At 70.0% G+C, this 56,707-nt stretch carries 54 protein-coding genes and 1 tRNA gene (1 of these 55 only partly in view); 28 read left to right on the forward strand and 27 right to left on the reverse strand.

The window, feature by feature from the left end; translation table 11 throughout:
- Nucleotides 1-48: 48 nt before the first annotated feature.
- Nucleotides 49-876 (reverse strand): SDR family NAD(P)-dependent oxidoreductase, encoded by an 828-nt coding sequence (locus GV007_RS06225; RefSeq protein WP_160071426.1) that lies wholly within the window; start codon nt 874-876, stop codon nt 49-51.
- A 112-nt stretch (nt 877-988) separates the two neighbouring features.
- On the opposite strand from GV007_RS06225, the gene GV007_RS06230 reads away from it, so the two are divergent.
- A complete protein-coding gene (locus GV007_RS06230; RefSeq protein WP_160071427.1) occupies nt 989-2,470 on the forward strand; it encodes an aldehyde dehydrogenase family protein in 1,482 nt (493 codons plus the stop codon).
- Between the two features lie 162 nt (nt 2,471-2,632).
- Here the strand turns inward: GV007_RS06230 and GV007_RS06235 are convergent, their stop codons facing one another.
- Nucleotides 2,633-2,953, reverse strand: a complete 321-nt coding sequence (locus tag GV007_RS06235) for a hypothetical protein (RefSeq protein ID WP_160071428.1) — start codon at nt 2,951-2,953, stop codon at nt 2,633-2,635.
- A 28-nt stretch (nt 2,954-2,981) separates the two neighbouring features.
- Nucleotides 2,982-3,308, reverse strand: coding sequence for a DUF7882 family protein (locus GV007_RS06240; RefSeq protein ID WP_160071429.1), 327 nt, complete (start codon nt 3,306-3,308; stop codon nt 2,982-2,984).
- 270 nt (nt 3,309-3,578) lie between these two features.
- On the opposite strand from GV007_RS06240, the gene GV007_RS06245 reads away from it, so the two are divergent.
- Genes GV007_RS06245 through GV007_RS06265 form a run of 5 tightly spaced genes read left to right on the forward strand, consistent with a single transcriptional unit; the run spans nt 3,579 to nt 6,553 of the window.
- Complete coding sequence (locus GV007_RS06245) at nt 3,579-3,842, forward strand: hypothetical protein (RefSeq protein WP_160071430.1); 264 nt, start codon at nt 3,579-3,581, stop codon at nt 3,840-3,842.
- Nucleotides 3,843-3,889: 47 nt separating this feature from the next.
- On the forward strand, nt 3,890-4,669 hold the full coding sequence (locus GV007_RS06250) for an SDR family oxidoreductase (protein ID WP_160071431.1): 780 nt from the start codon (nt 3,890-3,892) through the stop codon (nt 4,667-4,669).
- A 32-nt stretch (nt 4,670-4,701) separates the two neighbouring features.
- Nucleotides 4,702-5,040 carry a hypothetical protein gene (locus tag GV007_RS06255; protein ID WP_160071432.1) on the forward strand — a complete coding sequence of 113 codons (339 nt, stop codon included), beginning with the start codon at nt 4,702-4,704 and terminating at the stop codon, nt 5,038-5,040.
- Nucleotides 5,037-5,309, forward strand: a complete 273-nt coding sequence (locus GV007_RS06260) for a hypothetical protein (RefSeq protein ID WP_160071433.1) — start codon at nt 5,037-5,039, stop codon at nt 5,307-5,309. The genes GV007_RS06255 and GV007_RS06260 overlap by 4 nt, the downstream gene beginning before the upstream one ends.
- 53 nt (nt 5,310-5,362) lie before the next feature.
- Nucleotides 5,363-6,553 (forward strand): alpha/beta fold hydrolase, encoded by a 1,191-nt coding sequence (locus tag GV007_RS06265; RefSeq protein ID WP_236558357.1) that lies wholly within the window; start codon nt 5,363-5,365, stop codon nt 6,551-6,553.
- 69 nt (nt 6,554-6,622) lie between these two features.
- On the opposite strand, the gene GV007_RS06270 is transcribed toward GV007_RS06265, so the two are convergent.
- Nucleotides 6,623-6,994, reverse strand: a complete 372-nt coding sequence (locus tag GV007_RS06270; protein ID WP_160071434.1) for a RidA family protein — start codon at nt 6,992-6,994, stop codon at nt 6,623-6,625.
- 93 nt (nt 6,995-7,087) lie between these two features.
- A complete protein-coding gene (locus GV007_RS06275) occupies nt 7,088-9,100 on the reverse strand; it encodes a BCCT family transporter (protein ID WP_160071435.1) in 2,013 nt (670 codons plus the stop codon).
- 197 nt (nt 9,101-9,297) lie between these two features.
- Here GV007_RS06275 and GV007_RS06280 point away from each other — a divergent pair, with 197 nt between their 5' ends.
- The 3 genes from GV007_RS06280 (at nt 9,298) to GV007_RS06290 (ending at nt 11,077) form a co-directional block, all read left to right on the forward strand.
- Nucleotides 9,298-9,753: a YbhB/YbcL family Raf kinase inhibitor-like protein gene (locus GV007_RS06280; RefSeq protein ID WP_160071436.1), complete on the forward strand. Its 456-nt coding sequence runs from the start codon at nt 9,298-9,300 to the stop codon at nt 9,751-9,753.
- 132 nt (nt 9,754-9,885) lie between these two features.
- On the forward strand, nt 9,886-10,734 hold the full coding sequence (locus GV007_RS06285; RefSeq protein WP_160071437.1) for a phosphatase PAP2 family protein: 849 nt from the start codon (nt 9,886-9,888) through the stop codon (nt 10,732-10,734).
- Nucleotides 10,735-10,813: 79 nt separating this feature from the next.
- Nucleotides 10,814-11,077, forward strand: a complete 264-nt coding sequence (locus tag GV007_RS06290; RefSeq protein WP_160071438.1) for a hypothetical protein — start codon at nt 10,814-10,816, stop codon at nt 11,075-11,077.
- Nucleotides 11,078-11,213: 136 nt separating this feature from the next.
- On the opposite strand, the gene GV007_RS06295 is transcribed toward GV007_RS06290, so the two are convergent.
- Nucleotides 11,214-12,425, reverse strand: coding sequence for a carbamoyl-phosphate synthase large subunit (locus GV007_RS06295; protein ID WP_160071439.1), 1,212 nt, complete (start codon nt 12,423-12,425; stop codon nt 11,214-11,216).
- Between the two features lie 177 nt (nt 12,426-12,602).
- Here GV007_RS06295 and GV007_RS06300 point away from each other — a divergent pair, with 177 nt between their 5' ends.
- Nucleotides 12,603-13,757, forward strand: a complete 1,155-nt coding sequence (locus tag GV007_RS06300) for a hypothetical protein (protein WP_160071440.1) — start codon at nt 12,603-12,605, stop codon at nt 13,755-13,757.
- A gap of 138 nt (nt 13,758-13,895) precedes the next feature.
- Here the strand turns inward: GV007_RS06300 and GV007_RS06305 are convergent.
- From GV007_RS06305 to GV007_RS06360, 12 genes are all read right to left on the reverse strand, one after another.
- Nucleotides 13,896-13,967: transfer RNA gene (locus GV007_RS06305), tRNA-Gln, on the reverse strand.
- Between the two features lie 95 nt (nt 13,968-14,062).
- A complete protein-coding gene (locus GV007_RS06310; protein WP_160071441.1) occupies nt 14,063-15,148 on the reverse strand; it encodes an NAD(P)/FAD-dependent oxidoreductase in 1,086 nt (361 codons plus the stop codon).
- A 300-nt stretch (nt 15,149-15,448) separates the two neighbouring features.
- Nucleotides 15,449-16,972, reverse strand: a complete 1,524-nt coding sequence (gene gltX / locus GV007_RS06315) for a glutamate--tRNA ligase (RefSeq protein WP_160071442.1) — start codon at nt 16,970-16,972, stop codon at nt 15,449-15,451.
- Nucleotides 16,973-17,025: 53 nt separating this feature from the next.
- On the reverse strand, nt 17,026-18,252 hold the full coding sequence (locus GV007_RS06320; protein WP_160071443.1) for a GNAT family N-acetyltransferase: 1,227 nt from the start codon (nt 18,250-18,252) through the stop codon (nt 17,026-17,028).
- Between the two features lie 137 nt (nt 18,253-18,389).
- Entirely contained in the window at nt 18,390-18,968 is a 579-nt protein-coding gene (locus tag GV007_RS06325) for a heme-degrading domain-containing protein (protein WP_160071444.1), read from the reverse strand.
- Nucleotides 18,961-20,013, reverse strand: coding sequence for an L-glyceraldehyde 3-phosphate reductase (gene mgrA / locus GV007_RS06330; protein ID WP_160071445.1), 1,053 nt, complete (start codon nt 20,011-20,013; stop codon nt 18,961-18,963). The genes GV007_RS06325 and mgrA overlap by 8 nt, the downstream gene beginning before the upstream one ends.
- Nucleotides 20,014-20,056: 43 nt before the next feature.
- Nucleotides 20,057-20,668: a bifunctional 4-hydroxy-2-oxoglutarate aldolase/2-dehydro-3-deoxy-phosphogluconate aldolase gene (locus GV007_RS06335; protein WP_160071446.1), complete on the reverse strand. Its 612-nt coding sequence runs from the start codon at nt 20,666-20,668 to the stop codon at nt 20,057-20,059.
- Complete coding sequence (locus GV007_RS06340; protein ID WP_160071447.1) at nt 20,661-21,410, reverse strand: IclR family transcriptional regulator; 750 nt, start codon at nt 21,408-21,410, stop codon at nt 20,661-20,663. Before GV007_RS06340 ends, GV007_RS06335 begins: the two co-directional genes overlap by 8 nt.
- A 13-nt stretch (nt 21,411-21,423) precedes the next feature.
- Nucleotides 21,424-22,377 (reverse strand): sugar kinase, encoded by a 954-nt coding sequence (locus tag GV007_RS06345; protein ID WP_236558358.1) that lies wholly within the window; start codon nt 22,375-22,377, stop codon nt 21,424-21,426.
- The gene (locus tag GV007_RS06350) at nt 22,346-23,854 is read right to left on the reverse strand and encodes a tripartite tricarboxylate transporter permease (protein ID WP_160071448.1); all 1,509 of its coding nucleotides are present in this window, start codon (nt 23,852-23,854) and stop codon (nt 22,346-22,348) included. Before GV007_RS06350 ends, GV007_RS06345 begins: the two co-directional genes overlap by 32 nt.
- The gene (locus tag GV007_RS06355; RefSeq protein WP_160071449.1) at nt 23,851-24,363 is read right to left on the reverse strand and encodes a tripartite tricarboxylate transporter TctB family protein; all 513 of its coding nucleotides are present in this window, start codon (nt 24,361-24,363) and stop codon (nt 23,851-23,853) included. The genes GV007_RS06350 and GV007_RS06355 overlap by 4 nt, the downstream gene beginning before the upstream one ends.
- A 13-nt stretch (nt 24,364-24,376) precedes the next feature.
- Complete coding sequence (locus tag GV007_RS06360; RefSeq protein ID WP_160071450.1) at nt 24,377-25,354, reverse strand: tripartite tricarboxylate transporter substrate binding protein; 978 nt, start codon at nt 25,352-25,354, stop codon at nt 24,377-24,379.
- 160 nt (nt 25,355-25,514) lie between these two features.
- Here GV007_RS06360 and GV007_RS06365 point away from each other — a divergent pair, with 160 nt between their 5' ends.
- From GV007_RS06365 to GV007_RS06385, 5 genes are read left to right on the forward strand one after another with little or no spacing between them, the layout of a single operon-like run.
- Entirely contained in the window at nt 25,515-26,459 is a 945-nt protein-coding gene (locus tag GV007_RS06365; RefSeq protein ID WP_160071451.1) for a siderophore-interacting protein, read from the forward strand.
- Nucleotides 26,456-27,469, forward strand: coding sequence for a FecCD family ABC transporter permease (locus tag GV007_RS06370; protein WP_160071452.1), 1,014 nt, complete (start codon nt 26,456-26,458; stop codon nt 27,467-27,469). The genes GV007_RS06365 and GV007_RS06370 overlap by 4 nt, the downstream gene beginning before the upstream one ends.
- Nucleotides 27,466-28,536, forward strand: a complete 1,071-nt coding sequence (locus tag GV007_RS06375; protein ID WP_160071453.1) for a FecCD family ABC transporter permease — start codon at nt 27,466-27,468, stop codon at nt 28,534-28,536. The genes GV007_RS06370 and GV007_RS06375 overlap by 4 nt, the downstream gene beginning before the upstream one ends.
- Nucleotides 28,533-29,399 (forward strand): ABC transporter ATP-binding protein, encoded by an 867-nt coding sequence (locus tag GV007_RS06380; RefSeq protein WP_160071454.1) that lies wholly within the window; start codon nt 28,533-28,535, stop codon nt 29,397-29,399. Before GV007_RS06375 ends, GV007_RS06380 begins: the two co-directional genes overlap by 4 nt.
- 49 nt (nt 29,400-29,448) lie before the next feature.
- Nucleotides 29,449-30,477 (forward strand): ABC transporter substrate-binding protein, encoded by a 1,029-nt coding sequence (locus GV007_RS06385; RefSeq protein WP_160071455.1) that lies wholly within the window; start codon nt 29,449-29,451, stop codon nt 30,475-30,477.
- 107 nt (nt 30,478-30,584) lie between these two features.
- Here the strand turns inward: GV007_RS06385 and GV007_RS06390 are convergent, their stop codons facing one another.
- On the reverse strand, nt 30,585-31,355 hold the full coding sequence (locus GV007_RS06390; RefSeq protein WP_104240461.1) for a fumarylacetoacetate hydrolase family protein: 771 nt from the start codon (nt 31,353-31,355) through the stop codon (nt 30,585-30,587).
- 50 nt (nt 31,356-31,405) lie between these two features.
- Nucleotides 31,406-33,007 (reverse strand): APC family permease, encoded by a 1,602-nt coding sequence (locus GV007_RS06395; protein WP_160071456.1) that lies wholly within the window; start codon nt 33,005-33,007, stop codon nt 31,406-31,408.
- Between the two features lie 199 nt (nt 33,008-33,206).
- On the opposite strand from GV007_RS06395, the gene GV007_RS06400 reads away from it, so the two are divergent.
- On the forward strand, nt 33,207-34,544 hold the full coding sequence (locus GV007_RS06400) for an LCP family protein (protein ID WP_160071457.1): 1,338 nt from the start codon (nt 33,207-33,209) through the stop codon (nt 34,542-34,544).
- 202 nt (nt 34,545-34,746) lie between these two features.
- Here GV007_RS06400 and GV007_RS06405 read toward each other — a convergent pair whose 3' ends face one another.
- The 3 genes from GV007_RS06405 to GV007_RS06415 are packed head-to-tail and all read right to left on the reverse strand — an operon-like array spanning nt 34,747 to nt 38,664.
- Nucleotides 34,747-36,327 (reverse strand): APC family permease, encoded by a 1,581-nt coding sequence (locus tag GV007_RS06405; protein WP_160071458.1) that lies wholly within the window; start codon nt 36,325-36,327, stop codon nt 34,747-34,749.
- Entirely contained in the window at nt 36,324-37,244 is a 921-nt protein-coding gene (locus GV007_RS06410; protein WP_160071459.1) for a universal stress protein, read from the reverse strand. The genes GV007_RS06405 and GV007_RS06410 overlap by 4 nt, the downstream gene beginning before the upstream one ends.
- Before the next feature lie 52 nt (nt 37,245-37,296).
- The gene (locus GV007_RS06415) at nt 37,297-38,664 is read right to left on the reverse strand and encodes a flavin monoamine oxidase family protein (protein ID WP_104306097.1); all 1,368 of its coding nucleotides are present in this window, start codon (nt 38,662-38,664) and stop codon (nt 37,297-37,299) included.
- A gap of 181 nt (nt 38,665-38,845) precedes the next feature.
- Here GV007_RS06415 and GV007_RS06420 point away from each other — a divergent pair, with 181 nt between their 5' ends.
- The 9 genes from GV007_RS06420 to GV007_RS06460 all read left to right on the forward strand — a co-directional run bounded on the left by GV007_RS06420 (nt 38,846) and on the right by GV007_RS06460 (nt 49,659).
- Nucleotides 38,846-39,508 (forward strand): TetR/AcrR family transcriptional regulator, encoded by a 663-nt coding sequence (locus GV007_RS06420; RefSeq protein WP_236558359.1) that lies wholly within the window; start codon nt 38,846-38,848, stop codon nt 39,506-39,508.
- 138 nt (nt 39,509-39,646) lie between these two features.
- The gene (locus GV007_RS06425; RefSeq protein ID WP_160071460.1) at nt 39,647-41,260 is read left to right on the forward strand and encodes an NCS1 family nucleobase:cation symporter-1; all 1,614 of its coding nucleotides are present in this window, start codon (nt 39,647-39,649) and stop codon (nt 41,258-41,260) included.
- Between the two features lie 6 nt (nt 41,261-41,266).
- A complete protein-coding gene (locus tag GV007_RS06430; RefSeq protein ID WP_160071461.1) occupies nt 41,267-42,022 on the forward strand; it encodes an aspartate/glutamate racemase family protein in 756 nt (251 codons plus the stop codon).
- Nucleotides 42,019-43,365 (forward strand): allantoinase AllB, encoded by a 1,347-nt coding sequence (gene allB, locus GV007_RS06435; RefSeq protein ID WP_160071462.1) that lies wholly within the window; start codon nt 42,019-42,021, stop codon nt 43,363-43,365. The genes GV007_RS06430 and allB overlap by 4 nt, the downstream gene beginning before the upstream one ends.
- Nucleotides 43,362-44,555, forward strand: coding sequence for an acetamidase/formamidase family protein (locus GV007_RS06440; RefSeq protein ID WP_160071463.1), 1,194 nt, complete (start codon nt 43,362-43,364; stop codon nt 44,553-44,555). The genes allB and GV007_RS06440 overlap by 4 nt, the downstream gene beginning before the upstream one ends.
- A complete protein-coding gene (locus GV007_RS06445) occupies nt 44,552-46,216 on the forward strand; it encodes an AtzH-like domain-containing protein (protein WP_201297592.1) in 1,665 nt (554 codons plus the stop codon). The genes GV007_RS06440 and GV007_RS06445 overlap by 4 nt, the downstream gene beginning before the upstream one ends.
- A gap of 20 nt (nt 46,217-46,236) precedes the next feature.
- Nucleotides 46,237-47,484: a pyridoxal-phosphate-dependent aminotransferase family protein gene (locus tag GV007_RS06450; protein ID WP_236558360.1), complete on the forward strand. Its 1,248-nt coding sequence runs from the start codon at nt 46,237-46,239 to the stop codon at nt 47,482-47,484.
- The gene (locus GV007_RS06455; protein ID WP_160071464.1) at nt 47,481-48,839 is read left to right on the forward strand and encodes a Zn-dependent hydrolase; all 1,359 of its coding nucleotides are present in this window, start codon (nt 47,481-47,483) and stop codon (nt 48,837-48,839) included. Before GV007_RS06450 ends, GV007_RS06455 begins: the two co-directional genes overlap by 4 nt.
- A 7-nt stretch (nt 48,840-48,846) precedes the next feature.
- A complete protein-coding gene (locus GV007_RS06460) occupies nt 48,847-49,659 on the forward strand; it encodes a sulfite exporter TauE/SafE family protein (protein ID WP_104240447.1) in 813 nt (270 codons plus the stop codon).
- 294 nt (nt 49,660-49,953) lie between these two features.
- Here GV007_RS06460 and gabT read toward each other — a convergent pair whose 3' ends face one another.
- Nucleotides 49,954-51,303, reverse strand: coding sequence for a 4-aminobutyrate--2-oxoglutarate transaminase (gabT, locus tag GV007_RS06465; protein ID WP_104240446.1), 1,350 nt, complete (start codon nt 51,301-51,303; stop codon nt 49,954-49,956).
- 138 nt (nt 51,304-51,441) lie between these two features.
- On the opposite strand from gabT, the gene GV007_RS06470 reads away from it, so the two are divergent.
- The gene (locus GV007_RS06470) at nt 51,442-52,887 is read left to right on the forward strand and encodes a PucR family transcriptional regulator (RefSeq protein WP_160071465.1); all 1,446 of its coding nucleotides are present in this window, start codon (nt 51,442-51,444) and stop codon (nt 52,885-52,887) included.
- A 45-nt stretch (nt 52,888-52,932) separates the two neighbouring features.
- Nucleotides 52,933-53,445, forward strand: coding sequence for a hypothetical protein (locus GV007_RS06475; RefSeq protein WP_160071466.1), 513 nt, complete (start codon nt 52,933-52,935; stop codon nt 53,443-53,445).
- Here GV007_RS06475 and GV007_RS06480 read toward each other — a convergent pair.
- The 3 genes from GV007_RS06480 to GV007_RS06490 are packed head-to-tail and all read right to left on the reverse strand — an operon-like array spanning nt 53,442 to nt 56,120.
- A complete protein-coding gene (locus GV007_RS06480; protein WP_160071467.1) occupies nt 53,442-53,852 on the reverse strand; it encodes a hypothetical protein in 411 nt (136 codons plus the stop codon). The genes GV007_RS06475 and GV007_RS06480 overlap by 4 nt on opposite strands.
- Nucleotides 53,853-53,895: 43 nt before the next feature.
- Nucleotides 53,896-55,041 (reverse strand): branched-chain amino acid aminotransferase, encoded by a 1,146-nt coding sequence (locus GV007_RS06485; protein ID WP_160071468.1) that lies wholly within the window; start codon nt 55,039-55,041, stop codon nt 53,896-53,898.
- Nucleotides 55,038-56,120, reverse strand: a complete 1,083-nt coding sequence (locus GV007_RS06490; protein ID WP_160071469.1) for a 3-isopropylmalate dehydrogenase — start codon at nt 56,118-56,120, stop codon at nt 55,038-55,040. Before GV007_RS06490 ends, GV007_RS06485 begins: the two co-directional genes overlap by 4 nt.
- Before the next feature lie 73 nt (nt 56,121-56,193).
- Here GV007_RS06490 and GV007_RS06495 point away from each other — a divergent pair, with 73 nt between their 5' ends.
- Nucleotides 56,194-56,707, forward strand: partial view of a hypothetical protein gene (locus GV007_RS06495; protein ID WP_160071470.1) — the 5' portion only. Its footprint extends 14 nt past the window's final position; the window shows 514 of its 528 coding nt (coding positions 1-514); it begins with the start codon at nt 56,194-56,196; the stop codon falls past the right edge of the window.

The raw sequence follows: 56,707 nt of genomic DNA on the forward strand, positions 1-56,707 counted from the left end.
AGTGGGCGGTACGGGCGCAGGGACGCGGGCGCGGGCGCGGGGCGCGGCTCAGCCTGCGACGACGTGCGAGGCGCTCGCCGTGGTGAAGGCCTCCGCGTCCGGAAGCGCCGGATCCCACAGCTTCGCGATGACACGCGCCCCGGAGACGAGCGCGCTGTCGGGCGAGCACAGCCAGACGGCCGGGGCCGCCATGACGTCGGGGGCCAGCAGGTTGCCATCCGCACCCTTCCTGTCGGGGCCCGAGGGCAGCAGCTCCGTGTCGGCGGCGCCACCCGGCAGGAGCAGGTTGACGGTCACCCCGCTGCCAGCCAGGTCGGTGGCCCACGAGCGCGTCATCGCCTCGAGCGCCGCCTTCGACGGCCCGTACGGTGCGTAGCCGGGCCTGATCATGGTCTGCGCGCTCGTCGAGACGTTGACGATCCGCCCTTCCCGCTGCGCGAGGAAGAGCGGCATCACGGCCTGCGACATGATGAACGGACCGTTGACGTTGGTGTCGATGATCTGAGCCCACGTCGCGGCCGGCACGTCCCAGAAGTGCACGGGGTCGGTCGTGAACGTCTCGCTGACAAGGCGCATGCCGCGTCCCGCGTTGTTGACGAGGGCGTGCACACCCCCGAATCGCTGGACGGTAGCGTCGACGACCTCCCGCGCTCGCTTCGGGTCGCTGACGTCCGCGACCATCGGCAGCAGCAGTTCAGCGCCGCCCGGCAGCTCGGCGGCCTCCGCGACGACTTCGTCGAGGGCAGCGGATGCCCCGCTCGCGGTGATCGTGACGGCATATCCCGCCGCTCGCAATGCTAGGGCCATGACGCGGCCGAGACCGCGGGACCCTCCAGTGACGATGGCGACTCTCGGAGAGGTGGTGTGTGCATCCATGCAGCTAGATTGCGTGCAATTTTGACGCCAGAGGGGCAATTAACGGAACTTTTCACATGATCGCAACATAGATTGCATGCGATCTTTGCATTGGGCCTCGATCATGGACACCATGCATCTCGACTCCTTCATCAACGGCCGCCGCGTGGCATCGCCCGCGTCGCTCGCAGTGGTCAGCCCCATCGACGGGCGCACCGTCGTCGGTTCCGTCGCGAACTCGAGCCCCGAGCAGGTCAGGGATGCGCTTGCCGCGGCCCGGACCGCAGCTCCACTCTGGGCGGCAGCCCCGGCAGCCGACCGCGCGCGACAGCTCTCGGACGCGATCGAGGACGCCGCGGCGAACCCCGACCACTCCGGGCACCTCATCGCGAGCGAGATGGGCAAGCCCGCACAGGACGCGCACGGCGAGTTCCAGTTCGCCCGGCGCCTCTCGAAGTTCTGCGCCGAGCGCCTCGACGCGGTCTGCGTCGAGCAGCTCATCGACGATGCCGAGGGAACCCTGCTGCGCGTCGTCGAACCCATGGGCGTCGTCGCCGCCATCACCCCGTGGAATGCGCCCGTCATCCTCGCCGCCCTCAAGGTCATCCCGGCGCTCATGACCGGCAACACCATGGTGCTCAAGCCCTCACCGCTCGCCCCCCTCGCCGTTACCGCGTTCTACTCGGCGATCGCCGCAAGGCTGCCCGCCGGTGTCCTGAACCTCGTCAACGGCGAAGGCGAGACGGGAAGTGCACTCGTCGAGAGCCCCGACGTCGACCTCATCTCCTTCACGGGCGGCCCCGCCGCGGCCCGAGCCATCGGAGCAGCCGCCGCGCGAACCATCCGCCCCACCGTCATGGAACTCGGCGGCAACGACGCGGCGATCCTCCTCGACGACGCCGACTGGGGGCCGGAGCTCGCCGAGCGGGTCGTGTTCGGGGCCATGCTGACGAGCGGGCAGGTGTGCATGGCCATCAAGCGCGTCTATGTTCCCCGCGAGCGCCACGACGCCTTCGTCGCCGACCTCGTAGCCGCCGCCGAGCGAGTCCTGCGGGTCGGAGACCCAAGGGTCGAGGGCGTGACGATGGGCCCCGTCATCAGCGGCGACGCGCGCGCACGCCTCGAGGCCCTCCGCGAGCGGTCAGTGGATGCGGGCGGGACCGTCACCGAGATCGGCACGCTCGACGAGCCCATCCCCCTCGGCGGCCACTGGGTTCGGCCCGCGATCATCACGGGCCTGCGCGACACGGACGAGCTCGTCCGCGAGGAGCAGTTCGGGCCGCTCCTCCCGATCCTCGCCTACGACACCGTCGACGAGGCCATCGAGCGAGCGAACGGGGTCGAGCACGGGCTTGCCTCGTCAGTGTGGAGCGTCGACATTCCGCGAGCGCAGGCCGTCGCGCGCCGACTCCGAGCGGGGTTCACGTTCATCAACTGCGCCAACCGTGCCGGAGTCTCGCTCCGAGCCCCGATGGGTGGGCGCGGGGTCAGCGGCCACGGGCGAGAGTTCGGGGAGCTCGGCCTCTCCGAGTACGTGCAGAGCCACAGCATCAACTATCCGGCGACGGCACGTGTCGGAGCGGTGATGGCCGCGAACCGGTACCCGGGGTCCTGAACGGCACGGGGCCGCGGGGAACGGCGCGTACTCCCCGGGCACGGCCCGGCCCTGCCAAGCACGATGCGGATTCGCCGAGAACAGGCGAATCTGCCGAGCACGATGCGGATTCGCCGAGCACTGCGAGGGGGACCCCCTAAGCGTGCGGGCAGCGCGTGCCACTCAGCGCGTGCCGGCCCCGCGCATCCAGTCGTCGCCGTTGCCGCTGAGGGACTCCTGCACCGCGGCCTCGGCGTCGCTGAGCGCACGCTCGGCGGCGTCGAGCTCGAGCTTCGTCGCGCGCTCCGCGTCGAGGCGCTCACGGTCGGCGGCCTGCCGCTCTGCACGCTCCGAGAGCGACAGGGACAGGGAGTCGGGCAGCTGCAGGTCCTCGCTGCGGAGAGCCGCGAGCCGCGCCCTCAACTCGCGCGTGCGGAGGTACGCCTCGCGGACACGAAGCATGCGCTCCGACTGCTGGCCTGCTTCGTTCGCGCTCGCATTCACAGCACCGAGCCTAGAGCGTCCCGCGGGATCACACCGCCAGCGACGTCGCCCGGGCGGGTGCAGGCTCCTGGCAGATGCGCATCCCGACCGGCGAGTTGGCGGAGGCGATGATGGCGCGCACCCAGTCGTCGTTGATCGCGGGAAGACGCCCGCCGATGAAACGGAACCGCAGGTCGGTCGTCGGGCTGATCCAGAGCGTCTCCCGCCCGCTGCCCTGATTCACGGGGCGCGACATGGAGAACGCAACGCTGTGGCCTGCCCGGAGCATGCTGAGGAGCGCGACCTTGAGATGCAGGAGCGGGCGGTCGTCGATCTCCAGCTCGTGCCCTTGACTGCCGTAGTACATGAATCCCATGGGGTCGCCTTTGGGTTGTGAGAAACCAAGGCGACGGATCCGTCTCGACCACTCGGTGTGCGCCCCGAACAAGCGAAGGAGGGGCCGGGGGTACCGATGTCCTCTGAGTGTCGCACGCGAGCGACTCATTCCCTATGCGCTCACCTGATCTCACAGGCTCGCGTTATCCGATGGGGGCCCTGCCTGTCAACGCCGTTGCCCGCGCCTCGAATCGGGAGTTGGGTGAGGATTCACTCACCGCCGCGTCACCGCGTTCGCCAAGAGGAGCCCATGGACTATCTCGTGCACATCAACGGCCGCGACTTCGTCGTCGGCGAGAACGCGATCGACGGTCTGCGCTCCAGCCTGCTCGGCGCTGCCAGCGCCGGTGGCGGCTTCGTCGAGATTCCCCAACCGACAGCGGCGGGCACGGCAGCGCTTGTGCTGCCCGAGTCGGCGGTGTGGATCGAGCCCGTCCCCGGGGCGGTCGTAGCTGACGACGCCGGCTTCATGCCGGACATCGCCTTCGTCGACGTCGAGGCACCTCAGCGATAGCGGATGCCGCCCCTCCCCTCCCGCGCCGCACCTCGTACCGTGGGTGCATGAGCATCGCAGGAGAGCCCAGGGTCGCCCTCGTCACCGGTGTCGGCCGCCGCCGCTCCATCGGCGCCGCGCTGGCGGTCGGTCTGGCTCGAGACGGCTGGCACCTCGCGCTCAATCACTGGCAGGCGTACGACGAGCGGCTCGGTCTCGAGCGGTCCGGTGACGACCCCCAGTCCGTGGCGCAGGAATGCCGCGAACTGGGCGCATCCGTGGAACTCGTCGAGGGCGACCTGAGCGACCCGGCGGTTCCGGCCATGCTCATCGGCAGGGCGCAGACCCTCGGCACGGTCTCGGGGCTCGTCATGTCGCACGCCGAATCCGTCGACAGCTCCATCCTCACGACGAGCATCGACAGCTGGGACCGCCACTTCGCCGTCAACGCGCGGGCGACGTGGCTGCTCATCAAGGCCTTCGCCGAGCAGCTGCCCTCGACAGCCCCAACGGGCGATGCTCGTGCCAGCATCGTCGCCCTCACGAGCGATCACATCATCGGGAACCTGCCGTACGGCGCCAGCAAGGGCGCGCTCGATCGAATCGTCACAGCGGCGGCGGCGGAGCTCGCCGACAGGGGTGTTCGCGCGAACGTCATCAATCCCGGCCCGATCGACACGGGGTGGATGGACGACGCGACCCGCGCCTGGTGCCGGGAGGCGACGCCCGCCGGTCGCCTCGGGACGGCGGAGGACACCGCGAACCTCGTGCGGTTCCTGCTCTCACCGCAGGGAGCCTGGATCAACGGGCAGGTACTGTCCAGCAACGGCGGCTTCGCGGTCGGATAGGTGCGGGCGGCCCGATCCGGTAGACATGACGCATGACTGCCGACCAGCGACGCCGACCGGGTCGCTTCTGGACGCTCCTGACCGTCATCATCCTGCTCGGGGTGGGGCTGGCGACGTGGGTGTTCCTGCCGGTCGCGCTGGAGGAGCACTGCGGCCAGCTCGTCGGCGCGCCGGAGACCTGCCTCGACCTGCGGCACTCGCCCGCCGGAATTCCCACCGGCTTCTCGCTCTGGTTCAGCGCACTCGGTGCGGCTATCGGGGCGCCCATCATCATCGTCGTCGTCGTCCTGCGCTTCGTTCGAGCGCAGCGTGCGACGCCACCGCCACCGCAACCCGGCTCAGCGATCGGGCCCGAGGGGCGGGCCTCGTGACGCCGCCTTTCCTGCGCCCACCCTCCACGGCCCGGATCTGGCTGTGGACGGCCGTGACCGCGATCCTCATCTCGCTCGCGCTGGCACCGGTGTACACGTCGACGACCTGCCTCGACGCCCCCGACCCGGCGCACACCTCCTGCGAGGTCTCGCAGCTCGGCTTCGCGGGCAACCAGACCAACGGATGGCTGTGGCTCGCCGCCGTGATCACGACCATCGTCGTTGGGTGGATTCTCGCGCGACGCCGCAGATCTCAGCCACGTCGCTGAGGCACCGCCGGGACCCCCAGACCGGTCGCGCCCTCCCCTGCTAGCTTGAGCGCGTGGCCCAGCAGATCCCCCCGCAGCTCGCCGACCGGCACGCGCGTCACCTGCGCCGCCCTGCCACGGACACCACGCCGGACTTCGACCTGGCTTACACGCGAGGTGGACCGCGGGGGTCGACCCCGGTCGTCGTGATCCCGGGCGGGCCCGGCCTCGGCTCACTGCTCCCATACCTCGGCTTCCGAAGACGCGCCGCGCAGGGCGGCCTCGACGTCATCATGGTCGAGCACCGCGGCATCGGCTTCTCCCGCACCGACTTGGGCGGGCACGACCTGCCGAGCTCCGCGATGAACATCATCGAGGTGATCGACGACATCGCGGCCGTGCTCGACCGGGAGGGCATCGCGCAAGCGCACATCGTCGGCGCCTCCTACGGCACGTACCTCGCGTCGGCGTTCGGCGCCAGGCACCCGGACCGCGTCGCCGGCATGCTGCTCGACTCCGCCCTGCAGTCCGCCGAGTCCCTGAACCTGGAGCGGCACACGGTGCGCGAACTGTTCTGGCACGCCGACACAGCCGCCGCAGAGGCGACGCACGCGCTCATCGACGCCGGCGTCGACTCGCGCATCCTGCTCGACGTGGCCCGCGCCGCCTACGAGCTGGGCGGCGACGAGCTCCTCCTCCCCGTGCTCCGGCAGCGCGCGAACCACGCGCACACCGCAGCCTGGAGCGCCCTGCAGCTGTACGCGACCCGCGACCGTTCCATCGCCCGCTTCCCCGGCATCTACGAGTTCGACCTGTCCGGCGTCATCGGCTTCCGGGAGCTCGGCTACGGCGGCCACCCCGACGGGCTGCCCCTCGACCCCGCGCTCACCTACTCGGAGATCGCCGACCTCTTCCCCGCCTTCGCGGGCGAACCCTTCGACCTCGCCGAGGAGACGCCCAAGTTCCCGTGGCCGCTCGTGCTGCTCGTCGGCAGGCGCGACCTGCGCACCCCGCCGCCCATCGCGCGGGCGGTCGCCGCCACGGCTCAGGATGCGGTGCTCGTGCACATCGAGAACGGCCACTCGGCCCTCGAGTCCCACCCGCTGGTCCTGCTCAACGCCATCCGAGCGCTCGTCCGCGGGCGCGAGCATTCGCTGCCCGCGGCATCCGCCGCGCTCGACCGGCTCCCGCGCCGGGGGCTCGCCGCGCGCATCCCGGAGCTGCTCGGCGCCGCGACCCTCATCGAGAGCACCGTGAGGCCCTAGGACCCTGGGCTCCTAGGCCTTGGCGGGCGCTCGTGCGCGGGGCCGGACTCGACCCCGCGCAGGCAGCAGCTATTCGCTGATGATCGCGTCGACCTCGACCTCGAGCAGGAGGTCCTTCGCGACAAGGCCGGCGGTGCCGATGAACGCGCACGCCGGGCGGATCTCGCCGAAGACCTCGCCATGCACGGCACCGACGGACTCGAAATCGCGCTCGATATCGACGAGGAACACCCGAGTGCGCACGACGTCCGCGAGGCTGGCGCCGGCCTGCTCGAGCGCGGCGCCGATGCGCTCGAAGATCTCCCTCGCCTGCTCCTCAGCGTCGACTCCCGGCGCCGTCGTGCCCGCCACGAAGACGTGGCTGCCGACCCTCACGGCCCTCGAGTAGCCAACCGTCGCCTCGTAGGGCGAACCGGAGGAGATGTTCGTGCGTTCGGTCATGAGGGGGCTCCTTCGTGAGGCAGGCGCTGAGTCCTGGCAGGGAATGTCAGCTCAGAGCATGCCACGACGGCGGAGACCTCGGATGCCGTCGCGTCAGACGCCGACACGGTCCCGGTCGCCGTCGGCGTCGCCGTCGGCGTCGGCGTCGCCATCGCCATCCCGCTCGGCGCCGCCCGACTCGAGCGCCTCACGGGAAGCAGGCGCCTCGATCCGGGCCTGCTCCCCCGACTCAGGGGACGGCGTCGACGCCTCGCCGTCAGTCGACGCCTCCTCGCCCTTCACGACGTCGAGCATGCCCGTCGTCGCGTCCGTGTACCACTCGGTGAGCGCCGGATCCTCGGAGTCCAGCCAGGCGCCAGCCCCGTGCTCCGCCTCGACGACGCTCGCCCCGAACACGAAGTCGTCCCCGTGCTCGGCGATGCCGGCGCGCACACCCTCGTCGATCGCCTCCCGCGCGTAGCGACGACGCATCATGTACGGGTCCGTACGCAGGTCCTTCGCCCACGCCCACATGATGCCCATGACGACGAACGCGAACGGCAACGCCGTGACGACCATGATCGCCTGCAGCCCGGAGAGCGCATCCCGTCCGCCGGCGAGCAGCAGCGACGCCGCGATGAGGCCGAGCATGAGGCCCCAGAAGATCGTGACCCAACGCGACGGCTCCGGTTTGCCGACCTGGCTCATGGAGCCCATGACGATGGAGGCCGAATCAGCCGACGTGACGAAGAAGATGACAATCGACACAAGAGCGACAACACTCGTGATAGCGCCGAAGGGGAGCTCAGCCAGAACCGTGAAGAGCTGCGCCTCAGGCGACCCCGCTTCGCTCACGGCCGTCCCCTGCATCTCCATCCACATCGTCGTTCCACCGACGATCCCGAACCAGACCAGGCAGACGGCAGAAGGCACGACGACAACGACAGTGACGAACTCACGCAGCGTCCGCCCCCGCGAGATCTTCGCGATGAACAGGCCGACGAACGGCGTCCACGACACCCACCAGGCCCAGTAGTACGTCGTCCAGGCCTGCATGAACGCTTCGGTGTCCTCGCCCATCGACGGGTTCCGCATCAGCATCGTGCCGAGCTCGCTGAAGAAGGCGACACCAGCGGAGGGGATGATGTTCAGCAGCAGGAGGGTCGGCCCAGCGATGAGCACGAACACCCCGAGGAGGCCCGCCACCACCATGTTGATGTTCGAGAGCACACGGATGCCGCGCTTCACGCCCGAGACCGCCGACAGGATGAAGAGGGCCGTGAGCACCGCGATCGCACCGATGATGAAGCCGTTGCCCAACTCACCGATTCCGGTCACCATCTCCACACCCGACGCGATCTGCAGGGCACCGATACCCAGCGAGACGGCCGTCCCGAACAGTGTGACCAGGATCGCGAAGATGTCGATCAGCGGACCGAACCAGCCCTGCGTGCGCTGCGAGAAGACCGAGTCGAAGAGGGCCGAGATCAGCGGAGGCCGCCCCCGCCGATACGCGGCGTAGGCGATCGCCCCGCCCACGAGCGCGTAGTAGGCCCAAGCCATCGGCCCCCAGTGGAGCACCGTCTGCGCGATTGCCGTGTGCATGGCATCCACAGTCCCCGGCTCGACATCGAAGCCATGCGGCGGTGCCAGGAAGTAGGTGAGGGGCTCCATGGGGCCGTAGAAGAGCAGCCCGATGCCGATGCCAGCGGAGAAGAGCATCGCGATCCAGGACACTCTTGAGAACTCCGGCGTCTCGTCGTCGGCGCCGAGCCTGACACCGCCCGTTCGCCCGTAGCCGACGACCAGCATGAAGACGGCGACGATGATCGTCAACGCCGAGAACAGCCAACCGAAGTTCTCCGTCACCCAATCCAGCGAAACCGAACCGATGGCAGAGATGCTCTCGGGGTCGAGGAGCGCCCAGGCGATGACCGCGACGACGCCAGCACCGGCAACACCGAAGACCCACCAGTTCGTGCGGAACGAGCGGCCGGTCTGCTCGATGCCGATGCCGGGGATGAGGGCCGGATGCACCGGATCAGGATCGATCACCTCCCGGATGATGCGCGTCACCGGCTTGCGCTGCGGTCCGATCAAGGAGGGTGGTGTGTCCTGTGAGCTCATGGCGTTGGGATCATCCGTTTCTCTTGGGGGAAGGCAAACGGGGTGCAACGTTACCCGAAGAGAGCGCCGGGCCCACTTCCGCGAGGGGCAAATGCGGCCAGAAGCTGCCCCGTTCGCCGAGGAATCTCGGAGACTGCTCGGACACACTTGGAGGCTGGTGCGCATCCGCCATCGCCCCCGAACGCGAAGGAATCTCCATGTCGCTCAACATCGCCGATCTCAAGATCACCAGCCCCGACTTCGAGGCTGGCACTCGCCTCGCCGACCAGTTCGCGGCCGACGGAGGGAACGCTGCCCCGCGCCTCGAGATCACCGGAGTGCCCGCGGAAGCCGTCGAGCTCGCCCTCATCGTCCACGACCCGGATGCACCGCTCCCCCTCGGCTTCACCCACTGGATCGTCTACGGGCTCCCCGCCAATGATGGCGTCGTGGACACGGGCGCCGACCATGCACGCGTCGCCGAGAACACCGCGGGGAAGGCCGAGTACATGGGGCCCAAGCCGCCAGCTGGCCACGGCGACCACCACTACTTCTTCACCGTCTACGCGCTCGACCACCACGTCGAGGGAACCCCCTCACGCGAGGAGTTCCTCGACGGCTACGCGCACGCCATCCTCGAGCAGAACCGAGTCGTGGGCCTCTACTCGAACTAGCGCGCGGCGGGCTGCGGGGCCGGCGACCTCGCGCGGCCCCGCGCCGCGGAGACCGTCCGCGACCGGCACAGGAGCGTGGATGTCGAGGCCTCCTGACCGACGGCCGGAGCATCGCCGCCTAGGTTAGACGTCGTGAGCGAACCCGACGAGACGACCCAGGGAGTTCGGGGCGAGCTCGCCCAGGACACCGCACGAGGCAACGGAACCCCCAAGCGGCCAGACTCGAGGGCTGCACGCGCCATCACGAACGGCGTCCAGCGCGTGGGCGAACGGGTCGGCCCCAACAGCGCACTCATCCTGCTGCTCGTGATCGGACTCGCGATCGTGATCGGGCTCAGTGCGCTCGCGGCCGAGATCTACGAGAACGTCACCGACAGCGACGGCGTGGCCGGCCTCGACCAGCCCCTCCTCGACTACGCCATCACCCTGCGAGCGCCGCTCGCCGACATGCTCATCACGGCGTACACCGACATCGCCGGGCAGATCGGCATGCCCATCATCGCAGTCGCCGCGCTCCTCATCCTCTCCATCCGGCGCCGCTCCTGGACGCCCGTGATCCTCATCGTCGCCGCGGGCGGCGGGTCGCTGCTCATGACGGTCGCAGGGAAGAACCTCATCGGCCGAGTCCGCCCGGACCAGGCGGAAGCCGTGCCGCCGTACGAGCACTCGGCGTCGTTCCCCAGCGGGCACACCCTCAACGCGGTGGCGGTCGTCGGGGTCATCGCGTACCTGCTCATCCTGCGGCGACAGACCAAGCGCGCACGGGTACTCATCGCGCTCGGCGCGGTGGTCTTCGCGATCACGGTCGGAATCTCGCGCGTATATCTCGGGCACCACTGGTTCACGGATGTGCTCGCCGGCTGGGTGCTCGGCGCGGCCTGGCTCGCGTTCGTGATCTTCGCGCACCGCGTGTACCTGTCGATCCGTGAGCATCGTCACGAGCGGCGCGCAGCACTCGACCCGGCGACTGATCCACAGTGACGACGTCCCCGCAACCCCTTCGCACGGGTGTCCCAGCATGACGGAGGCACCACTCAAGCCCCGTGCCTAGGGTCGGGACATGGTTCATTTCAAGAAGCGAGTGTCCACTGTCATCGCCGGTGCCGTCGTCGCGGGCGGCCTCATGTTCGGCGGGGCGACCGCCGCGCAGGCAGCCACCGCCAACATGAGCGTCGGGCCCTTCTCGACAGCGAGCGAGTGCGAGGCGGCCAAGATCACGTACATCTCCTCCTGGACGAAGATCAGCCAGGGATGCACGTACTACCCGCAGCAGGGCGGCTTCACTGACACCGGCTACTACTTCCACTACCGCGCGATCGCCTGAGCTACGACTCCAGCAGATCTCGACGACTCCGCCCCGCATCCACGATGGATGCGGGGCGGAGTCTCGTTCAACGGGGCTCAGCTGGGTTCAGCCGGGCTCAGGGGCGCGGCGGGGCCGAGCAGGGGTCTGGCGCTGCTCAGACGCGCTGCTCGTGCACTGCCTCGAGCGCGACGCGATCCTCGGGGAGCATCCCGTCGATCGGCTCCCCGTTCCAGACGATGTCGTCGCCGAGCGCCGCGAGCAGCTCCTTGCGCTCACCGTGCGTGAGCTGCGCACCGTGCACGATCGTCGCCGGGCTCCACAGCATCGCGAGCTCGTCGTGCCAGCCCGCGCCGATGTCGCGCACGTGCAGCAGGTCGTGGAGCGACTTCGGGAGGTGCTTGATGGGCTCGGCGAACGCATCCGCCAGCACCGCCAGCTTCACCTGACGTTCGACGCCAGGCGCCACGACGAACGGCTCGGAGTTCGTGCCCTGGAAGGCGGCCGAGACCTCGTCGGCTTCGAGCAGGATGACACCGCTGGTGGGCCGCGGGTTGCATTCGATCGCGAAGAGCCCGCCATCGTTGTCGACGAAGTCGAACGACAGCTGGCCCGTGTAGTTCGGGTCGAGGGTGTCGACGAGCCGCTGCGTGTAGTCGAGCGTCTCCGTGCTGTCGATCGCGAGGAACGAGATGCCAGTGCTGTGCGCCCACTGCTCGGGTGCGCGGTACGTGCAGTGCGCCGTGACGCGGCCATCGACGACGATGCTGTACGTGCAGATCATGGGGCCGTCCACGAAGGGCTGCACGAGCCACGGCTGATCGGGCGTCGGCGCAGCCTCGTCGACCGACATCTTGCCCGCGAGCGGACCCGTGTTGGTGAGGAGCCCGACGCCGCCGCGCGAGAACGCGGCGCGAGCGAAGAACTTCGGGTACGTGTCGATGGCCGCGAGCAGCTCCTCGTGGCTCGTCGCGACGATCGTCTCGGGCACCGGCACGCCTGCCTCCTGCGCGAGCCGCTTGAAGCTGGCCTTGTCGTGGAGGCGCGCGAGCTGCTCGAAACCGCCCGTGAACACGCTCGTGCCGTCGGGAAGCTCGTGGCCGCGGGCGGCGAGGTAGAAGGCCTCCTCAAATGTCGGGATGACGACATCGATGTGCTGCTCTGCTGCGATCTTCGCGACGTCGGCGATGAACTCGTCCGTCTTGGCGCGCGGCGAGTTCGTCACGAAGTGCCCCGCGAGGTACCTCGAGTGGCTGCCGATGGCCCCCTCGTACGTGTCGCTCGCGAACACCGTGTGGCCAGTGCTGCCGAGCTTGCGGATGATGTCGAGCGCAAACGTGTTCCGGGAACTGGTGACAAGTACTCGCACGGTGGATCCTCTCGAAGGGGGAGATCGGGGTCCCGCCAGCCTAGTGAAGTGCTCCCCGCCGCCTCGCCCCGGGGATTCGCGGGGAAACTCCCCGTCGAACTCCCCGTTTCGGCCTCGCGGGCCGACGTGCCGGTCGCCACTCCCGGCGATGTCGGTGGCCGGTGCTGTACTGGGCGGATGGAGATTCAGGGGTGGGTTGCGCTGAGCTTTGTGCTCGGGGCGACGGTTGCAGTCATCATCGCGCTCGTGGTTCGGATGCGCGCGAACAGGCGCTGGCGGGCGACGCTCGACGAGCGGCAGAACGCCGCCGAGGTCGAGCGCAAGGCGCTCACCGCCGAGGCCGAGCGCGCCCACGCGGAACTCCGGCAGCAGAAGCAGGAGCTCCAGGAAGATGCCGAGGCGCGCCTCGAGCACCTCGCGCTCCAGCACGAGGCCGCGTTCCAAGACCGGCGGATGCTCGTCGACTTCCTCAAGGACCGCGCCAGGCGTTCCATCGAGACCGAACTCGTGTCCCGGGAGGCGATCCTGCGGGCCAGCGCAACGCTCGGGCTGAACGGCGTGCTCGCGACTCGCACGTTCATCCTCGTCCAGGAGGGCATGAGCACCAACCGCCACGTCATCCAGCTCGACCACGTGCTGCTCACCGACGCGGGCGCCCTCCTCGTCGACCACAGAACCTGGGACGGCATCATCTTCGACGGGGTCCGGCCCAGCGAGGCGCAGCCTGCCTTCGGGAACCTCGTCGACGATGTGGCGCTGCGTCCACCGTTCGCCCTGCAGATCACGAGCGGCGCCTCCGCCACCGCAGGCTTCACCGCCCCGGGCGGCGGCGCCCCGGAGGGCTCGCTCCGGGTGCTGACGCACCTCGGGCCGTCAGCACCGCGCAGCCAGGCGCTCGCACACGCGACGCACCTCGCGCGCTTCAGCGAGCAGACCCTCGGCGAGTCCATCGCCGTCGACACCTGCGTCTTCTACTCGAACGCCACCGCGACCGTCTACACCGATGCCGCGACGCTCACGCCATCAGCCGACCGAACGGCCGTCGTCGCCGACGAGGCGCAGTTCCTCGACCTCCTCGCGCGTCGCGAGCGCGCCAGACGCCGCCCGCTCGAGGTCGAGCAGATCGAACGGCTCACGGCACTCCTTCACGAGCAGGGCGCGAAGATCGACGCGTTCGGCGACTACTCGCGCCTGATGCCCGCGGGAGAACCGCTGGACGAGGCGGGCGCGGATGCGCACGCAGGCACTGGCGCAGGAGCAGATACGGGAGCGAGTGCGAGTGCCGATGCGGGCGCCGAGGCATTGGTGCCGGCCGGCAGCGTCTCGGGGTAGCGTCCGGGCGGCGCTGCTGGGCGGCGCTGGGCTCTCCCGCATGGCCGAAGAGATACAGCGCGTGCCCAAGGAGATACACGAAAGGCCCCGCTCAGCGGGGCCTTTTCGTCATGTTCACATTTGTGGTGTTCACACTTGCTGGGGTACCTGGACTCGAACCAAGAACAAAGGTACCAGAAACCTCCGTGTTGCCAATTACACCATACCCCACTGGCACCGAAGCGCCTCAGAGAGCATAGCGCACTCCCGGAGGCTGGACAAATCAGCGCGTCGAACGACCGGGTCGCGCCAGTCGCGCCCTCGACTCAGAGGCCCAGCAGGTCCCGGTCGACCGCCATGCCGGTCTGTGCCCCGTTGCCCGCGGCGACGATGAGCATCTGTGGACCCGGGCCGGTCAGCTCGCCCGTCGCGTAGATGCCGGGCACGCTCGTGCGCCCCTGCGCATCCGCCGCCACGAGGCCGGAGCCGTCGAACTCGATGCCGAGCTCGCTCGCGAAGTCGAGCTTCGCGACGTAGTCGGGCCTCACGAACACGGCCTCGGCGGTCACGACGTCGCCGTCGGCGAGTGCAACCCCCGTCACGCCACCCGGTCCGCCCTCGACGTCGACGACGTCACGCGTCTCGACGACCACTCCGCGTTCGACCAGGTCGAGCTCCTGCAGCTCGGCGAGCTGCCCCTCGGCCGCGAAAACCGTGAGCGCTCCGGTGAAGCGCGTGAGCTGCACCGCCCGCTCGTACAGGTCGGTGACGCCGGGTGCCGCGATGACCGAGACTCGGCGGTCGCGCTGCGTCCATCCGTCGCACTCGACGCAGCTGTGGATGCTCGTTCCGTAGAACGCGCGCAGCATGGGCAGGGCGGGCAGCACTTCGGTGAGGCCGGTCGCGAAGACGACCGAGCGCGCGAACACCGCTCGCGCGGGCGTGCCGCGCACGCCCTTCGCCTCGACCGCGAAGCGGTACGGAACCCGCACGCCGTCACGGCGGCGCGACGCGATCTCACGTGGGTCGGCGGTCATCGACTGCCCACCAGCGCTGGCCACCCCACCGGCGACGAAGCCGAACGAGCCCTCGAATGCCGACCCCTGTGACACCTCCGCGCCGACGACCTCCTCTTCCGTGAGCGCCCGGACCCGCGTGACCTGGGCGAACTGGATCTCAGCATCCTCGTAGGCCTCCACATCCTCGCGGCCGAGCCTGCGCAGCTCGTTCGGAGGGGTGTGGTCGCGGGTCAGGAACCCGTGGGCTTCAAGTGTCGCCGAGTGGCGGGGCCGATTGCCGTCGAGCACCAGGGTCGAGTAGCGGTGCCGCGCGAGGATCAGCGCGGCCTGCAGCCCGGCAGGGCCACCCCCGATGACGACGACGTCATAGTGCGTGCCCAACGCCTCGGTCATGCGGTCCTCCCGGAGTCTCGCGCCCACCAGCTCAGCACAGCGGGCATCCTCTTAGGTTAGCCTCACCCGCCGCGACGTGCGAGGGCGGCGCGAGTCGACGGCATGAACGCCCACCCCGCGAGCGAGCCCACTCCCCCACAAACGAGTCTCGGGATGGGGAACGCACGTCGAGATGGGAAAGAACCCACCCGGAAGCGCGCTACCCATCCCGAGACGAGAAGCGGATGCCCGACGCGGAGCCGAGCCAGAGCGCGGAGCCGAACCGAAGCGCCGCGCCCAGCCTGAGCGGCGCGGCGTCGGCTACGCGGCGAGGCGCGAGACGAGCGAGCGCATGCGGGCGAGCGACTGCTCGCGGCCCAGCAGCTCCAGCGACTCGAAGAGCGGCGGGGAGACCTTGCGGCCGGAGACGGCCACGCGGATCGGGCCGAACGCGACGCGCGGCTTGAGACCCAGCCCCTCGATGAGCGCCCCACGGAGGGCGGCCTCGATGTTCTCGGTCGTCCACGCCTCCGGCGCCTCGAGCGCGTCGAGGGCCGCGATGGAGGCGTCGAGCACACCCGTCACGTCGCCCTTGAGCGAGCCGACGGCCGTGTCCTCGACCACGAGGTCAGCGGCATCCACGAAGAGGAAGCCGAGCATCTCGGGAGCCTCGCCGAGGAGCTGCATGCGCTCCTGAACGTGCGGCGCCGCACGCCCGAGGAGCGCGAGCTGCGCATCGGTCGGCTCGAGTGGGAGCACGCCGGCGAGCTGCAGCGGAGCGACGAGGCGGTGCGCGAAGTCGTCCGCGCCGAGGAGGCGCATGTGCTCGCCGTTGATGGCTTCAGCCTTGGTGAGGTCGAAGCGCGCGGGGTTCGGGTTGACGTCCTCGACGTCGAACGCGACGACCATCTCGTCCATCGTGAACACGTCGCGGTCCGCGGCGATCGACCAGCCCAGCAGGGAAAGGTAGTTGAGGAGCCCCTCCGGCAGGAACCCGCGGTCGCGGTGGTGGAAGAGGTTCGACTCGGGGTCGCGCTTGGAGAGCTTCTTGTTGCCCTCGCCCATGACGTACGGCAGGTGCCCGAAGCGCGGGATGAACTCGGCGACGCCCACGTCGATGAGCGCGTGGTAGAGCGCGATCTGGCGGGGCGTCGAGGAGAGCAGGTCCTCACCGCGGAGCACGTGCGTGATGCCCATGAGCGCGTCGTCGACGGGGTTCACGAGCGTGTAGAGCGGCTTGCCGTTGGGGCGCACGAGCACGAAGTCGGGGAACGACCCGGCCTTGAAGGTGATCTCGCCGCGCACGAGGTCGTCGAAGGAGAGGTCGGTGTCCGGCACTCGAAGGCGCAGCGCCGGCTCGCGGCCCTCAGCCTTGAGGCGAGCGACCTCGTCGGCCGACAGGTCGCGCTCGTAGTTGTCGTACCCCATCTTCGGGTCACGACCGGCGGCGACGTTGCGGGCCTCGATCTCTTCACCCGTCGCGAACGACTCGTACAGGTGGCCGGCGTCGCGGAGCTTCTGGATGACGTCGAGGTAGATGTCGGTGCGCTGCGACTGACGGTACGGCTCGTGCGGTCCGCCGACGTTCACGCCCTCGTCCCAGCCGAGCCCGAGCCAGCCGAGGCCGTCGATGATCTGCTGGTAGCTCTCCTCGGAGTCGCGCTCCGCATCCGTGTCCTCGATGCGGAACACGAACGTGCCCCCGGTGTGCTTCGCGTAGGCCCAGTTGAAGAGGGCGGTGCGGATGAGCCCGACGTGCGGGGTCCCCGTCGGCGAGGGGCAGAAGCGGACACGGACATCGCTGCCCGTAGCGGTGGTCACAAGCGAAGAAGAGGATGCAGTCATGAGACCCCCAGCCTACCGGGGCGGGGCGGGTCACCGGGTGGGCACAGCGCAGCTCAGACGAGCACCTTCCGCCAGGCCCCCTCGCTGACGAAGGGCCGGAAGCCGAGCGCCTCGTTGACGTTCAGCATCGGACGGTTCTCCTCGGCGTTGTACGTGTAGACCCGCTCGACATCGGAGTGCAGCTCCCTCCAGGCGAGCAGGTTCTCCGCCTTCACGAGCATCCCGAGCCGGTTGCCGCGGTGCTCGCGCAGCACGAGCGTGTCCTCCTGGTCGGCGCGCCTCGTGCCGTCATCCATCCGCTGCAGCTCGCTGAAGGCCACCAGCTCGCCGGTCGGAACGTGCTGGACGGCCCCGACGAGCACGCTGTCGCCGCGGGCGATCGCCGTCGCCTCGAGCTCCTCGCGGACACGCCTCGCGTCCCACTCCTGCTCGTCTTCGGCGAGGTCACCCTGCGGGGCATCCGTGCTCATGCGCGCCTTCAGCACCGCGTAGCCGTCGATGAACTCGTCCGGCGTCGGGTACGACCACGACACGCAGCGATAGTCGGCGCCCGCGGCCTCCCTGGCGCCGTCGCGCAGCGCGAGCAGCGCGACGTCGTGCTCGGCGCCCAGCTCGAGCACGCTCATACGCTCGACCTGACCGAGCTCGAACCCGCGCCGCAGGAGCATCTGCGCGGCCGGGTCCAGCGCCGGGATGTCTCCGACACCGCTCGGCGACGGGATGCGCGGCCCAGCCACCTCCCGGTGCACCACCCACGTGCGGATCTCCGAGCGACCCGCATCTCGCACCGCCAGCTCCCCGACCTCGTACGCGGCCGCCCCGAGGCCGCGGCCGCGCGCATCCGGGTGGATCTCGAGCATCATCTTCGCCATCTCGACGTCCTCGGTGAGCGGTAAGTCGAAGAGCACACGCCCCACGAGTCGACCGTGCTCGCGGATGAGGCGCCCGTCCCGACGCTCGTACCCGCTCGGCTCGTACCCGGGCAGCAGCACCTCCGCGGGCAGCACGAAGTCGTCGTTGCGGTACGTGTCCCTCGTGACGGCGTTGCGCAGGTCCGTCATCTCGTGGAACGCCGCCGCCGCGGCATCGTCGAGCGAAGAAGGGATGCTCAGGGGCTCCGCGCTGAAGCCAGCCGGAACGGCGGGGTCTGGCTCGGCAGAATCCGGGAGGGCGGATTCGGGGAGGCCGGATTCCTGGGCCGCCGCTGCTTCGGGGCCAGCGGCGGCGGGGCCAGTCGAGGTGGGGACCGTGGAGTCGGGGACGGTGGTGTCGGGCGACATCGAGGTGCTTCCTGTTGGTGCGATGAAGCTGCGGCGTCGCAGCCGACCAGGATATCGACCGCGCCGCCGTGGCCTCAAGCACCCGGCGTGGCGGCGGATGCGCGCGGCCGTGCGGCCGTGCGGCAGGTGAGCGTGCGCTACGCCTCGGCCAGGAACTCCCGCAGCTGCTCGACGACAAACGCATGGTCCTCGACCTGCGGCAGCCCCGAGATGCCGACCGCGCCGACGACACCGACCCCGTCGATGCGAACGGGGAACACGCCGCCGTTCGCGGCGACCTCGTCGGGGTCGAGTCGCGACTCCTGCTCGTAGACGCGCCCCAGCGAGCGGAACAGCGCACCGACGCCGAGCGATGACTGCTCGAAGTGCAGCACCGCGCGTGTCTTCCGCTCGAGCCACGCGTCGTTGTCCGGCACAGCGCCGTCGAGTGCGGCGTGGAAGACCCGCTGCTGTCCGACGACGATGCCGATGACCACGGGCAGCGAACGAGCCGCCGCCGCCTCGCGCATCCGGGAGCCGAGCCGCCATGCATCATCGCGCGAGAACCTGGTGAAGACGAGCTCGGCCTCTTCGGCGCGGATGCGCGCGAGATCCGCAGCGGCGACGGCCGCGGCGTCGTCCGCCTGGGCCCGCACCTGCACCGGTTCCTGCACCCCTGACCGTTCCTGCGCCTGAACCCGCTCCTGTACCGGCTCCTGCACCGGCGCGTCAGGCATCCGACGACGCCGTCCAGATGTTGATGCCGCCGTCGACGGCGTACGTGTCGATCTCTGCGAGCTCGGCGTCGGAGAATGGCGCCGCGTCGAGGCACCTGACGAGGTCGTCGAGCTGCGAGGTGCGGGACGCCCCGATGAGGGCAGACGTGATCCGCTCGTCGCGCAGCACCCAGGCGATCGCGAGCTGCGCGAGCGTCTGCCCGCGACGCTCCGCGATCGCGTTGAGGGCGCGCACCCGCTCGAGGTTCTCGTCGCTGAGCATCCCGTCGCGCAGCGTCTTGCCCTGCGTCGCCCGCGACCCCTCCGGCACTCCCCCGAGATACTTGTTCGTCAGCAGCCCCTGGGCGAGGCCGGAGAACGCGATGACGCCAGCTCCGGCCGTCGCGTTGGCTTCGAGCACCGACGGCTCGCCGTCCTCGATCCAGCGGTTCAGGAGGGAGTACGACGGCTGCGAGATGAGCAGCGGCGTGCCGAGCTCGCGCAGCAGGCCGGCGACCTCCTCGGTGCGCTCCGCGGAGTAGGAGGAGACACCGACGTAGCGGGCCTTCCCGCTGCGCACGATCGCATCGAGCGCGGCCGCCGTCTCCTCGAGGGGCGTCTCGGGGTCGAAGCGGTGGCTGTAGAAGATGTCGACGTAGTCGGTGCCGAGCAGGCGAAGGCTGTTCTCAAGGCTCCCGAGCAGGTGCTTGCGGCCGCCGCCCGAGCCGTTCGGGCCGGGGAACACCGGGTATCCGGCCTTCGTCGACAGCACGAGCTCGTCGCGCAGGCCCGCGAAGTCCTCGCGCAGGATCCGGCCGACGTTCGCCTCGGTCGAGCCGAAGGGCGGGCCGTAGCCGTTCGCGATGTCGAAGTGCATGATGCCGAGGTCGAACGCGTGCCGCAGCAGCTCCCGCTGCTTCGAGAGGGGGGTGTCGTCACCGAAGCCGTGCCAGGTGCCGAACGAGATCGCGGGCAGCTTCAGCCCGCTGCGGCCGACACGGCGATACTGCATCCGCTCGTAGCGGTCGGCTGCTGGGCTGTAGCGGGGAGTGAGCTGGGCAGTCATGGGAGCCCTTTCTGTCAGAGGAGGTTGTGGATGCGCGGCAGCGTCAGCGCGCGGGAGCGGATGCGCGGAGCGCGGAGAGGAGGGGCAGCTGCGCTTCGTCCTCGAGTGCACTGCCGACGGCGACGACGTCGGCTCCTGCTGCGAGGTACTCCCCCGCATTGGCCGCGTTGATGCCGCCCGTCGCGACGAGACGCATCTCGGGGAACGGCCCTCGCATGGCCGAGAACCAGTCGGCGCCGAGCACGCTGGCGGGGAACGCCTTGACCCAGGTCAGGCCGAGCGCCTTCGCGAGCTGGATGTCGGTCCCGCTCGCCACACCGGGTAGCGGGGCGAGGCCCGCGGCCAGGGCCGCCTCGATGACGGCAGGGTCGAGGCCGGGTGCGACGGTGAACGTGGCTCCAGCCTGCTTGGCCTGGTCGACGTGGGCGAGCGAGACGACGGTGCCTGCGCCGACCGCGTGTCCGCCGGGCTCGGCGGCGCGGACGACGGCGCGGAGGGCGTCGAGCGCCGCATCGTTCTGGATGGGCACCTCGACGCTCGAGATGCCGAGCGACCAGGCGAGGTTCGCGAGCTCGACGCTGCGCTCCGGGGTGTAGCCGCGCAGGATCGCCATGACGGGCGATCCGGCGAACATGGTGTCGAACGTGTCAGTCATGTGGTCTCCAGCCGAGGTCGTGGGAGATGGCGAGGACGACGTCGTCGAGTCGCGGCTGCCATTCGGCGAGCGCGTCGAGGTCGGCACTCGCCTTGAGTGCGGTGATGGATACGGCCGCGACGACCGTGTCGCTGGAATCGCGGATGGGCATGGCGATGCAGTTGATGAAGCTCTCGTACTCGGCATCGTCGACGGCCCAGCCGCGTTCGCGGGTGCGTTCGAGCTCGGCGTCGAGGGCGGCGCGCGAGACGATCGTGTTGTCGGTGTACGGCGTGTACTCGTAGCCCTCGAGCATCCGGTCGGTCTTCTCCGCGTCCTGCTGGGCGAGGATGGCCTTGCTGACGCCCGCCGTGTGCAGGAGCACCGGCTGCCCGATCTGGGAGTACAGCCGGACCATCCCCGGCTGCTCGATCTTGTCGGCGTAGACGATGCGGTCGCCCTCGAGGACGGCGAGGTGCACGGTGTGCGTGCAGTCCCTGCCGAGCTCCTGCAGCACGGGGCGGGCGATGTTGCGCAGGTCGAACTGGTCGCTGGCTGCCCGGGCGAGACCGCTCAGCCGGTAGCCGACCCCATACCTGCTGTCCGCGTGGCGGCGGGTGAGCCCGGTCTCGGTGAGCGTCTGCAGCATCCGCAGTGCCGTCGATCGGTGCACGCCGAGCTTGGCGGCGATCTCCGACTGGGTGCGCGGCGCGAGGCTCACGTACTCGAGGATCTCTGCTGCGCGGTGGATGCTCTGGGACATGGTGGAACTCCGATCAGGCCGGGACGAAGTCGTGTGTGCTGCCGAGGGTTCGGGCGGCGAGCCCGTGCCCTCGGTTCAAGCACGCATCGACGGGCTCGCCGCCAAGCATCGCACCGAGGTAGCCGGCGGTGAAGGCATCGCCCGCCCCGACGGCTTCGACGACGTCGACGGGATGCGCTGGCACGAACGCCGAGGACACGCCGCCGTCGACGACGGCGACCTCGGTTGCACCGACGCTGCCGTCCTTCACGACGAGGCTGCCGTGCAGCCCGAGCCGCGAGTGGAGCGTCGTCGGGTGCCCTTCGCCCCACAGCGTCTCGGCCTCGTCACGGCCCACGAAAACGAGGTCCGCGAGCGCTGCGAGCGTGGCGAGCCGCGGCCCCGCGGCTTCGATGCTCCAGAGTCCGGGCCGGTAGTTCACGTCGAACGACACGATGATGGCGCGCCGGCGCGCCTCGAGCATGACGGCTTCGAGCATCGCCGAGCAGCTTGCCGAGAGGCCGGCGGTGATCCCCGTCACGTGGAGCGCTGCGACGCCCTCCCAGTCGAGCTGGGCGAGCACGGTCGCATCCATTCGCGACGCGGCCGAACCGGCTCGGTAGTAGTAGACGGTGGTCTCCCCGTCGCCGGGGTCCTTGAAGTAGACGCCGGTCGGCGCCCCCGGCACGAGCTGGACGCCTGCGACGTCGACGCCGCTCGCGCGCACCTCGTCGAGGAGACGCCACCCGAGTGGGTCGTCGCCGAGCCAGCTCACCCAGCTGGAGGGGACACCGGAGTCGGCGAGGTACATGGCGACCGTCGACTCCGCGCCCCCGGCCTTGACGGCGAAGCTCACGGCTTCCCTGAGCGGGGCGACGTGGGTCGGGGTGACCATGGCCATGGTCTCGCCCAGGCACAGCACGCGACCGGCGCGCGGGGCGGTCGCGGGCACGGCGCTACTTGAGAATGGGCTCTTCGGTGCGCTCACGCGTCGACCGTCCTTTCAGCAGGGCGCGGATGCGCGGGGCGAGAACGGCGAGGACGCTCAGGATGATGAGGGTCAGCGCGATGGGGCTCGTGAAGACCGCTCCGTAGCCGTCGATGAGGAGCGCCCGCCGGAGGTTGCCCTCCGCGAGCGGCCCGAGGATGAGGCCGAGCACGAGGGGACCCGGCGGGAAGCCGAAGCGTCGCATCGCGAGGCCGAGGAGCCCGAAGGCGAACATCAGCACGACGTCGAACACCGAGTTGGAGACGGCGAAGGTGCCGACCATGCAGAAGGTGACGATGACAACCGAGAGGTAGCGCTTCGGCATGGCGAGCAGCTTGACGACGCCGCGCATGCGCACGAGCGCGAGGGCGAGGGCGAGCACGGTGGCGATGAGCATGATCGCGGAGAGGCTGAAGACGAGATCGGGCCGGTTCGCGAACAGGCTCGGCCCCGGCTGGAGCCCCCACACGATCATGGAGCCGAGCATGACGGCCATGACCGAGTCGCCTGGCACGCCGAGCGACAGGGTCGTCGTGACGGATCCGCCCATCGTCGCGGTGCTCGAGCTGTCGGCGGCCGCGACTCCCTCGAGCGCGCCCTTCCCGAACTTCTCCGGGGTCTTGGAGGCGCGACGCGCCTGGTCCCACGCGATGACGCCGGCGATGTCGCCGCCAGCCGCGGGGATGACGCCGACGACGGCGCCGATTCCCGTGCCGATGGCCGTCGGCTTGCGCAGCAGCTTGCGCTCCGCCTTGTTCGGCCACCATTTGCCGAGCTGCGTGATCGCCTGCGGCTCGGGCCCCCTCTTGGCGGAGATGACCTGGTTGAAGACCTCGGCGATGCCGAAGAGGCCGATGATGGCGGCGATGAACGGCACGCCGCTCGAGAGCTCCGGGATCCCGAACGTGAAGCGCTGGTCGCCCGAGATGGGGTCGTTGCCGATCGTCCCGAGCCACAGGCCGAACGCCCCGGCCGCGAGGCCCTTCATGACGCGGTCGCCGGAGACGCCGATCATCATGGTGAGCCCGAACACGACGAGCGCGAACATCTCGATCGGCCCGAAGCTCAGCGCGAAGCCCGAGATGGGCTGCGCGAGGAACAGCAGGATGAGGATCCCGGCGAAGGAGCCGACGGCAGAGACGAGCGCGGAGCTCGTCAGCGCGATGCCGGCCTTGCCCTGCTTCGCGAGGGGGTACCCGTCGAAGGTCGTCGCGATCGAGGCGGGTGTGCCCGGCGTGTTGATGAGGATCGACGGCACCCGGTCGCCGAACTGCGCGGCGATGTAGATGGAGAGCAGCACCGCGAGACCCTGGAGGGGCTCGAGGGTGAGGGTGAAGCCGGCCGCGAGCGCGACGGCCATCGTGGCCGTGATGCCGGGGATGGCGCCCACGAGCGTGCCGAGGAGCACCCCGATGATGAGGCACAGCGCGATCGTGGGGTCGAGGAGCGCGCCGAGCCCTTCCGTGATGCCGTTCACAGCGGCACCCCCAGGAGGAGCCCGAAGACTCCGTAGAGCACAACCGTCACGATGACCGGGAACAGCACGAGGTCGCGCCAGCCGCGACCGCCGAGCACGAACGTGAGTCCGGCGGCGAGCAGCAGCGTGACGATCACGAAGTGGAGGAAGTACCAGGCGACACCGTAGGCGGCGATGGCCGCGAGCATGAGGAGCATCCGCGAGATGCCACGCTTCGTGGGGGCGTCCTCGCTCGGCGCATCCGGCTTGCGGATGGCGACCCCGACGAGCAGCGCCCCGAGGAGCACGATGGCCCCGCCGAGCACGGTTGGCCACCAGCGCGGGCCGAACGGGTCGCCGCCCGTCGCCGGGACGACGGCGAACGCCAGGGCGATGGATGCTCCACCGACGGCGATCACGCCCGCCGCGATGAGCATGTCCCGCCGCCTGCTGACGGGCCGAGACTCGGAGGTCTCCTCGTCGACGCCGAGCGCCACGTCGAGAGGGTTCGCCTCGACTGATCTGTCCATGACGGTCACGCCTCTACTCGCCGAACAGCTCTGCGAAGCGCTCGTTCTCGGCCTTCACGAAGTCGGCAGCCTCGTCGCCGGGGATGAACACGGGGATGTTGCCGCCCGACTCGATGAGCTCGACGTACTCGGAGCTGCCTGCTGCGGTCTCGAGCGCCGCCTGCAGCGACTCCTTGACCGCGGGGTCGAGCCCGGTCGGCGCGCCGACGGCGGCCCAGCTGCCGATGACGACGTCGTAGCCCTGCTCGCCGGCCGTGGGCACGTCCGGCAGCGCGGGGGCGCGGTCCTCGGTGAAGACGGCGAGCACACGGAGTCGCCCGTCCTCGTCGGCGGGAGCGGTCTCACCGATGCCGGCGACGACGGCGTCGACCTGGCCGCCGACAGCCGCCGTGACCGCGGGGGCGCCGCCGTCGAAGGGCACGCCTTGGAACTCGACACCGGCGACGTTGCCGAGCTCGGTCGCCCCCGCCTCCCAGATCGAGCCGGGGCCAGCGTTGGAGATCGTGACGCTGCCGGGGCTCGCCTCTGCGGCGGCGACGAGCTCCTCGAGCGTCTGGTAAGGACTGTTCGCGGGGACCGCGATCGTGCCCGGCTGCTCGTTGACGATGCCGAGGAAGTCGTAGCTGGCCGGGTCGATGTCGTACCCCTGGTGGCCGAGCATGCTCACCTCGACGGGGAAGACCATGATCGAGTAGCCGTCAGCCGCAAGGCCGGCGACGTGCTGCATGCCGACGGAGCCAGCACCGCCTGGCCGGTTGTCGACGACGATCGACTGGCCCAGCTCGGACTCGAGCTGCGTCGCAAGGGTGCGGGCGGTGAGGTCGGTCGCGCCTCCGGCCTGCGTCGGCGTGTAGAACGTGATGGCTTGCGAGGGAAACTCCTCGCCACCTGCGGTTCCGCCCGCGCGGTTCGCGCAGCCGGAGAGGGAGAGCACCGTCGCCGCGGCGGCGAGCAGCGCGAGGGGCGCCAGTTTCGAAGGACGTCGCTTCATCGGGGGTTCCATCCACTTCGTTGGGAATGTGTTGCATATACTGCAACGCGGTTGCACTAACTGCACACATCGTATGAAACCCGAAAGCAGCGCGCAAGTGGGAGCCGGAGATCGTCCCCAGAACTGGACGCAGGGGTAAGGCAAGGCTTATCTTTGCTCGGTGAGTGCTTCCACTGCTGTTCAGACCCGCCCCGCTTACCGGCCGTACTGCGCCGAGGTCAGAGCAGTGCGGCGCCTTGCTCCCGCATTCACCCGAGTGACCTTCACGTGCGACGACTTCGAGTACTTCGGCACGACCGGACTCGACCAGCGCATCAAGCTCATCCTGCCCATGGCAGACGGCACGACCAGCGACTTCGGGCAGCGCGACGAGGAGGTGCTCGACGCCGGCCTCTGGTACGAGCGATGGCGGACGACCCCCACGGAACGCCGCAGCCCCCTGCGCACCTACACGGTGCGCCGCGTCGACCCGGAAGCTCGCGAGATCGACGTCGACTTCGTCGTGCACCACGGCGCGGGTCCGGCGGGTGCCTGGGCCGAGAACGCGAAGCCGGGCGACGATCTCGTCATCGTCGGCCCCGACCAGCGCAGCGAGCAGTCGCACCTCGGCGCGGACTGGCATCCCGGCACCGCCAAGCGCCTCCTGCTCGCGGGCGACGAGACAGCGGTTCCCGCGATCGGCTCGATCCTCGAATCCCTCAGCGACCGGTGCGAGGTGGATGCGCTGCTCGAGGTGCCCACGAGCGCCGACATCATCCCCATCGACGTGCCCACCAGCTTCCGCATCACCTGGCTGCCCCGCGACGGCGCCGCCCACGGCGTGCGGCTGACGCAAGCCCTGCAGCAATGGTGCCTTGACTCCCCCGAGGCGCTCGCGCAGGCCGCGGCACCCCGCCCGCAGCAGATCGCCGACATCGACATCGACGTCGACCTCCTCTGGGACAGCCCAGAGGACGGTGAAGGCGAGTTCTACGCGTGGATGGCCGGCGAGGCTGCCACCATCAAGACCCTCCGCCGCCACCTGGTGACCACCAACGGCGTCGACCGCAAGCGCGTCGCCTTCATGGGGTACTGGCGACTCGGCCAGTCCGAGCACCAGGAATGATCGCGGGCGCACGCGCGCGCCGCGTCCGCCTCGTCGCCGTCGGGGCGGTCGCCCTGCTCCTGGTCGCCGTGATCGTGAGCCTCCTCGTGGGGGCCCGCACCGTCGCGCCATCCGTGGTCGTGGATGCCCTGCTCGCGCCGAACCCGGACCTGGCCGACCACACCGTGATCAGGGACCAGCGCATCCCCCGCACCCTCATCGGCGTCCTGGCCGGTGCGGCGCTCGCCGTCGCAGGCACCCTCATGCAGGGGATCACACGCAACCCGCTCGCCGACCCGGGGCTCCTCGGCATCAACGCGGGAGCCTCCGTCGCCGTGCTCGTCGCCATCACGTTCTTCAGCATCTCCGCACCAACCGGGTTCGTGTGGTTCGCCTTCGCTGGCGCTGCCGTCGCCGCAGTCGTCGTCGCCGTCATCGGCACGCGCGGCCCCGACGGCGACAATCCGGCGAAGCTCGCGCTCACGGGCGCCGCCGTCACCGCCGGCCTCACTGCCGTGACGACCCTCATCCTCACCACGTCCATCGTGGCGCTCGACGTGTTCCGCTACTGGCAGGTCGGAGGCCTCACCTCGCGCGGCCTCGACACGGTCGCCGTCGTCGCGATCCCCCTGCTCATCGGCGGCATCATCGCCATCGCGAGCGCGCGCGGCCTCGACCTCATCGCCCTCGGCGCCGACACGGCAGCGGGCCTCGGCCAGAACGTTCCGCGCACGCGCGCGCTCGGCATCCTCGCGACCGTGCTGCTCTGCGGCGGGGCCACCTCGATCGCCGGGCCCATCGTCTTCATCGGGCTCCTCGTGCCGCACGCGCTGCGCGCGATGGTCGGCGACGACTACCGGCGCCTCCTCCTCATCGGGGCGCCCCTCGGCGGCGCGGTGCTGCTCATCGCCGACATCGTCGGCCGCGTCATCGCGCCGCCCGGGGAAGTCCAGGCCGGTGTCGTGGTCGCCTTCGTCGGGGCCCCGGTACTCATCGCGCTCGTCCTCCGCCGCAAGCAGGTGGCCCTATGACCGCCCGCGATGTCCTCCCGAAGAACACGGCAGCGCCCCTCAGCGGCTCCGAGTCGCCGCTCGAGGCGGTGCGAGCCCGCGTCAGACGGCGCCGCGGGCTCGTCGTCGGCGGCGTCACCGTGGCCCTGATCGCCGTCGTCCTCCTCGGCGTCACGACCGGCGACTACCCACTCACCCTCGAGCAGCTCGCGCGCACCCTGCTCGGGGGCGGCGACCGCCTCGAGTCCTACGTGCTCTTCCAGGTGCGGCTCCCGCGCGTGCTCATGGGCGTCCTGGTCGGCGCCTGCCTCGGCGTCGCAGGTGCCCTCCTGCAGGGCGTGCTCAGAAACCCGCTCGCGAGCCCCGACCTCCTCGGCATCAGCGGCGGCAGCAGCGTCGCAGCCGTGTTCCTGCTCCTCATCTTCGGCGTCACCGGGCCGATCCTCGCAGTCGCCGCCTTCGCCGGAGGGCTCGCGGTCGCCGCCATCCTGCTCCTCGCAGCAGGCAGGCGAGGCGAGGCCGGCTTCCGGCTCATCCTCGCCGGCATCGGTATCTCGTTCCTCACCGTCGCCATCATGAACTACCTCATGGTCCGCAGCCAGGTCGAGCTCGCTCAGGCCGCGCTGCTCTGGGTCACGGGCTCACTCGCCTCCACCGCGTGGTGGCACCTCCTCGTCGTCGCCGTCGTCGCCGTCGCTCTCCTCCCCGCCGTGCTCATCTCCGTGCGCTGGCTGCCGATCACCCAGCTCGGCGCATCCACGGCAGCCGGGCTCGGCGTCACCACCAGCCGGGTGCGGATGATCGCCGTCATCTCCGCCGTACTCCTCACCGCTGTCACGTGCGCCTTCGCGGGTCCCATCTCGTTCATCGCGCTCTGCGCACCGGCCATCGCCAGGTCCCTGCTCGGCCACGGCTCCATCGGAGTCGGGACAAGCGCCATCACGGGCGCCGCCCTCCTCACGGGCGCCGACCTCGTCGCGCAGTTCGCGATCCCGGACACCTCACTGCCCGTCGGAGTCGTCACGGGGGCCGTCGGCGCCGTGTTCCTGCTCTGGCTCCTCGCCTCGACGAAAGGACGCCAGCTGTGACCGGCGACCACCAAGCACCCGCAGTCCGGGTCGACCCCACCGCCGCCACGCCAGCGGGGCCGCGCCTCTCCGCGCGCGGCCTCTCGGCTGGCTACCCCGGCCGCACCGTCATCGAAGGACTCGACCTCGACATCGCCCCGGGGCGCATCACGATGATCATCGGCGCCAACGCCTGCGGCAAGTCCACCCTCCTCGGCGTGCTCGCGCGCCTCACCTCGCCTCTCGCCGGCAGCGTTCAGCTCGACGACGTCGACGCCGCCAGCATCCCCAGGCGCCGGTTCGCGCAGACTGTCGGGATGCTCCCCCAGCATCCGAGCGCCCCCGACGGGCTCACGGTCGCCGAGCTCGTCTCGCGAGGCCGGCACCCGCACCGCGGACTCTTCGACCGCTGGGGAAGCGCCGACACGAAGCACGTCGACGAGGCCATGCGGCGCACCGGCGTCGCGGAGCTCGCCGATCGACCGGTCGGCGACCTGTCCGGCGGGCAGCGGCAGCGCGTCTGGATCGCCATGTCCCTGGCGCAGAACCCCAAGGTGCTCCTCCTCGACGAGCCCACGACGTTCCTCGACCTCAGCCACCAGCTCGAGGTCCTCGACCTGCTCGTGAGCCTCAACCGGCGCGAAGGGACCACCATCGTCGTCGTCCTGCACGAGCTGAACCTCGCGGCTCGCTACGCCGACGAGCTCATCGTCATGCGCGACGGTCGCATCGTCGCCAACGGCTCCCCCACCGAGGTGCTCACGAAGGAGGTCGTCGCCGATGCCTTCGCCCTCGACGCGCTTGTCATGCCGGACCCCCTCACCCGAACACCCCTCATCGTCCCCGTCCCGGGAGGCGCTCACACGGGCAGCGAGCCCGAGTAGCCCCTCCTCACCCCAGCACTTCACGCATCCGCAAGAAAGGAACCACCCCATGAACCGCACCCTCCGACCGATCGCCGCCGCCGCGGTGGCGGTCACGGCGCTCGCGCTCAGCGCCTGCGCCCCCGCCACCACCGACACGAGCGACGCGGCCGCCGCACCGGGCGACGCCGCGAGCTTCCCCGTCACCTTCGAGCACATGTACGGCACCACCACGATCGAAGAGGCGCCGACGCGCGTCGCGACGTGGGGCTGGGGCGTCACCGACGCGGTCCTCGCGCTCGACATCGTCCCCGTCGCCATGGCATCGATGGACTACGGCGGAGGCGAGGACCGCATCGCGCCGTGGGTCTCCGACAAGATCGAGGAGCTCGGCGGCGAAGCCCCCGTCATCCTCGACAACGCCACCTACGAGCTCTCCGTGGAGGCGCTGCTCGCGACCGACCCCGACGTGTTCATCGCGTCCTACTCCGGGCTCACGCAGGAGGAGTACGACGCCGTCACCGCGGCCGGCGTGCCCGTCGTCGCCCCCGAGGAAGCGATCTGGTCGACGCCGTGGCGTGACGTCATCACCGACACCGGCAAGGCCCTCGGCCTCGAGGCGGACGCCAACGAGATCCTCGCCGACCTCGACCAGCAGGTCGCCGACCAGGCCGCCGAACATCCCGAGTTCGAAGGCACGACGATCGCCTACGCGTCCGAGGACGTGGACACCTTCTACCTCCTCCTCGAGAACGACCCGCGCGTCGAGCTGCTCACCGACCTCGGCTTCACGAGCGCACCATCCGTCGCGGAACTCGCAACCGGGGAGTCGACGTTCTCGACGACCGTCTCCAGCGAGAACCTCGACAAGATCGACGCGGACGTCGTCTTCACGCAGACCGAGACCGAGGAGCAGCTGCAGACGTTCCTGACCTCGGACCGCACGAAGCTCATCCCGGCCGTCTCCAAGGGCGCCGTCGCAGCGCTCGTGGGCGAGGAGAACGGCGCGGCCATCTCGCCGACCGCGCTCTCCATCCCGTTCTTCCTCCCGATGCTCGTCGAGCAGCTCGCCACGGCGACCGAGGTCGCGAAGAGCTAGCGACGGGGACTCACCCCCACGCAGAACGCTGCCAGTCAGCTGCGCCCTCCCGGAAGCCGAGAGGGCGCAGCTGACTGGCAGCGGTGTTTTTCTGCCCGGCCGAGCGCCTAGCGCGCGGTGACGGGGTTGGAGAGCGAGCCGATGCCCTCGATCGTGCAGGTGACCGTGTCGCCCTTCGCGAGCGGACCGACCCCCGCGGGCGTGCCCGTGAGGATGATGTCGCCCGGCAGCAGCGTGAACACGCTCGACGCGTACTCGACGAGTTTCGCGACCGACGTGATCATCTGCGAGAGGTCGCCCTCCTGACGCAGCTCGCCGTTGACCTCGGCGGTGATGCGCCCCTTCGAGGGGTCGAAGTCGGTCTCGATGATCGGGCCGAGCGGGCAGAACGAGTCGAAGCCCTTCGCGCGAGCCCACTGGCCGTCGCTCTTCTGCAGGTCACGGGCCGTGACGTCATTCGCGATCGTGTAGCCGAAGATGACCTGAGCCGCGTCGGCGGCCGGCACGTTGCGGGCGACCTGGCCGATGACGACGGCGAGCTCCGCCTCGTGGTCGACGCGCTCCGACTGGGGCGGCAGCACGATGGGGTGGCGGGGGCCGATGACCGAGGTGTTCGGTTTGAGGAACATCATGGGAACCTCGGCGGCCTCGTTGCCGAGCTCGTTCGCGTGCTCCGCGTAGTTGCGTCCGAAGCCGATCACCTTCGAGCGCGGCAGCACGGGCGACTGCAGCTGCACCTGGTCGATCGGGATGCGTTCGTCGAGCGTCTCGTAGCCGAGGTAGAGGGGGTCACCCGCCAGCTTGACGTAGACCTTCTCCTCCTCGTCGAGGATGCCGAAAGTGAGCTGACCCTGGTATTCGAAGCGCGCGATCTTCACCGTGCCAGCCTACAGCGGCGAGACCGAGCCCGCGCCCGCGCCGAACCGCCTTACTGCAGCGCCGGGGCGGGCTCCGCGTCGCCATCCGCACCCGTCTTGATCGTCTCGCCGCGGAAGAACCCCGGGCTGCGGAAGTACTGCACGACCATGAGCACGACGCCGAGCAGGAGCACGCCGACCCCGAGCACGAACACGAGACCGATGCCGTCCTGCGCGATGCCGTCGGCGTCGTACCTCGTCGCGAAGACCGCGGAGCCCGAGCCGAACGACGGCGACAACGACGCCCTGGCGGTCTCGAAGAAGAAGTAGAGCAGCGCGAGCCCGCCGAGGAGCGGGAACAGGAACCGGAAGAACAGGTTCCTCGTCGAGGAGAACAGCGAGCGGCGGAAGTACCAGACGCACGCGAGCCCCGTGACGCCGTAGTAGAAGCACACCATGAGGCCGAGCGCCGCGATGGTGTCCCAGAGGGCGTTCTCGGAGAGCAGCCGCAGCACGATGTAGAAGACAATCGCGGCCGCCGCCGAGGCGATGGTCGCCACCGATGGTGACTTGAAGCGGGGACTCACGCTGGCATACGACTTGGGCAGTGCCCCGTAATGGCCCATGGCGAGGAGCGTGCGAGAGGGCGACACCATCGTCGACTGCAGCGAGGCCGCCGAGCTGAACATGACGGCGACCGTCATGAGCAGCGCGAACGGGCCCATGATCGGCTCCGCGAGGGAGGCGAGGATGCTCTCCTGATTGTCCGGGTTGCCGGCGCCGAGGCCCTCCTCGCCGATGCCCGCGTAGGCGAGGACCGCGAGCGTCATCAGCACGTAGATCGCGACCATGACGAAGATCGTGAGCATGGAGGCACGGCCAGGGGTCTTCTCCGGATCCTTCGCCTCCTCGTTCATCGTAATGACCGTGTCCCAACCCCAGAACAGGAAGATCGACAGCGAGACGCCGGCAGAGATCGCGGCGAGCGAGCCCACCTCGAACGGGTTGAACCACGACAGCTCGATGGGGGTCGCGTCGAACGCGGTGCCGTTCCCGACGTGCACGAACGCCGCGATGATGAACCAGACGATGGCGATGAGCTGCACGACGACGAGGACGTACTGCACCTTCTTCGTCGACTCGACACCGCGGTAGGAGATCCACGCGGCGAGGGCCGTGAAGATGACGGTCATCGGGATGTTGATCCACAGCACACGTGTCAGGTCCGCGAGCTCCGGGCTCTGGAAGATCTGCGCCAGCATGATGAAGAAGAAGTCGACGGCGACGGCCGCGAGGTTGGAGAGCACGAGGACGGTCGCGGCGATGAGCCCCCATCCGCCCATCCACCCGATCCAAGGGCCGAACGCGCGGGTCGCCCACGTGAACGAGGTGCCGGAGTCCGGCATCGCCGTGTTGAGCTCCCGGTAGCCGAACACGACGAGGAGCATCGGGATGAACCCGACCAGCATGATGGCGGGCGTGTAGACACCGACCTGCGCGATGGTGGGGCCGAGGCCGGACGTGACGGCGTAGGCGGGCGCGATGCAGGAGACGCCGATGACGGCCGCCCCGAGCACCCCGACCTTGCCGGCGGAGAGACCCTTCGCGCTCAGTCCCCCACCATGCAGCTCCTCGTTGAGCTTCGCCGCCGCTGCGGTTTCCGATGTTGTCATTTGGTGATGATGGCCCATCCCCGAAGAACCGTCAATGGGCCGAAACGGCCCGGAAATAGTGCGTGAATCGACAGAACGGCCGGGGCTTGCGCGGCGTCGCTCGGTTTGCATTGCGCCGCGCCTCGCGAGACATTAGCAGCTGTCAGATATCGCCCCTCCCTTGACCGACGACGGGCATCGACCTCGAGCGAGAGGGACCATGAAGAGGCCCACAGATCCGCATCCCGTGATCGAGACCCTGCTCAATGGCGGGGGCGACGACGAGCCGCAACCGAGTACCCGATCTCCTCGGCTGGCAGCGGCGGCCGGGCCTCGCCGCCCGATCGCCGGCAGCGGCCGCCACGTCTCGCGGCGCAGGCGCACGAGCTCGAAGTTCGTGCGCCGCCGCCTCATGGTCGCCGCCGCAGCGGCTGTCTGCGTGACCATGGTCGCCGGCATCGGCTTCATCTCGGCGACCTACTTCCAGGTCGTCGGCAATCTCGCCGACAACGCCGTGGGCCGCGCGGACGGAACCGGCACCGAGATCTCCGGATGGGATGGCCCCGTTAACATCCTCATCATGGGCTCCGACTCCAGGGACGGGCAGTCGAGCGCCGACTACGGGGAGGCCGGCGGGGCTCGATCCGACGTCATGATGCTGCTCCACGTATCAGCCGATCGCGAGGACGCCACCCTCATCAGCATCCCCCGGGACACGATGCTGCCGACCCCGGAATGCACGACCCCGGACGGCGACGTCGTGCCCGCGCAGGAGGCCGCGCAGATCAACGGGGCGCTCGAGAACGGGCCGTTCTGCTCGCTCGACACGATCCGCGACTTCACCGGCATGGACATCGACCACTTCATCGTCGTCGGCTTCGACGGCGTCATCGGCATCACGGAGGCCATCGGCGGCGTCGACGTGTGCGTCGAGAACGACATCGCCGACGACTACTCGGGGCTCTACATGACTGCTGGCACCCACAGCCTGCAGGGCGAGGCGGCTCTCGCGTTCCTTCGCACGAGGCACGGCTTCGCCGACGGGAGCGACCTGGGGCGCATCCAGGCCCAGCAGGCGTTCCTCGCCTCCCTCGCTCGGAAGGTCACGAGCGCCGGCACGCTCACGAACCCCGGGGCCCTCTACGGGCTCGCCGACTCCGCATCGAAGGCCATGACCGTCGACGAGGCGCTCGCTCAGCCGAGCAGCCTCGTCGCGCTCGCGCAGACGCTCGCGAACGTCGACCTCGACCGCATCGTCATGCTGCAGCTGCCCGTCGCGCCCTATTGGGCGGACCCGAACCGAGTCGAGCCGATCACGGCGGAGACCGACGCCATCTTCGCGACCCTCCGCGCCGACCAGCCGCTGTCCTTCCAGGATGACCAGGCAGCGGATGCACCCGACGGGGATGCACTCGACGGCGACGGCCAGCAGGAAGGCCAGGAACAGCCCGACGACGCGACGCAACCGGACGACGCGGCTGCCGCGCCCGGCGAGCCGCTGACCCTCTCCGACGACATCGTGGGCCGGACGGCGGAGGACACCACCTGCGCGAGCTGACCTCGCCGCCCCGCCCCCGCGGCGCAGCGCCCACCCGAGCTGCGCAACACCCCCGCGCTGTGCAACGCCCCCACCGCCGCATCCGCCGCAGATGGGTCACTTTCACCCCGTATCAGCGCTCGATACGGGGTGAAAGTGACCCATCTGCGGCGGATGCGGCGGGGCAGGTGCGGGGTCGGCAGGGCGGGATGCGGCGGGACAGCTAGTCCTTCAGCACCTCGATCGACTGCGTGTCGCGGTCGTTGCCGATCTGGATCGTCTCGCCGCGGAAGAACCCGGGGCTGCGGAAGTACTGCACGACCATGATGACCACGCCGAGCAGCAGCACTCCGATGCCGAGCACGAACACGAGCCCGATGCCGTCCTGGGCGATGCCGTCCGCGTCGTAGCTCGTCGCGAAGACCGCCGAGCCTGAGCCGAACGACGGCGACAGCGACGCGACGGCCGTCTCGTAGAAGAAGTACAGCAGCACGATGCCGCCGAGCAGCGGGAACAGGAACCGGAAGAAGAAGTTCCTGGCCGAGCTGAACAGACTGTGCCTGAAGTACCAGACGCACGCGAGCCCCGTGACGCCGTAGTAGAAGCAGATCATGAGGCCGAGGGCCGCGATCGTGTCCCACAGCGCGTTCTCGGAGAGCAGCCTCATGACGACGTAGAACACGACAGCGGCGATGGCCGAGGCCAGGGTCGCGACCGACGGCGACTTGAAGCGCGGGCTGACGTCCGCGAAGCGCTTCGGCAGGGCGCCGTAGTGCCCCATGGCGAGGATCGTGCGCGACGGGGAGACCATCGTCGACTGCAGCGAGGCCGCCGACGACGACAGGATGGCGATGGACATCAGGAGCGCGAACGGCCCCATGACCGGCCCCGCGAGCGCCGCGAAGATGCTCTCCTGGTTGTCCGGGTTGCCTGCTCCGAGGCCCTCGGTGCCGATGCCCGCGAAGACGAGCACGGCGAGGGTCGTGAGCAGGTAGATCACCATGATGATGATGATCGTGAGCATGGCGGCGCGGCCGGGTGTCTTCTTCGGGTCCTTCGCCTCCTCGTTCATCGTGATGACCGTGTCCCAGCCCCAGAAGAGGAAGATCGACAGCGAGACGCCGGCGGCGACGACGGCCATGTCCCCCAGCTCGAAGGGGTTGAACCAGGACAGCTCGATGGGGGTCGGGTCGAAGGCCGTGTTGTTGCTCAGGTGCATGAAGGCGGCGACGATGAACCAGGCCAGTGCGATGAGCTGGAACGCGACGAGCCCGACCTGGATCTTCTCGGTCGCCTCGACGCCCCGGTACGAGATCCACGCGGCGAGCGCCGTGAAGAGGATCGTGACGGGGATGTTGATCCACAGCACCGTCGTGAGGTCGGCGAGCTCCGGATTCTGGAACACCTGTGCGAGCAGGATGAACAGGAAGTCCACGGCAACGGCCGCGAGATTCGAGAGGACGAGGACGGTCGCCGCGATGAGCCCCCATCCGCCCATCCACCCGATCCACGGACCGAACGCGCGGGACGCCCAGGTGAACGTGGTGCCGGAGTCCGGCATCGCCGAGTTCAGCTCGCGGTAGCCGAAGACGACGAGCACCATCGGGATGAAGCCGATGAAGAGGATCGCCGGCGTCTGCAGGCCGACCTGCGAGATGGTCGGGCCGAGACCCGAGGTCAGCGTGTACGCGGGGGCGATGCACGAGATGCCGATGATGGTCGCGCCGATGACGCCGACCTTGCCTGCGGAGAGGCCCTTGGAGCTGAGTCCGCCCCGCTCCGCGCTGTCTTCTGTCCTGGTCATTGCCCTGTTCCTGTCGCTGGGGATTCGGGAGCGGACTTGGGTGCCTCGGCAGGCTGCGCGGCGCGCGGCACGACGATGATCGGCACGGTCAGCACACGCAGCAGGCGCTGCGCTCGGGCGCCGAGGAAGATGCGTCCTCCCTGCGCGAGGCGGCTGGAGCCGACGAAGGCGACATCGCCCGGCTTCCAGTCGGCCCGCTCGAGTGCGGCCTCGAGGCTCTCGCCCTCGACCGTCTCGACGGTGGCCTTGCCCGACTCCAGCAGGGCCTCCGCGCGCCCGGCGAGCACTGCCCCGCCGAACTCGCGCACGAACTCGTCGACCTCCTGCACCTGGCTGGGCGGGACCCGGTCGAGCTGCACGAGCGACAGCAGGCGCAGCTGCACGTCGCGCTGCAGCGCGCTCTCGACGGAGGTGCCGATGAGCGCGGCGGCCCCCGAGCGGGTGCCGAACAGCGTGGTGATGCGGGTGACGGGCCCCTCTTCGGCGAACCCAGCCGGAGCGAGCGCGACGGGCAGCGGCGAGGCGTGCAGCAGCGTGGATGCGACTGTCCCGATGGTGAACTGCCGCAGGAGCGCGGTCGTGGCCGCGCCGATGACCAGCGCGGCAGCGCCGAACTCCGCGGCGATGTCCATGAGCCCCTGGGCCTCGCCCGTGGCGCTGCGGACGACGCCGCGTGCCGCGATGCCCTCCGGCACCTGGGCGAGCGCTTCGCTCATCCACGTGTCGATCTGCTTGCCGATGATGCTGTCCGCATCGTCGAGCGGCAGCGGATGCGTGCCGCTGTACGGCGACGTCTCCGGCGTGATCATCGCGATGATGATCTCCGTGTCGGTGCCCTTCGCGAGGAAGGAGGCGAGGGCGAGGGAGTCATGCCCTCGATCGCTCGCGATGTAGCCCACTACGAAACGCTGCGCCATGCTGCCTCTCCAATTCTTGGGGTGTCGTCCGATTTCAGGATGCCGAGGGCGCTCAGGACTGGAGGATGCGCTTCGCCGTAGCTTCGCCCATCCGCACCGCGCCGTCAACGTGCTGGTAGCCCTCTGCCGCGAGGTCGGAGCTCGACCAGAAGATCGGGCCGACCGGGTCGTGCTGGATGGCGCCCCAGCGGTGGAGTCCGCCGAGGTCGTAGCTCGTGGCGTAGGCGCCGCGGGTCCACTCCTCTGCGCCGAAGTCGGAGAGGTAGAAGACCTCGGGGTCGAGGGCCTTCGGCCCGAGGAACTCGGCGACGGAGCCGAGGACGGCGGCCTTGCGCTCCTCGTCGCTCAGCGCCCACATGGCTTCGGCCGCCTCATCGGTGATGAAGCCGACGAGGGTGCCTCGCTCGTCTTCATGGTTGGTGTTGTCGTAGACCTCCTGCACGATGTGGCCGGCACCGAACGCGGTGCCGCTGAGGCCCTCTTCACGCCAGAACGGGGTGGCGTAGGTGGCGTGCACCTTGATGACGAGGCCCATGGAGATGTGCTGGTGCACGATCATCTGCTGGCGCGGCAGGGCGGGGACGAAGGAGACGCGCGAGTAGAGGTTGGGCGGCACGGCCATGATGGCGTGCTGCGCCTTGACGGTGATGTGGTCGGCGACCGCGGTGACGGAGGCCGCATTGCCTGCTCCGTTGTCCTCCCAGTGGAGGAAGCGCACGGGGTTGTTCAGGAACACGTCGTCGCCGAGCTCCTGCGCCATCTGCTGGCTGACCGACTGCATGCCGCCGATGACGCGCTTGTCGAGGATGAAGCTCTCGTCGACGAGGTTCGAGAACGAACCGGCGGATGCGGCCATGAGCACTGCCTGCAGCGCGGAGAATGCGAAGGAAGGCTTGGTGAGCATGCCGCCGGCGACGAACAGCCCGATGTTGTTGCAGGCCTCCTCGTCGGTGGACTGCTGGCGCAGCCAGTGGTGGAAGGAGATGGTGTCGAGCTCGCGCGCCTTGGCGTGCGCCCACGGCTCGACGGGGCCGATCTCGGCGGCGAGGCCGTCGAGGAGCTCGATCATGCGGTCCATCTCGGCGGCGGTGTGCTCGCTGACGGGGAACGTGTCGCCCTCGTAGACGGTGCGCTCGCCCTTGGGGCTGATGTAGACCGACTTGCCCTCGCGGTAGCGCGAGAAGGTGCCCTTGCCGAGCTCTTCGAGCAGGGCGAGGAGCGCCGTCTGGTCTGGCGAGACCCATTGGCCGCCGATCTCGAAGAACTGGCCGTCGATGATGTTGCTCCAGGTGCGTCCGCCGACACGGTCGCGCGCCTCGAGGACGGCGACGGTCTTGCCTGCCTGGGTGAGGCGGCGGGCCGCTGTGAGGCCGGAGGGGCCTGCTCCGATGATGACGACGTCGCGTTCGATGGTCTGCATTTCCGCTCTTTCCGTTGTGACAGCTCCAAGCGCCCTGGCTTCGCCGTCGAAGTGAGTGTGGTTGGCGGCCGACTTGCTGGCGCCGCCTTCCAAATAAACAGGATTAATTTACGTTAGTCGAGACGGGCTCCTCGGACAAGCCGCATTTCCGAGGAGCTAGGGTCGAACGACGGGAGGGCCAGTGAGCACCAGCGAGCATGTGGAGTCTGACGGACAGCGGCGTGCTGGGCGACCCCGCACGAGGATCCTCACGCAGAAGCGCATCACCGACGCCGCCATGCGTGTCGCGACTCACGAGGGGTACGACTCCCTCACGATGGCGAAGCTCGCCAGGGCGCTCGGCGTCACCCCCGCGGCCCTCTACAACCACGCTCACTCGAAGCGCCAGATCCTGCGCTGGATCGAGGATCGCCTCATGGCCGCCGTCGACGCCTCGGCGTTCGAGACCGAGCCGTGGGACGCGGCTCTCGCGAGCTGGGCGCGAAGCTACCGCCTCGTCATGAAGGAGCACGACTCGCTCGTGGAGGCGATCGCGAAGATGCCCGTCGCCGGCGCGACCGACACGCTCGCGATGTACGAGGGGGTCGCCGCAGGCCTCCGACGGGCCGGCTGGCCGGACGCCCACATCATGCCGGCGATCGTGGCCATCGAGTCGTTCATCTACGGCTCCGCGTACGACCTCAACGCGCCGCTCGATATCTTCGAACTCGGCGATCAGGCGGATGCGGCGCCCACGCTCGCGGCCTCCGTCGCGGCCCACACGCCGCTGGGGTTGCGCGAGCAGGCCTTCGAGCGTGGGCTCGACGCGCTCATCCGCGGACTCGGGGCAGCAGCGGGAGTCTGACTCCGGTGACCGACGCAGTGCCGCGGTCACCGCTGAGACTGTGAAGTGCTGACTGCACGCCTCCGAGGGGACCTCGGTTTTACACGAGCGTTACATTGCAGAAACCTCCCGCGAAGCGTGAAGTCATAACTTCAACGCATGACCGATCAACTGGCACAGACTGGCGCATCCGGCAGCACCCGCGGCCTGGGCACCGAAGGCGCGGCGCCCGACAATCTCGTCGTGGCGGCGGGCCACCCCGTCGGCGACGGGAACATGAAGCCCGGCTACGACCCGCGGCTCGCGAACGAGGACCTCGCTCCCCTGCGCAAGCAGCGCTGGGGCTCCTACAACATCTTCGCCTTCTGGATGTCCGACGTGCACAGCGTCGGCGGCTACGTCACGGCCGGTAGCCTCTTCGCGCTCGGCATCGCCAGCTGGCAGGTGCTCGTCGCCCTCATCGTCGGCATCCTCATCGTGCAGTTCTTCACGAACCTCGTCGCCAAGTCGAGCCAGAAGACGGGCGTGCCCTACCCCGTCGTGAACCGCGCGATCTTCGGCGTCAAGGGCGCCAACATCCCGGCGATCATCCGCGGCCTCATCGCCATCGCCTGGTACGGCGTGCAGACGTTCCTCGCCGCCGAGTCGCTCAACATCGTGTTCCTCAAGTTCATCCCCGCCAGCGAGGTGCTGCGCACCGACTACTCGTTCCTCGGGCTCTCGGCGCTCGGCTGGATCTCCTACGCGATCCTCTGGTTCGCGCAGGCCGCCCTGTTCTGGGGCGGGATGGAGTCCATCCGCCGCTTCATCGACTGGGCGGGGCCCGCGGTGTACGTCGTCATGATCGTGCTCGCCATCTACCTCGTCAGCCAGGCGGGCTGGGAGAACATCGACTTCAACCTCTCCGCAGGTGAGCCGCTCGACTTCTGGGCGTCCATCCCGGTCATGTTCACGGCCATCGCGATCGTCGTCTCCTACTTCTCCGGCCCCATGCTCAACTTCGGCGACTTCTCGAGGTACGCGAAGAGCTACAAGGCCGTGAAGCGGGGCAACTTCCTCGGACTCCCGCTCAACTTCCTCTTCTTCTCCATCCTCACGGTGCTCACCGCGAGCGCCACTGTTCCCGTCTTCGGCGAGCTCATCACGGACCCGATCCACACGGTCGAGCGCATCGACACGCACTTCGCGATCCTCCTCGGCGGCCTCACCTTCGTGACGGCGACGGTCGGCATCAACATCGTGGCGAACTTCATCGCGCCGGCGTTCGACTTCTCGAACGTCGCCCCGCACAGGATCAGCTGGCGGATGGGCGGCATGATCGCCGCCGTCGGCTCCGTGCTGCTCACCCCGTGGAACTGGTACAACAACGACGCCGCGATCCAGAACACGCTCGGCGTGCTCGGCGCGCTCATCGGGCCGCTCTTCGGCATCCTCATCGCCGGCTACTACGTGATCGGCAGGCAGCGCATCAAGGTCGACGAGATGTTCACGATGAGCGAGACGGGCGCCTACTGGTACCGCAAGGGGTTCAACCCGAACGCGGTGTGCGCCATGGTCCTCGCCGGCGCCCCGACGGTCGCGATCGCGGTGCTGACCCGGCCGCTCGCCGAGGCCGGCATCCTCGACCTGAGCTACCTCGCCGACTTCAGCTGGTTCATCGGCTGCGGACTCGGATTCGCGCTCTTCGTCCTGTTCGAGCGCCGCCAGCCGCTCATGCCGACGTTCGAGGGCGAGACCGCCGGCATCTCAGACGGATCGATCGAGGAAGACTGACCCAGCATGCGCATCACGCTCATCAACCCGAACACCTCCGTCGCCATGACGCAGAAGGTCGCGGCAGCTGCGAGAGCCGTGGCCGGCCCCGGCGTCGACATCGTCGCCGTGTGCCCGGCTCCCGGTGAGGGCCCGGAGGCCATCGAGAGCCACTTCGACGAGGTGCGGGCGGCCTCCGTCGTCGTCGAGCTCGTCGAGCGCGATCTCGCGGACGGCGGCAGCGACGGCTACGTCATCGCCTGCTTCGGCGACCCGGGGCTCGACGCGGCACGCGAGCTCGTCGACGTGCCCGTCATCGGCATCGCCGAGGCGGCCATGCACGTCGCGGCGCTCACGGGGCGCACGTTCGGCATCGTCACCACCCTCTCCCGCACGCTCGGCCGCGCCGACGATCTCGTGCTGCGGTACGGATTCGAGCGGGCGTGCGTCGCGGCGTACGGCACCGGCATCCCCGTCCTTGCGCTCGAGGAGACCGGCTCCGCGGCGTTCGAGGACATCGCCGCGTGGTGCGAGCGAGTCGTCCGGGAGGACGGCGCCGACGCGGTGGTGCTCGGATGCGCGGGCATGGCCGACCTGTGCGCTCGCCTCTCCGAGCGGGTCGGGGTGCCGGTCGTCGACGGCGTCGCCGCATCGGTCGGGCTCGTCGCGGCGATGTCGCGCATGGGCGTCGGCACGAGCAAGCGGGACGAGTACGCACGACCTTCCCGGGCGCAGGCGAGGCCACTGGGGCAGCCGCAGGTTCCTTCGGCGGCGATCGCATGAGGATCTCAGCGCGGCGCGTCTTCCTCGATGGCGGATTCTCGCCGGCGACGGTGTCCGTCAGCGACGGCACAATCGCGGCCATCGCCCCGTTCGACGACCACGCGGACGTCGTCCTGCCGGACACCCAGGTGCTCGTGCCGGGGCTCGTGGACACGCACGTGCACCTCAACGAGCCGGGCCGCACGCACTGGGAAGGCTTCGCGACGGGCACGGCCGCCGCCGCCGCCGGCGGGGTCACGACGGTCGTCGACATGCCGCTCAACTCGCTGCCCGTCACGACGAGCGTCGAGGCGCTCGACGCGAAGCGCGCGGCGACCTCCGGCCAGCTGGCCGTCGACCTCGCCTACTGGGGCGGCGTCGTCCCGCAGAACCTCGGCTCCCTGCGTCCGCTGCTCGCGGCGGGGGCGGTCGGCGTCAAGTGCTTCCTCGCGCCGAGCGGCATCGACGAGTTCGATCACCTCTCGTTCCCCGAGCTCGAGCAGGCGCTCGAGGAGCTCGCCGAGGTCGACGGGCTCCTGATCGCGCACGCCGAGCTCGAAGCGCACCTGAGCGAGGCATCCGGCCCGGTCTTCTCCGACTTCGTCGCGTCGAGGCCGCCGGTCGCGGAGGTCGAGGCGATCCGCGCCGTCATCGCCGCGGCGAGGCGCACCGGCGCCAGAGCGCACATCGTGCACGTGTCGGCGGCAGAGGCCCTCGACCTGGTCCGCGAGGCGAAGGCCGACGGCGTGCGCATCACGATCGAGACCTGCCCGCACTACCTGAGCCTTCGGGCCGAGGAGGTGCCGGACGGCGACGGGCGCTTCAAGTGCTGCCCACCCATCCGCGACTCCGCGAACCAGGACGCGCTCTGGGCCGGCGTGCTCGACGGCACGATCGACGCGATCGTCAGCGACCACTCGCCCGCGACGCTCGAGCTCAAGGCGGGGCCCGACCTCGGCACCGCCTGGGGTGGCATCGCCGGGGTGCAGACCGGGCTCACCGCGGTATGGACCGAGGCCAGGCGGCGCGGCATCCCATTGGAGGCGATCCTGCCCCTCTTCACCACGGGACCGGCCGCGCTCGTGCGCTTCGAGGACCGCGGGCTCATCACGGTCGGCGCCCCGGCCCACTTCGCGATCTTCGAGCCCGACCTCGAGCACACGCTGGAGGAGAATACCCTCGAGTACCGCACCAAGATCAGCCCGTGGCACGGGGCGCGGATGCACGGGGTCATCGACTCGACCTACCTGCACGGCGAGCTGATCTACACGCGGGCAGCCGGGCTCGCGTCGCGCCTGGGCCGCGAGGTGCTCGCGGCGGCGAACCCCGAACGACTGGACCTCGACGAGGAGCAGGCAGCATGACCACGATTCCCACCGCGGCTCCCGCAGCGAACCGCTACGGCGTCGGCGCAGCCGCGCCGGCGTTCGCCCCGCTCCCCATCCTGCAGCCGGGCACACGCCTACCTGAGGGTGCGAACTACCTGCCATCCGGAGCATCGACCTCGATCTGGGGCAGGCTTCCGAGCGCGCGTGACGCCCCCGTGCTGACCGTGCGGCCCGGGGCGAGCGTCGTCATCGACACCGTCAGCCACGAGGGCCTGCTGCCCGACCAGGGACAGCACCCCGCCGCGTTCTTCGCGGCGCACGGCGTGCATCCCGATGCCGTGCTGCTCGACGCCATCGAGATCGCCGAGCACGCGCCCCGCGACCCGGCGAACGACGGCCCGCACGTCGTGACCGGCCCCATCGCCGTCGAGGGTGCCATGCCCGGCGACCTGCTGCGCATCACGGTCGAGAAGCTCGAGCCTCGCGTGCCATACGGGGTCATCTCCAACCGGCACGGCAAGGGCGCGCTGCCCGGCGTGCTGCCGCGCAGCCGCGAGACCGTGAGCGTGTTCGCCGCGGTCGAGGAACGCGGCGGCGAGCTCGTCGGCACCATGCCGCTCACCGAGGGCGGCGAACGGAGCGTCGTGTTCCCCCTCGCCCCGTTCCTCGGCACCATGGGCGTCGCTCCCGCCGCAGGCGCACGCCCGCACTCCGTGCCGCCCGGCCCGCACGGCGGCAACATCGACATCAAGCTCCTCACCGAGGGCAGCGTGCTCTACCTGCCCGTGCAGGTCCCTGACGCACTCGCCTACGTCGGCGATCCGCACTTCGCGCAGGGCGACGGCGAGGTCGCCCTCACGGCGCTCGAGGCCTCGCTGCGTGCGACCCTCACCTTCGACGTCGTTCCGGCGGCGGATGCGCGGCGCGAGTTCGGCGACCTCACCGGCCCGCTCGTGCGCACCCCCGAGTACCTCGTGCCAACCGGCCTCGACCCAGACCTGAACGCGGCCATGCGCAAGTGCGTGCGCGCCGCCGTCGACCTGCTGCAGGCTCGGTGGGGCATGGACGAGCACCTCGCCTACGCGTACCTGTCGGCGGCCACCGACTTCGACATCTCGCAGGTCGTCGACGTCGTCTGCGGCGTGCACGCCCGCATCCGCGAGGCCGACTTCGCCGATGTGCCGGCTGGCACGGCACCGCAGAACGGAACAGGAGCACCCGCGTGACCTCAGTCGAGCAGAACACCGCAGAGTCGACGCGCGCGGACGGAGCCCCACCCGCCGCGCTGCTCGCCGCCTTCGAAGCCTACGAGCGGGCAGTGCAGAGCAACGACCTCGACGAGCTCGACGCCTGGTTCGCGCCAGGAGACGCGACTCTGCGCGGCGACGACAGCGGCCTGCTGGTCGGCCACGAGCAGATCAGCGAGTTCCGTGCCCAGCGCGGCGGCGTCGCGAAGCGCACCATCGAGCGCATCGAGTACCGGGCCCTGGCCGACGGCGTCGCGCTGCTCGTCTCCACCTCGCGCTTCGCCACCGGCGGGCTCGGACTGCAGACCCAGCTCTGGCAGCAGCTGCCGCAGGGCTGGCGCATCACGGCCGCGCACGTAACCCCGAGGCCCCGGGCCTTCGACCGCTCGATCTGGCGAACCGTCGGCGACCCGCTCTTCCAGGGCGCGTGGGAGGGCCCCCTCGAAGGGCTCACCGTCGCCGTGAAGGACCTCTTCGCGATTCGCGGCTACCGCATCGGCGCAGGCAACCCCAGCTACCTCGACTCCGCGAAGGCCGAGACGAGGACCGCGCCCGCCGTCAGGGACCTGCTGCGCGGCGGCGCCTCCCTGCGCGGCATCGCCCGCACCGACGAGTTCGCGTACTCGATCGCCGGCGACAACGCGCACTTCGGGACTCCCCCGAACGCCGCCGTCCCCGGTGCCCTTCCCGGCGGCTCCTCGAGCGGGCCAGCATCCGCCGTCGCCAATGGCCAGGCCGACATCGGCCTCGCGACCGACACCGCCGGATCGGTGCGCATCCCGGCCTCCTATCAGGGGCTGTGGGGGCTGCGCACGACACACGACCTCGTGCCACGTCAGGGCCTCCTGCCGCTCGCGCAGTCGTTCGACACCGTGGGGTGGCTCACGCGCGATGGCGAGACCCTGCAGCGGGTCGCCGACTGGTGCCTCTCCTACGACAGCTCGGAGTCCACCGCGAGCGCAGCGGGGCAGCGCGGCGAGGACCTCCCCGGCCGCCTCGTCGTGCCGGCCGAGGTGCTGGCCGCGGCCTCGCCAGAGACCGTGTCCGCCTTCGAGGCGTTCCTGCACGAGCTGGAGGAGCGCGGAGCCGTGGCTGCGCCGGTCGAGCGGGTCTCGATCGGCGAGCTCGCGAGCTACCAGGAGCCGTTCCGGATCGTGCAGGGCGCGGAGGCCTGGCGCAACAACCGCCCATGGCTGGAAGCGCACCCCGGAGCCACGGGCCCCGCCGTCGCCGCCCGGTTCCTCGCCGCCTCGCAGATCACCGAGGCGCAGGAGCAGGCGGCCCGCGACGCCCTCGCTCCCCTCAGCGCCCGCCTCGAGCGACTCGTCCACGACGCCGTGCTCCTCTTCCCCACCGCCCCGGGGGCAGCGCCGAGCCGCGCGGCGGATGCGTCGAGCATCGACGCCATCCGCACCGCGACGCTGCGCATGACCACCCCGGCCGCCGTCGCCGGGCTGCCCGCGCTCTCCGCACCGCTCCTCAGCGTGCCGACCACGAGCAGTGCCCAGGCCGCGCCCGTCGGCGTCTGCTTCGTGTCGCGAGCGGGCTCCGACCTGGCGCTCGTCCGACTCGTCCGCCGCCTCGCATCCGCCGCAGCCCCCACCCCGAGAGCCACCAGCCGCGCCGCGACGAGCGCGTGAGCACCGAGAGAATGAAGCAGATGACCGCGATCCTCCCCATCGAACCGCCAGCCCGCCTCCTCATGGGGCCCGGCCCCATCTCGGCGTACCCGAGCGTGCTCCGCGCCATTTCGAGCACCCTCGTCGGCCAATACGACCCGTTCATGACGCAGGCCATGAACGAGACGCAGGAGCTGTACCGGCAGGTATGGGCGACCGAGAACACGGCGACCGTGCTCGTCGACGGCACCTCCCGCTCCGGCATCGAAGCGGCGCTCGTCTCCCTCATCCGGCCAGGCGACCGTGTGCTCGTCCCCGTCTTCGGCCGCTTCGGACACCTCCTCGCCGAGATCGCGGAGCGCGCCCTCGCCGAGGTGCACACCATCGAGGTGCCGTGGGGGCAGGTCGTCCCCGTCTCGCAGATCGAGGACGCCATCGTCCGCGTCAAGCCGACCCTCCTCGCCCTCGTCCAGGGCGACACCTCCACCACCATGAACCAGCCCCTCGACGAGGTCGGCGCAATCTGCGCGAAGCACGGCGTGCTCTTCTACGCTGACGCCACGGCGTCCATCGGCGGCAACGAATTCCTGGCCGACGCCTGGGGCCTCGACGCCGCGACCGCAGGCCTCCAGAAGTGCCTCGGCGGCCCGAGCGGCTCGGCGCCCATCACCCTCTCCGAGCGCGCCGTCGAGGTCATCCGCTCCCGCAGCCGGGTCGAGGCTGGCATCCGCGAGACGGGCGACGAGTCCGCGAGCGACTTCATCCGCTCCAACTACTTCGACCTCGGCATGATCCTCGACTACTGGGGACCGAGACGCCTCAACCACCACACGGAAGCCACCTCCATGCTCTACGCGGCGCGGGAGTGCGCGGCCGTCCTGCTCCGCGAGGGCCGGGACGCCGTCATCGAACGCCACCGTGTCGCCGGTGCCGCCATGCTCGCCGGCGTCCAGGCGCTCGGGCTCGAGGTCTTCGGCGACGTCGCGCACAAGATGAACAACGTCGTCGCCGTCGTCATCCCGGACGGCGTCCCCGGCGATACGGCAAGGCAGGACCTGCTCGACGACTTCGGCATCGAGATCGGCACCTCCTTCGGCCCGCTGCACGGGAAGGTGTGGCGCCTCGGCACGATGGGCTACAACGCCCGCAAGGACACCGTGCTCACGACCCTCGCCGCGCTCGAGGCCGTGCTCCGCCGATACGGCGCATCCGTTCCGACCGGCGGTGGTGTCGAGGCCGCCGCCGACGTCTTCCGCGCAGCCGACACCCCCCGGGGAGCCGCCGAATGACGACCACCCGACTGAGCGCCCTCGCACCCGCCGCCTTCGAGCTCGCCGCCCGCCGCGTCATGGCGCGCTGCGACGAGCTCGCGCGCATCACCTCCACCCCAGGCGCCATCACCCGCGTGCACCTCTCCCCCGAGCACGCGCGCGTCAACCGGCTGGCCGCCGAGTGGATGCGCGAGGCCGGCCTGCAGACCAGGCAGGACGCGGCAGGCAACCAGCTCGGCCTCCTCCCCGCCGCAGACCCGGAGGCGCCCGTGCTCATGCTCGGCTCGCACCTCGACACGGTCGTCGACGCCGGCCGCTACGACGGCATCGTCGGCGTGCTCATGGCCATCGAGGTCGTGCGCCTGCTCCAGCGCCGCGACGACGACACGAGTGGGATGGATGCGCCCGCCCGCTCCCCGTTCGACTTCGGGCTCGAGGTCGCCGCGTTCTCCGACGAGGAAGGCGCGCGCTTCGGCAAGGCGCTCCTCGGGTCCTCCGCCGTCGCCGGCACATGGGACGACGCCTGGTGGGAGCTCGAGGACCCGGACGGCACCACCCTGCGCGAATCCGCACTCGAGTTCGGCCTCGACCCCGGCCGCGTCTCGGAAGCCGCCCGCAGGCCGAGCGAACTCGTCGGCTACCTCGAAGCGCACATCGAGCAGGGACCCGAGCTGCACGCCCGCGGCGAACCGCTCGCCGTCGTCTCCTCCATCGCCTCCGCCCGTCGCTTCCAGCTCGTCGTCGAAGGCGAGGCCAGGCACGCAGGCGGCACCCCGTACGACATGCGCCGCGACGCGCTCCTCGGCGCGAGCGAGGCGGCCCTCGCCGTCGAGCGCATCTGCTCCACCCAGCACCACATCATCGGCACCGTCGGCCAGTTCGAGGCGTTCCCCGGCGCGATGAACATCGTTCCGGGCGAGGCGAGATTCAGCCTCGACCTGCGCGGAGAATTCGACGGCGAACGCGACCGCGTGTGGGACCAGATCTCCCGCGAGCTCGACGACATCATGGGCCGCAGGCGCCTGCGATGGCACACCCGCGAAGTGCACAACGCCCCAGCACTGTTCTGCGCGCCGCTGCTGCAGGACCTCGTCGGCGAAGGCATCCGCTCCACCCTCGTGCCGGGCACCGCCGCAGACGGGAGTATTCTCGGCTCGGGCCGGACCGAAGACCCGACGACCCTGTTCAGCCCAGCCGGACACGACGGCATGGCCATCGGTGCCATCACCGACGTGGGGATGCTCTTCATGCGCAACCCCGACGGCGTCAGCCACCACCCAGACGAGGCAGTATCGCTCGGCGACGTCGCCCTCGGCATCCGCGCCCTCGCGGAAGCCGTCGCCCACCTCGGCGCAGAACACCGCAGAACCTAGGAGCTCCATGACCACGCCCGCCACCACCAGGACCCGCCGCGACTGGATAGTGCTCATCTCGATCGGCCTCGCGGCAGGCTTCCTCTCCGGGTTCCTCGGCGTCGGCGGCGGCACCATCATCGTGCCCGCGCTGACCGCCATGCTCGCGTTCGACCAGCGCCTCGCCGCCGGCACGTCGCTCGCCGCGATCATCCCGCCCGCCATCGTCGGCGTCGTCGGCTACGTCCTGACCGGCTCCGTGAACTGGCTCGCGGGGCTCATCCTCATCGTCGGCGCCATCGCCGGCGCCTGGATCGGATCGTGGCTCCTCAACAAGCTGCCGCTCATCGTGCTCCGGTGGATGTTCATCGTGTTCCTGCTCGGCGTCGCCGTCTCCCTGTTTCTCGCCGTGCCGAGCCGCGACGCCGAGGTCACCATGACGGCGCTCACGGCACTCATGCTCGTCGCGCTCGGCCTCGTCACCGGCATCATCTCGGGACTGATCGGCGTCGGCGGCGGTGTCATCCTCGTCCCTGCGCTCATGCTGCTGTTCGGCTCGAGCGACCTCGAGGCGAAGGGCACGAGCCTCCTCGTCATGATCCCCACCACCATCACAGGCACGATCGGCAACTCCCGCCGCCGCAACGTCGACCTGAAGGCGGCCGCCGCGATCGGGCTGACGGCCGCGCTCACGAGCCTCCTCGGCGTGTGGTGCGCCGTGCTCATCGACCCGATGGTCGGCAGCATCCTCTTCGGCGCGTACCTGCTGTTCATCGCCGGGCAGAACGCGTACAAGACCATCAAGGCGCAGCGCAAGGCGAAGCGGGCCCCCGCCGCCTGACCCGCCCGGCGCATCCACCCGTCCCGGCGCATCCACGCAGCCGGCACAGACACGCGTCCCGACACAGACCTCGGGCAGATGCAGCTTCGTCTCGAGACGAAGCTGCATCTGCCCGAGGTCTGTGTTGTGTGGGTCTGTGCCCTGGGTGTCTGCGACCCGGGCGGCGCGCGGCGAGCAGCTGCGCCCGGAAATACCTCGACGCCCCGGCGGCGCGGAATGTGCCGGGGCGTCGAGATTCTGTTGCCGGGGTCTCCCCCGGCGGCTTGATGCGCGCCCTGGACGGGCGCGGGCGTCCTACGCCTGAGCGCGGATCGCCGCCTCGAGCACGTCGAGGCCGTCGTTCAGCAGCTCGTCCGTGATGGTGAGCGGCGGGAGGAGACGCACGACGTTGCCGTAGGTGCCGCAGGAGAGCAGCACGACGCCCTGGCCGAGAGCATCCGCGACGATCGCCTTGACGGCGGCCGGGTGGGGCTTCTTCGTGGTCGTCGCCGTGCCGGCCTCGACGAACTCGAACGCCAGCATGGCGCCGCGACCGCGGACCTCGCCGATGATCGTGTTCTCGCCGAGCTCGGCGCTGAGCGCCTCGAAGCGCGTCTTCACGATGGTCTCGATCTCGAGGGCGCGGGCAGCGAGCTGCTCGTCCTCCATGATGCTGATCGTGGCGAGCGCGGCAGCCGTGGCGACCGGGTTGCCCGTGTAGGTGCCGCCGAGTCCGCCGACGTGCACGCTGTCCATGATCTCGGCGCGGCCGACGACGGCCGACAACGGCATGCCGCCCGCGACGCCCTTGGCGATCGTGACGAGGTCGGGCACGATCTCCTCGTGCTCGGACGCGAACCAGGCGCCAGTGCGGCACATGCCGGCCTGGACCTCGTCGGCGATGAAGACGACGCCGTTGGCCTTCGCCCACTCGACGAGCGCGGGGAGGAAGCCATCGGCGGGCACGATGAAGCCGCCCTCACCCTGGATGGGCTCGATGATGATGGCGGCGACATTCTTGCCGCCGACCTGCTTCTCGATGACGTCGATCGTGCGCGCTGCCGCCTCGGCGCCCGTGAGGCCGTCACGGTAGGGGTAGCTCATGGGCGCGCGGTAGACCTCCGGCGCGAACGGGCCGAAGCCGTCCTTGTACGGGATGTTCTTCGCGGTGAGGGCCATCGTGAGGTTCGTGCGGCCGTGGAACGAGTGGTCGAACGCGATGACGGCGTTGCGGCCGGTCGAGTGGCGGGCGATCTTGACCGCGTTCTCGACGGCTTCCGCGCCGGAGTTGAGGAGCACGGCCTTCTTGGCGTGGTCGCCCGGCGTGATCTCGATGAGCTTCTCGGCGACGGCGACGTAGCCCTCGTACGGGGTGATGCCGAACGCGGTGTGCGTGAAGTGCGCTGCGGCTTCCTGCACGGCCGCGACGACGCGGGGGTGGGATGCGCCGACGTTCGTGACGGCGATGCCTGCACCGAAGTCGACGAACTGGTTGCCGTCGACGTCGCGGATGATGGCGCCGTCGACGTCAGCCGCGTACACGGGGACTGCGGGGACAAGCGATGCGGAGACGCTCGCCTCACGACGCGCAGTCAGGGCCTGCGACTTGGGGCCTGGAATGGCGCCTTCGAGCTTGCGCTCCTGGGCAATGCGGAACTCCGTCACGGTGCTTCCTTCCTCGGGGTTCGACCTCTTGGTATGGCTTGAAGGCTACGCGGTTCTGCACCGCGAGACGAATGGGCACGCGCACGACCGTCTTGACCACTTCTGTGCATCCGTCTAGGGCATGTCTAGAATCGGGGCATGCTCGCCACCGTCGACACGCTCCTCGCGAACCGCTCCCTGGGCCTCACCCTGCACACGGGCGAGCCGCAGGCGCTGCGCTCCGGCATCGAGTGGGTGGCGACGACGGAGCTGCTCAACCCGCAGCCGTTCCTCACGGGCGGTCAGCTGGTGCTCACGACCGGGATGCGCCTGCGGGGCACGCGCGCGTACCGCTCGTTCGTGGAGTCCCTCGTCGAGGCGGACACGGTCGCGCTCGGCGTCGGGACGGGCTTCACGCACGACACCGTGCCGGCCGCGCTCATCTCGGCGGCCGAGCAGGCCGGGCTCCCGCTCTTCGAGGTCGCCTACGAGACGCCGTTCGCGGCGCTCACCAAGGTCGTCACGCAGGCGAGCACCGACGAGCAGCACTCGCGTCTCGAGAGCGAGCACCGCCAGCAGCAGCAGCTGGTGACGTCGCTGCTCTCCGACGGCGGCATCACGGGGCTCGCCGCGAGGCTCGCCAGGCTGACGACCTCGCACGTCGCCGTGACCCGCCTCGGCGAGCTGCTCGCCGGCAGCCTCGACGTGCACGACGAGACGGTGACGGGGTGGGATGCGCTCCCCATCTCCACGGGCCAGTCGGCAGGCGCGACCCTCCACATCACGAACCCCCGCGTCAACGAGGGACTCGTCAACTACGCGAGGTCGCTGCTCAGCCTGCAGCTCATCCAGGACACGCGTCGCGTTCGCGCCGCCCGCGACGCCTCTGGACACGTGCTGCACGACCTCATCCGCGGGAAGTTCACGGTCGAAGACGCCGAGCGGCGCCTGACGGCACTCGGCGTGACCACAGGGCAGGCGGCACGCGTGCTGGTCGCCGAGACCGAGGAGCGCCGCACCGCGGAGCTCACCGCGCTGCCGCTGCCCGCCGAACTGCAGTCATCGGTGTCCGCGGTCTTCGAGGGCCGCCTCCTCATCATCGCGCCGGAGCGCACTCGCATGCCGAACGCGGCCGAGGCGTTCATCGGCCTCGCGCGCTCGGCGGGCATCGCGGCGCGGGTCGGCATCGGCGACCTCTACCCGGCGTCCCTCGCCCTCCGCTGGAGCTACTTCGAGGCCCGGGATGCGCTGCGCAACGCGCCGAAGGACACCGACGTCGCCACCTCGGCACGCCTGTCCATCTCCTCGCTGCTGCTCGCGAGCCGCGACGTGCCCGTGCTGGAGCTCGCCGCTGAAGTACTCGGGCCGCTCGAAGCCCACGACGCCGAGCACGGGTCGATGCTGCTCGCGACCCTCGACGCCTACTTCGCCCACTCCGGCCAGATCGCGCAGGTCGCCGACGAGCTCGGCACCCACCGCAACACGGTGCGCTACCGCCTCGACCAGATCGCCGCCATCTCCGGCCTCGACCCGCGCATCATGTCCGAGGGCGTGCAGCTGTGGCTCGCCGGGGCCGCCAGGCGACTGCGCGCCGGCGGCGCGTGACGCGCCGCGCGCATCCGCACCCCGCCGTTCTGGGAGACTGACGGCATGGCGAACACGTACACCCTCCCCAACGGCGTCGAGCTCGGCGACGACGGAGCCGTCGACATCACCGTCGATGTCCTCGACGTCGAGGACCTCGCGTTCGCCCACGTCTGCCGGTCGCTGCGCCAGCAGCTCGAACCAGGCCGCGGCCTCATCGTCACGATGCCAGCCGGTGACGACGTGCTCGGCTACGTGTATCGCGAGGAGCAGCGCGAGGACGGGCGGCGCGACGAGTTCGACGACACCGACTCGCTGTTCGTCGACATCCACGAGCTCACGTTCGAGTTCGACGCTCCCCGCGACACCGACATGGACGAGGACGGCGTGCGCGCGCTGCTCGCGAAGGCACGCCCGGACGCCGAGCTGAAGATCGAGGGCGTCGAGCTGCTCGAGCTCCGAGACGGACCGATGTCGCTCATCACCTGCCGGCCCCCTCGCGCGTGGACCTTCCGGCAGCTTGTCCTCGAGGTGCAGCTGCTCCGCGGCTCCTACATGGCGCTCCACTACAAGAGCTAGCGGCGACCCCGCGTCACCGCACGCCAGCGAACCGCCCGCGACGGCGCCACCGCGAACGTCAGGAACCAGCCGCCCGCGTACGCGAACAGCGCCAGCAGCCCCATCCCGGCTACCGGGCTCGCGAACACCCCGAGCGCGAGCATCCCGAGCACCGCCGAGATCACCACGACCCGCCGAAGCCACGCCGAGACGTGCACGAGGAACCTCGTGGTCGCCCATCCCGCGAGGGCGGCGACCACGAGCACCACCGGCGCCAGCCAGAACTGCCCGGCCGTGAGGAACCCGGCGAACAGGGCAGCCAGGCCGAGCTCGAGCACCGCGAGCAACACGAAGCCGCGCCTCGACGGCGCGGCCATCGCCTGCTCCTGGTACTCAGCGCCCTTGCGGGCAGCCCAGCCGTAGACCACGTGTCAGCCCGCCGTCCGTCCGGTCACTCCGGTCCGCCAGCCCTCAGGCCAGGCGCTGCGTCCAGCCCATGAGGTCGGGCAGTTCGCCGTTCTGGATGCCCGTGAGCTCGGCGCGGATGCGCATGCTCACCGAATCCTGTGTGATGACCGGGTTCTCGATCGTGAAGTCGGGCGACTTGACCTTGCCGATCGGCGAGATGACGGCCGCAGTGCCGCAGGCGAACGCCTCGACGATCGTGCCGTCGGCGACCCCCTCGCGCCACTCGTCGATCGTGATGCGGCGCTGCTCGATCTTCCGACCGGCACGCTCGCACAGCTCGAGGACGCTGTCCCGCGTGATGCCGGGGAGGATGGAGTCGCTCAGCGGGGTGAGGATCGTGCCGTCCGACTTGATGAGCACGATGTTCATGCCGCCGAGCTCCTCGAGGTACGTGTTCTCCGCCGCGTCGAGGAACAGCACCTGCTCGCAGCCGTTCGCGTACGCCTCCTCCTGTGGGAGCAGCGACGATGCGTAGTTGCCGCCGCACTTCGCGGCTCCCGTGCCACCCGCGCCAGCGCGGGAGTACTCCTGCGAGAGCCAGATGTCGACGGGGCGCGTGGGGTCGGAGAAGTAGGAGCCAGCTGGGCAGGCGATGACCATGTAGCGCACCGTCTGCGCCGCGCGCACGCCGAGGAAGTTCTCGAACGCGATCATGAAGGGGCGCAGGTAGAGGGTCTTGCCCTCGCCAGCCGCCGGAACCCACTGCTCGTCGATCTGCACGAGCTGGCGCACCGACTCGACGAACAGCTCCTCGGGCAGCTCGGGCAGCGCAAGGCGCCGTGCGGAGCTCTGCAGGCGCTGGGCGTTGCGCTCCGGCCGGAACGCGAACACGTCTCCCCCGCCGTGCCGGTAGGCCTTGAGCCCCTCGAAGATCTCCTGGCCGTAGTGGAAGACGGCGGATGAGGGGTCGACCTGCAGCGGCCCGTACGGCACGACTCGGGCATCGTGCCAGCCCTCGGCGAGAGTCCAGTCGATGATCACCATGTGGTCCGTGAAGTGCTTGCCGAACCCGGGGTCGGCGAGCACCGCATCCCGGACCTCGGCGGAAGCCGGAGCCGGGTTGCGTTCGATCGTGAACTCGAGGGAGGCCCCCTCGGCCACGGCGGCCTGCGTCGTCGTGCCGGGCTGGGTGCTGCTGGTGTCGCTCATGCGTGGGTTCCTTGCGCGGTCAGTCGGGAGATGATGGCGTCGCCGATCTCGGAGGTGCTCCTGGCCGTTCCGCCTCGGGATGCGAGGTCAGCGCGGCAGGCGCTCTCGAGGGATGCGGCTGCGTCCGAGAGTCCGAAGTGCTCGAGCAGCAGAACGACGGAGAGGATCGCCGCCGTCGGGTCGGCTTTGCCGAGGCCCGCGATGTCTGGAGCCGAGCCGTGGACGGGCTCGAACATGCTGGGGAACTCGCCTTCGGGATTGATGTTCCCCGAGGCCGCCAGCCCGATGCCGCCGGTGATGGCTGCGGCAAGGTCGGTCACGATGTCGCCGAACAGGTTATCGGTGACGATCACGTCGAATCGCTGTGGGTTCGTGACAAAGAAAATCGTAGCAGCGTCGACGTGCAGGTACTCGACGGCAACGTCCGGGTAGTCCGCGGAGACCCGGTCGACGACGCGCTGCCAGAGCACGCCGGCGTTGACGAGCACGTTCTTCTTGTGCACGAGCGTCAGGTGCTTGCGCGGGCGCGACTGCGCCTTCTCGAACGCGTAGCGGACGGTGCGCTCCACGCCGTAGGCCGTGTTCACGGAGACCTCGGTCGCGATCTCGTGCGGCGTCCCGGCACGGACCACGCCGCCGTTGCCGACGTATGGCCCCTCGGTGCCCTCGCGGACGACGACGAAGTCGACTTCGCCTGGGTCGCTCAGCGGGGTCTTCACGCCGGGCGAGATCGCGCCAGGGCGCAGGTTGATGTAGTGATCGAACGCGAAGCGCAGCTTCAGCAGCAGACCGCGTTCAATGATGCCGCCCGCGAGGCGCTCGTCTGCGGGGTCTCCCCCGACCGCGCCGAGCAGGATGCCGTCGTGCTGGGCGAGCGCGTGCAGCTCCGCCTCGGAGATGATGTTGCCGGTCTCGAGGTAGTGCCCAGCTCCGAACGGATACTCGGTGAGGCTCAGCTCGACGCCTTCCGGGAGGGCGGCGCGGAGCGCTCGCTGCGCTTGGTTGACGACTTCCGGGCCGATACCGTCACCCGGGATGACGGCGATGTCGAGCTTCTGAGTCGCTGCACGTTCCGACACGAGGCGTCCTTTCCTGCCGACGGCGATCGCGGCTCTCCCAGTTTAGGCCGCGGCTGGGCTAGCGTCTGTCCCCATGACCACCGCCATCCTGCGCCGCAAGGACGACCTGCCTCGGGAGCGCGCCGCGAGCCGCCTCACGGCGTACGTGTACGGCAACATCATCGTGCTCGCGACGCTCCTCGGACTCGTGCACGCTGGCGAGAACCCGGGAGAGGGCGCAATCGTGGTCCTCGCGACGGGCGGCACGACCCTCCTCGCGCACCTCATCGCCGACGCCGTCGGCCACTCGACACGCGCCGCCGACCGCCCAGAGCGCACAGCGCACCTCAAGTTCCTCCACGAGCTTCGGGATGCGGTCCCGATCGCCTCCGCCGCGTCCATCCCCGCGGCCATCCTCGGGGTCGCCGCCCTCGGGGTCATCGACGGCGAGACGGCGCAGACCATCGCCGAGGTCGTCATCATCGTGCGTCTCGCCGGCATGGGCTTCACCATCCAGCGCATCCGCGGCGAGAAGCCCTCCTTCCGCACCTTCGCTGCCGGTATCGGCCTCGCCCTCGTCGGCGTGGCCATCTCGCTCCTCAAGGCCA

Source organism: Pseudoclavibacter sp. 8L (genome assembly GCF_902506465.1).
Classification (GTDB): Bacteria; Actinomycetota; Actinomycetes; order Actinomycetales; family Microbacteriaceae; genus Pseudoclavibacter.

Coding starts and splice junctions, on each gene's coding strand:
- GV007_RS06225 (WP_160071426.1), bottom strand. CDS start 876: ATGGATGCACACACCACCTCTCCGAGAGTCGCCATCGTCACTGGAGGG.
- GV007_RS06230 (WP_160071427.1), top strand. CDS start 989: ATGCATCTCGACTCCTTCATCAACGGCCGCCGCGTGGCATCGCCCGCG.
- GV007_RS06240 (WP_160071429.1), bottom strand. CDS start 3,308: ATGGGATTCATGTACTACGGCAGTCAAGGGCACGAGCTGGAGATCGAC.
- GV007_RS06245 (WP_160071430.1), top strand. CDS start 3,579: ATGGACTATCTCGTGCACATCAACGGCCGCGACTTCGTCGTCGGCGAG.
- GV007_RS06250 (WP_160071431.1), top strand. CDS start 3,890: ATGAGCATCGCAGGAGAGCCCAGGGTCGCCCTCGTCACCGGTGTCGGC.
- GV007_RS06255 (WP_160071432.1), top strand. CDS start 4,702: ATGACTGCCGACCAGCGACGCCGACCGGGTCGCTTCTGGACGCTCCTG.
- GV007_RS06270 (WP_160071434.1), bottom strand. CDS start 6,994: ATGACCGAACGCACGAACATCTCCTCCGGTTCGCCCTACGAGGCGACG.
- GV007_RS06275 (WP_160071435.1), bottom strand. CDS start 9,100: ATGAGCTCACAGGACACACCACCCTCCTTGATCGGACCGCAGCGCAAG.
- GV007_RS06280 (WP_160071436.1), top strand. CDS start 9,298: ATGTCGCTCAACATCGCCGATCTCAAGATCACCAGCCCCGACTTCGAG.
- GV007_RS06290 (WP_160071438.1), top strand. CDS start 10,814: ATGGTTCATTTCAAGAAGCGAGTGTCCACTGTCATCGCCGGTGCCGTC.
- GV007_RS06300 (WP_160071440.1), top strand. CDS start 12,603: ATGGAGATTCAGGGGTGGGTTGCGCTGAGCTTTGTGCTCGGGGCGACG.
- GV007_RS06310 (WP_160071441.1), bottom strand. CDS start 15,148: ATGACCGAGGCGTTGGGCACGCACTATGACGTCGTCGTCATCGGGGGT.
- gltX (WP_160071442.1), bottom strand. CDS start 16,972: ATGACTGCATCCTCTTCTTCGCTTGTGACCACCGCTACGGGCAGCGAT.
- GV007_RS06320 (WP_160071443.1), bottom strand. CDS start 18,252: ATGTCGCCCGACACCACCGTCCCCGACTCCACGGTCCCCACCTCGACT.
- GV007_RS06325 (WP_160071444.1), bottom strand. CDS start 18,968: ATGCCTGACGCGCCGGTGCAGGAGCCGGTACAGGAGCGGGTTCAGGCG.
- mgrA (WP_160071445.1), bottom strand. CDS start 20,013: ATGACTGCCCAGCTCACTCCCCGCTACAGCCCAGCAGCCGACCGCTAC.
- GV007_RS06335 (WP_160071446.1), bottom strand. CDS start 20,668: ATGACTGACACGTTCGACACCATGTTCGCCGGATCGCCCGTCATGGCG.
- GV007_RS06340 (WP_160071447.1), bottom strand. CDS start 21,410: ATGTCCCAGAGCATCCACCGCGCAGCAGAGATCCTCGAGTACGTGAGC.
- GV007_RS06355 (WP_160071449.1), bottom strand. CDS start 24,363: ATGGACAGATCAGTCGAGGCGAACCCTCTCGACGTGGCGCTCGGCGTC.
- GV007_RS06360 (WP_160071450.1), bottom strand. CDS start 25,354: ATGAAGCGACGTCCTTCGAAACTGGCGCCCCTCGCGCTGCTCGCCGCC.
- GV007_RS06370 (WP_160071452.1), top strand. CDS start 26,456: ATGATCGCGGGCGCACGCGCGCGCCGCGTCCGCCTCGTCGCCGTCGGG.
- GV007_RS06375 (WP_160071453.1), top strand. CDS start 27,466: ATGACCGCCCGCGATGTCCTCCCGAAGAACACGGCAGCGCCCCTCAGC.
- GV007_RS06385 (WP_160071455.1), top strand. CDS start 29,449: ATGAACCGCACCCTCCGACCGATCGCCGCCGCCGCGGTGGCGGTCACG.
- GV007_RS06395 (WP_160071456.1), bottom strand. CDS start 33,007: ATGACAACATCGGAAACCGCAGCGGCGGCGAAGCTCAACGAGGAGCTG.
- GV007_RS06400 (WP_160071457.1), top strand. CDS start 33,207: ATGAAGAGGCCCACAGATCCGCATCCCGTGATCGAGACCCTGCTCAAT.
- GV007_RS06405 (WP_160071458.1), bottom strand. CDS start 36,327: ATGACCAGGACAGAAGACAGCGCGGAGCGGGGCGGACTCAGCTCCAAG.
- GV007_RS06410 (WP_160071459.1), bottom strand. CDS start 37,244: ATGGCGCAGCGTTTCGTAGTGGGCTACATCGCGAGCGATCGAGGGCAT.
- GV007_RS06415 (WP_104306097.1), bottom strand. CDS start 38,664: ATGCAGACCATCGAACGCGACGTCGTCATCATCGGAGCAGGCCCCTCC.
- GV007_RS06425 (WP_160071460.1), top strand. CDS start 39,647: ATGACCGATCAACTGGCACAGACTGGCGCATCCGGCAGCACCCGCGGC.
- GV007_RS06430 (WP_160071461.1), top strand. CDS start 41,267: ATGCGCATCACGCTCATCAACCCGAACACCTCCGTCGCCATGACGCAG.
- allB (WP_160071462.1), top strand. CDS start 42,019: ATGAGGATCTCAGCGCGGCGCGTCTTCCTCGATGGCGGATTCTCGCCG.
- GV007_RS06440 (WP_160071463.1), top strand. CDS start 43,362: ATGACCACGATTCCCACCGCGGCTCCCGCAGCGAACCGCTACGGCGTC.
- GV007_RS06450 (WP_236558360.1), top strand. CDS start 46,237: ATGACCGCGATCCTCCCCATCGAACCGCCAGCCCGCCTCCTCATGGGG.
- GV007_RS06455 (WP_160071464.1), top strand. CDS start 47,481: ATGACGACCACCCGACTGAGCGCCCTCGCACCCGCCGCCTTCGAGCTC.
- GV007_RS06460 (WP_104240447.1), top strand. CDS start 48,847: ATGACCACGCCCGCCACCACCAGGACCCGCCGCGACTGGATAGTGCTC.
- GV007_RS06470 (WP_160071465.1), top strand. CDS start 51,442: ATGCTCGCCACCGTCGACACGCTCCTCGCGAACCGCTCCCTGGGCCTC.
- GV007_RS06475 (WP_160071466.1), top strand. CDS start 52,933: ATGGCGAACACGTACACCCTCCCCAACGGCGTCGAGCTCGGCGACGAC.
- GV007_RS06485 (WP_160071468.1), bottom strand. CDS start 55,041: ATGAGCGACACCAGCAGCACCCAGCCCGGCACGACGACGCAGGCCGCC.